The 57,671-nt window shown below is 72.9% G+C and carries 44 protein-coding genes, 2 tRNA genes and 1 pseudogene (1 of these 47 running past the window's edge); 37 read left to right on the top strand and 10 right to left on the bottom strand.

Annotated elements, in window-relative coordinates; all coding sequences use genetic code 11:
• The 4 genes and pseudogenes from IG94_RS41940 to IG94_RS0125815 all read right to left on the bottom strand — a co-directional run.
• Positions 1-115, bottom strand: a pseudogene (locus IG94_RS41940) (UTP--glucose-1-phosphate uridylyltransferase); the annotation flags it as partial.
• Between the two features lie 82 nt (positions 116-197).
• On the bottom strand, positions 198-2,507 hold the full coding sequence (locus tag IG94_RS0125805) for a bifunctional glycosyltransferase/CDP-glycerol:glycerophosphate glycerophosphotransferase (RefSeq protein WP_052410853.1): 2,310 nt from the start codon (positions 2,505-2,507) through the stop codon (positions 198-200).
• Positions 2,508-2,903: 396 nt separating this feature from the next.
• Complete coding sequence (locus IG94_RS0125810) at positions 2,904-5,135, bottom strand: bifunctional glycosyltransferase/CDP-glycerol:glycerophosphate glycerophosphotransferase (protein ID WP_031041832.1); 2,232 nt, start codon at positions 5,133-5,135, stop codon at positions 2,904-2,906.
• A 94-nt stretch (positions 5,136-5,229) separates the two neighbouring features.
• On the bottom strand, positions 5,230-7,368 hold the full coding sequence (locus tag IG94_RS0125815; protein ID WP_224326190.1) for a hypothetical protein: 2,139 nt from the start codon (positions 7,366-7,368) through the stop codon (positions 5,230-5,232).
• 492 nt (positions 7,369-7,860) lie between these two features.
• Here IG94_RS0125815 and proB point away from each other — a divergent pair, with 492 nt between their 5' ends.
• From proB to IG94_RS0125840, 5 genes are all read left to right on the top strand, one after another.
• Positions 7,861-8,964, top strand: a complete 1,104-nt coding sequence (proB, locus tag IG94_RS0125820) for a glutamate 5-kinase (protein WP_031041836.1) — start codon at positions 7,861-7,863, stop codon at positions 8,962-8,964.
• A gap of 133 nt (positions 8,965-9,097) precedes the next feature.
• Positions 9,098-9,646, top strand: a complete 549-nt coding sequence (locus IG94_RS0125825) for a hypothetical protein (protein ID WP_031041838.1) — start codon at positions 9,098-9,100, stop codon at positions 9,644-9,646.
• A 472-nt stretch (positions 9,647-10,118) separates the two neighbouring features.
• Positions 10,119-11,405 (top strand): glutamate-5-semialdehyde dehydrogenase, encoded by a 1,287-nt coding sequence (locus IG94_RS0125830; RefSeq protein ID WP_031041840.1) that lies wholly within the window; start codon positions 10,119-10,121, stop codon positions 11,403-11,405.
• A 119-nt stretch (positions 11,406-11,524) separates the two neighbouring features.
• Positions 11,525-12,094 carry an SCO2584 family spore wall biosynthesis protein gene (locus IG94_RS0125835; RefSeq protein ID WP_031041842.1) on the top strand — a complete coding sequence of 190 codons (570 nt, stop codon included), beginning with the start codon at positions 11,525-11,527 and terminating at the stop codon, positions 12,092-12,094.
• 86 nt (positions 12,095-12,180) lie between these two features.
• Positions 12,181-13,251, top strand: a complete 1,071-nt coding sequence (locus IG94_RS0125840) for an SCO2583 family membrane protein (RefSeq protein WP_031041843.1) — start codon at positions 12,181-12,183, stop codon at positions 13,249-13,251.
• Between the two features lie 55 nt (positions 13,252-13,306).
• On the opposite strand, the gene IG94_RS0125845 is transcribed toward IG94_RS0125840, so the two are convergent.
• On the bottom strand, positions 13,307-14,602 hold the full coding sequence (locus tag IG94_RS0125845; protein ID WP_043484571.1) for a M48 family metallopeptidase: 1,296 nt from the start codon (positions 14,600-14,602) through the stop codon (positions 13,307-13,309).
• 189 nt (positions 14,603-14,791) lie between these two features.
• On the opposite strand from IG94_RS0125845, the gene IG94_RS41945 reads away from it, so the two are divergent.
• The 9 genes from IG94_RS41945 to IG94_RS0125895 all read left to right on the top strand — a co-directional run bounded on the left by IG94_RS41945 (position 14,792) and on the right by IG94_RS0125895 (position 20,303).
• Positions 14,792-14,953, top strand: a complete 162-nt coding sequence (locus IG94_RS41945; protein WP_031041850.1) for a hypothetical protein — start codon at positions 14,792-14,794, stop codon at positions 14,951-14,953.
• Between the two features lie 131 nt (positions 14,954-15,084).
• On the top strand, positions 15,085-15,252 hold the full coding sequence (locus IG94_RS41950) for a hypothetical protein (protein ID WP_031041853.1): 168 nt from the start codon (positions 15,085-15,087) through the stop codon (positions 15,250-15,252).
• A 59-nt stretch (positions 15,253-15,311) separates the two neighbouring features.
• Positions 15,312-16,013 carry a nicotinate-nucleotide adenylyltransferase gene (gene nadD, locus IG94_RS0125860; protein ID WP_031041856.1) on the top strand — a complete coding sequence of 234 codons (702 nt, stop codon included), beginning with the start codon at positions 15,312-15,314 and terminating at the stop codon, positions 16,011-16,013.
• 16 nt (positions 16,014-16,029) lie between these two features.
• Positions 16,030-17,931 carry an LCP family protein gene (locus IG94_RS0125865; RefSeq protein ID WP_031041859.1) on the top strand — a complete coding sequence of 634 codons (1,902 nt, stop codon included), beginning with the start codon at positions 16,030-16,032 and terminating at the stop codon, positions 17,929-17,931.
• Positions 17,932-18,115: 184 nt separating this feature from the next.
• Positions 18,116-18,562, top strand: a complete 447-nt coding sequence (gene rsfS / locus IG94_RS0125870) for a ribosome silencing factor (RefSeq protein WP_031041864.1) — start codon at positions 18,116-18,118, stop codon at positions 18,560-18,562.
• The gene (locus IG94_RS0125875) at positions 18,559-19,230 is read left to right on the top strand and encodes a histidine phosphatase family protein (RefSeq protein WP_031041867.1); all 672 of its coding nucleotides are present in this window, start codon (positions 18,559-18,561) and stop codon (positions 19,228-19,230) included. Before rsfS ends, IG94_RS0125875 begins: the two co-directional genes overlap by 4 nt.
• Before the next feature lie 141 nt (positions 19,231-19,371).
• Positions 19,372-19,444: transfer RNA gene (locus IG94_RS0125880), tRNA-Ala, on the top strand.
• A gap of 378 nt (positions 19,445-19,822) precedes the next feature.
• Positions 19,823-20,056, top strand: coding sequence for a hypothetical protein (locus IG94_RS0125890; RefSeq protein WP_003976229.1), 234 nt, complete (start codon positions 19,823-19,825; stop codon positions 20,054-20,056).
• 174 nt (positions 20,057-20,230) lie between these two features.
• Positions 20,231-20,303 (top strand) — tRNA-Ala (locus IG94_RS0125895).
• 72 nt (positions 20,304-20,375) lie between these two features.
• Here the strand turns inward: IG94_RS0125895 and IG94_RS0125900 are convergent.
• A complete protein-coding gene (locus tag IG94_RS0125900; RefSeq protein ID WP_031041869.1) occupies positions 20,376-21,989 on the bottom strand; it encodes an NADH-quinone oxidoreductase subunit NuoF family protein in 1,614 nt (537 codons plus the stop codon).
• A gap of 34 nt (positions 21,990-22,023) precedes the next feature.
• Positions 22,024-23,271 (bottom strand): ferric reductase-like transmembrane domain-containing protein, encoded by a 1,248-nt coding sequence (locus IG94_RS0125905; protein ID WP_031041873.1) that lies wholly within the window; start codon positions 23,269-23,271, stop codon positions 22,024-22,026.
• A gap of 607 nt (positions 23,272-23,878) precedes the next feature.
• Between IG94_RS0125905 and leuS the strand changes: the two genes are divergently transcribed.
• The 9 genes from leuS (at position 23,879) to IG94_RS0125950 (ending at position 35,946) form a co-directional block, all read left to right on the top strand.
• The gene (gene leuS / locus IG94_RS0125910; RefSeq protein ID WP_031041876.1) at positions 23,879-26,773 is read left to right on the top strand and encodes a leucine--tRNA ligase; all 2,895 of its coding nucleotides are present in this window, start codon (positions 23,879-23,881) and stop codon (positions 26,771-26,773) included.
• A gap of 239 nt (positions 26,774-27,012) precedes the next feature.
• Positions 27,013-27,843 carry a hypothetical protein gene (locus IG94_RS0125915; RefSeq protein ID WP_031041879.1) on the top strand — a complete coding sequence of 277 codons (831 nt, stop codon included), beginning with the start codon at positions 27,013-27,015 and terminating at the stop codon, positions 27,841-27,843.
• Between the two features lie 128 nt (positions 27,844-27,971).
• A complete protein-coding gene (locus tag IG94_RS0125920; RefSeq protein WP_031041882.1) occupies positions 27,972-28,817 on the top strand; it encodes a DegV family protein in 846 nt (281 codons plus the stop codon).
• Positions 28,818-28,935: 118 nt separating this feature from the next.
• Complete coding sequence (locus IG94_RS0125925) at positions 28,936-30,039, top strand: ComEA family DNA-binding protein (protein ID WP_031041885.1); 1,104 nt, start codon at positions 28,936-28,938, stop codon at positions 30,037-30,039.
• On the top strand, positions 30,036-32,717 hold the full coding sequence (locus IG94_RS0125930) for a ComEC/Rec2 family competence protein (protein ID WP_078892422.1): 2,682 nt from the start codon (positions 30,036-30,038) through the stop codon (positions 32,715-32,717). The genes IG94_RS0125925 and IG94_RS0125930 overlap by 4 nt, the downstream gene beginning before the upstream one ends.
• A 365-nt stretch (positions 32,718-33,082) precedes the next feature.
• Positions 33,083-33,964: a YceI family protein gene (locus IG94_RS0125935; RefSeq protein ID WP_031041891.1), complete on the top strand. Its 882-nt coding sequence runs from the start codon at positions 33,083-33,085 to the stop codon at positions 33,962-33,964.
• A 105-nt stretch (positions 33,965-34,069) separates the two neighbouring features.
• Positions 34,070-34,315: a hypothetical protein gene (locus tag IG94_RS0125940; RefSeq protein WP_037765920.1), complete on the top strand. Its 246-nt coding sequence runs from the start codon at positions 34,070-34,072 to the stop codon at positions 34,313-34,315.
• A gap of 52 nt (positions 34,316-34,367) precedes the next feature.
• Complete coding sequence (gene holA, locus IG94_RS0125945) at positions 34,368-35,357, top strand: DNA polymerase III subunit delta (protein WP_194277743.1); 990 nt, start codon at positions 34,368-34,370, stop codon at positions 35,355-35,357.
• Positions 35,358-35,406: 49 nt separating this feature from the next.
• Positions 35,407-35,946 (top strand): MOSC domain-containing protein, encoded by a 540-nt coding sequence (locus tag IG94_RS0125950; protein ID WP_031041900.1) that lies wholly within the window; start codon positions 35,407-35,409, stop codon positions 35,944-35,946.
• A 228-nt stretch (positions 35,947-36,174) separates the two neighbouring features.
• Here IG94_RS0125950 and rpsT read toward each other — a convergent pair whose 3' ends face one another.
• Positions 36,175-36,441 carry a 30S ribosomal protein S20 gene (rpsT, locus tag IG94_RS0125955; RefSeq protein ID WP_031041903.1) on the bottom strand — a complete coding sequence of 89 codons (267 nt, stop codon included), beginning with the start codon at positions 36,439-36,441 and terminating at the stop codon, positions 36,175-36,177.
• 294 nt (positions 36,442-36,735) lie between these two features.
• Between rpsT and lepA the strand changes: the two genes are divergently transcribed.
• From lepA to hemW, 4 genes are all read left to right on the top strand, one after another.
• Positions 36,736-38,604: a translation elongation factor 4 gene (lepA, locus tag IG94_RS0125960; protein ID WP_031041907.1), complete on the top strand. Its 1,869-nt coding sequence runs from the start codon at positions 36,736-36,738 to the stop codon at positions 38,602-38,604.
• A 297-nt stretch (positions 38,605-38,901) separates the two neighbouring features.
• The gene (locus IG94_RS0125965; RefSeq protein WP_031041908.1) at positions 38,902-40,779 is read left to right on the top strand and encodes an AMP-dependent synthetase/ligase; all 1,878 of its coding nucleotides are present in this window, start codon (positions 38,902-38,904) and stop codon (positions 40,777-40,779) included.
• 203 nt (positions 40,780-40,982) lie between these two features.
• Entirely contained in the window at positions 40,983-43,241 is a 2,259-nt protein-coding gene (locus IG94_RS0125970; RefSeq protein ID WP_031041910.1) for a SpoIIE family protein phosphatase, read from the top strand.
• 42 nt (positions 43,242-43,283) lie between these two features.
• Complete coding sequence (hemW, locus tag IG94_RS0125975) at positions 43,284-44,516, top strand: radical SAM family heme chaperone HemW (protein ID WP_031041911.1); 1,233 nt, start codon at positions 43,284-43,286, stop codon at positions 44,514-44,516.
• A gap of 130 nt (positions 44,517-44,646) precedes the next feature.
• Here the strand turns inward: hemW and IG94_RS0125980 are convergent, their stop codons facing one another.
• Together IG94_RS0125980 and IG94_RS0125985 are read right to left on the bottom strand one after the other, a co-directional pair.
• Positions 44,647-45,456, bottom strand: coding sequence for a DUF3097 domain-containing protein (locus IG94_RS0125980; RefSeq protein ID WP_031041914.1), 810 nt, complete (start codon positions 45,454-45,456; stop codon positions 44,647-44,649).
• A gap of 34 nt (positions 45,457-45,490) precedes the next feature.
• Positions 45,491-46,225, bottom strand: coding sequence for an MBL fold metallo-hydrolase (locus IG94_RS0125985; RefSeq protein ID WP_031041917.1), 735 nt, complete (start codon positions 46,223-46,225; stop codon positions 45,491-45,493).
• A gap of 320 nt (positions 46,226-46,545) precedes the next feature.
• Here IG94_RS0125985 and hrcA point away from each other — a divergent pair, with 320 nt between their 5' ends.
• The 10 genes from hrcA to IG94_RS0126035 form a co-directional block, all read left to right on the top strand.
• Positions 46,546-47,562: a heat-inducible transcriptional repressor HrcA gene (hrcA, locus tag IG94_RS0125990; RefSeq protein WP_031041919.1), complete on the top strand. Its 1,017-nt coding sequence runs from the start codon at positions 46,546-46,548 to the stop codon at positions 47,560-47,562.
• Positions 47,563-48,699 (top strand): molecular chaperone DnaJ, encoded by a 1,137-nt coding sequence (gene dnaJ / locus IG94_RS0125995; RefSeq protein WP_031041922.1) that lies wholly within the window; start codon positions 47,563-47,565, stop codon positions 48,697-48,699.
• Between the two features lie 248 nt (positions 48,700-48,947).
• Positions 48,948-50,039, top strand: coding sequence for a nitronate monooxygenase (locus IG94_RS0126000; RefSeq protein WP_031041924.1), 1,092 nt, complete (start codon positions 48,948-48,950; stop codon positions 50,037-50,039).
• A complete protein-coding gene (locus tag IG94_RS0126005) occupies positions 50,036-50,785 on the top strand; it encodes a 16S rRNA (uracil(1498)-N(3))-methyltransferase (RefSeq protein ID WP_031041926.1) in 750 nt (249 codons plus the stop codon). Before IG94_RS0126000 ends, IG94_RS0126005 begins: the two co-directional genes overlap by 4 nt.
• Positions 50,786-50,923: 138 nt before the next feature.
• On the top strand, positions 50,924-51,475 hold the full coding sequence (locus IG94_RS0126010; protein ID WP_224326188.1) for a hypothetical protein: 552 nt from the start codon (positions 50,924-50,926) through the stop codon (positions 51,473-51,475).
• 81 nt (positions 51,476-51,556) lie between these two features.
• Positions 51,557-54,754, top strand: a complete 3,198-nt coding sequence (locus IG94_RS0126015) for a S41 family peptidase (protein WP_031041931.1) — start codon at positions 51,557-51,559, stop codon at positions 54,752-54,754.
• A 419-nt stretch (positions 54,755-55,173) separates the two neighbouring features.
• Positions 55,174-55,527 carry a histidine triad nucleotide-binding protein gene (locus tag IG94_RS0126020; protein ID WP_031041933.1) on the top strand — a complete coding sequence of 118 codons (354 nt, stop codon included), beginning with the start codon at positions 55,174-55,176 and terminating at the stop codon, positions 55,525-55,527.
• Positions 55,528-55,546: 19 nt separating this feature from the next.
• A complete protein-coding gene (locus tag IG94_RS0126025; protein WP_031041937.1) occupies positions 55,547-56,452 on the top strand; it encodes a ribonuclease Z in 906 nt (301 codons plus the stop codon).
• A gap of 20 nt (positions 56,453-56,472) precedes the next feature.
• Positions 56,473-57,465 (top strand): adenosine deaminase, encoded by a 993-nt coding sequence (locus IG94_RS0126030; protein ID WP_031041940.1) that lies wholly within the window; start codon positions 56,473-56,475, stop codon positions 57,463-57,465.
• Positions 57,466-57,600: 135 nt separating this feature from the next.
• On the top strand, positions 57,601-57,671 hold the beginning of the coding sequence (locus IG94_RS0126035) for a carbohydrate kinase family protein (RefSeq protein WP_052410854.1). It continues 1,060 nt past the right edge of the window; 71 of the gene's 1,131 nt are visible here — the first part of the coding sequence; the start codon lies at positions 57,601-57,603; the stop codon falls past the right edge of the window.

Consider the following 57,671-nt stretch of genomic DNA (forward strand, 5'->3'; position numbering starts at 1 on the left):
TCGCCGGCTTGTCGACGACCGGCAGCATCTCCTTCGGAGTGGCCTTGGTCGCCGGCAGGAACCGGGTACCGAGCCCGGCCGCGGGAATGACAGCCTTGCGGAGGCGGGAGACCATGTGTTGCCCGATGTCCTTCGTCGTTCGATGCGTGGAGGGTGTTCACCGCCCCGGCGCGGCGTGCGCACCGGGGCGGGCCGGGTCAGGCGCCGACGAGGCCGGTCTCGTTCTCGCCCGTCCGCTGCCGCACGATACGGGCCGTGCTGAACGGAGTCGGGGCGGGCGCCGGAGTGCGCTCGTCCAGGGGCAGCACCTCGGGGCTCGGCCGCTCACCGAGGAACAGGCGGCGTACCGCGCGCTCCGCCGCGTGACCGTCGTCGTACTGTACGAACCGCTCGCGGAACGCGGCCCGCAGCGCGGTTGCCCGGGTGCTGTTCCAGTCGCCGGAACGGAAGACCTCGATCAGCTCGTCCTCGCTGGTCGCGGTCGCCCCGGGGGTCTCGCCCGGCTTCCCGGAAAGGATGTCGAAGTACACGCCGCGGGCCCGGCTGTAGACCTCCCAGTCGTCCGCGTAGCTGACGATCGGCCGGTCGAGGCAGGCGTAGTCGAACATGATCGACGAGTAGTCGGTGATCAGGGCGTCGGCGGCCAGGCAGAGGTCCTCCACCACCGGGTACCGCGACACGTCCTTGATCAGGCCGCGCTCCTGCAGCGCCGCGAGGTTCGGGTCGGCGCCGTAGAAGTAGTGGGTGCGCACCAGGACGACGTAGTTCGGGCCGAGTTCGCGGCAGAACCGCTCCAGGTCGATCCGGGGCACGTAGCCCTTCTGGTAGTCGCGGACCGTCGGGCAGTAGAGGAGGGCCGTCTTGCCCTCCTCGATGCCGAGTTCGCCGCGGATGCGGGCCACGTCCTCGGCGGTCGACCGGAAGTACACGTCGTTGCGCGGGTAGCCGCACTCGACCGCTTCGAACGCGCAGGGGTAGACCCGCTCCCAGATCTCCGTGGAGTGCTGGTTGGACGTCACGCTCAGGTCCCACTTGTCGGCCCGCTCCAGCATCTTGCCGAAGCTCATGCCCTTCGCGGCGGCCGGGAACTTCTGCTGGTCGATGCCCATCTGCTTCAGCGGCGTGCCGTGGTGGGTCTGCAGGAACACCTGCTCCGGGCGCTTGACGATGTCGTTCGGGAAGTTGACGTTGTTGACCAGGTACTTGGCGCGGGCCATGACCTCCCAGTAGCGGGGGGAGTTCGCCACCACGTAGTCCACGCCCTCGGGGACGGAGTCCACCTCGGTGCGCCGGACGATCCAGACGCCGTGGACGTCCGGGGCGAGTTCCTTCGCCTTGTGGTAGACGGCCGCGGGGTTGCAGGCGACGCCGCGGTTCCAGTAGGCGGCGTACACCGCGAGCTTCTCGTCGACCGGTCGGCGCAGGTGCAGCCGGTAGAGCCGGTTGTACGCGGTCTTCCCGAGCTTCGTCTTCGCCTTCGTCGCGCGCTGCACGACCTGGCGGCGGGTGTGGGTGGCGAAGGTCATCGCCGAATAGGCGGTGTAGGAACCGCGCTCCAGTATCTGGAACCGGGTGCCCTGGTTGCCCTCGGGAAGGACGAAGCCGCGCGGCTTGTAGCGCTTGTACTGCGCCGCCGACAGCTTGAAGAACTCCGCCCGGTCCTTGGGGACGATGCGGTCCTCGCGGGCGAGAGTGAACAGGAAGTGGCTGGCCATGCGCTCGAAGAGCAGTGCCCGCACCGGTTCGAGCTGGGGACGCTCGTCGAGGAACTCGAAGAGCCGCGTGTACTGCTGGAAGATTCCGAAGTGCTTGCGCCCCGGCGTGCGCATGGAGTTGCCCTGGCGGCGCTGGCGGTACTCGACGCATATGTGGTCGGTGGCGGCAATGCGTTCCGCGGTCAGCATGGTCTTGTAGACCATGAGGGCGTCTTCGTAGATTCCGTCGGTGAAAGTGAAACGGTGGTCGTCGACGTAGAATTCACGGCGGTATACGCGGTTCCACACCACGGCGAACATCGTCAGGTAGTCCGGGCGTTCCAGCGCGGTGAATACGTCCGTTCCCGCGGCGGCCAGCATTTCACCGGCGGCGCTTTCCTGGACGCGGTCGTTCCAGAAAGTGCGGACGTGATTGAGAAGCAGGATGTCCGGGTCGCCGGTCTCGCCGAGGCGGTCCGCGATGGCCTGCAGTGCGCCCTCGGCGAGCGTGTCGTCGCTGTCCAGGAACAGGATGTACGTGCCGCGGGCCCGGAGCGCGCCGGCGTCCCGCGCCTTTCCTATTCCCTTGTTCTCCGTGAAATGCACGGGTATGACGCGGCTGTCCGCAGCGGCGTACTCGTCGAGAATGCGACCGCAGGCATCGGGCGAGAAGTCGTCGACGGCGACGACCTCGAAGTCGCCGTAGGACTGCGACAGGATGGAGTCCAAGCATGCGCGAAGGTACCCCTGGACCTTGTATACGGGTACGACCACGCTGATCCTCGGCGAAGCGTTTCCATCCGCAACGGGCATGCTGGGGGCTCCTGGACTGTCGATCAACCGCGTCCCGTGGCGGTGACCGGAACGGGGCGCGAAAGGCACAAGGAGTGCAGGTTAACGTTTGGATCAGAGTACTGTACGCCCGGTGTTCGACCGTTCGGTCGCGCGAAGTGTTACGCGGGCACGATTCGATAACGCCCGCCGAACGCGCAGACCAGCGCGTGTCGGTGGTGCCTGCACGGAGGCCGCCCGCGAGGCCGATTGTGACGTTTCGCTCGGCAGGGCAACCTTTTGCCCGAGAAATGGTCGGGGGTGGTCCGGCCGCCGCCGGTCGGTGACCGGACCGGGGGCCGGCTCGCACATGCGAAGTGCCCCCCGCCCCGGGGCGGGAGGCACTTCCGGGTCCCGTAGCGGGCCGCCGCGACGGGGTCAGGCGCGCGCGTCGTCCTCGATCGCCCCGGCCGGGGTCGGCACCGCACGGCGTTCGTCGAACGGGACGAAGGGCAGCGGCTGCTCCTCGCCCAGGAAGACCCGCCGCACGACGCGTTCCGCCGCGTGCCCGTCGTCGAACTCGCAGAAACGCCGGCGGAAGACGTCCCGGTGCCCGGCCGCCTCCGGGCTGTCGTACGCGCCCGAGGCGAGCAGCGCGAGCAGCTCCTCCTGCGTCGTCGCCACCGCGCCGGGCGGCTCCTTCAGCAGGTCGAAGTAGGTGCCGCGGACCACGGAGTAGGTCTCCCAGTCGGGCACGTAGCTGATGATCGGACGGTCAAGGACGGCGTAGTCGAACATCGCCGAGGAGTAGTCCGTGATCAGGGCGTCCGCGGCGAGGTACAGCTCCTCCACCCGGGGATGGGCGGTGACGTCGATGACGCGGCCGGTACGGCGGAGCTCGTCGACGTGCGGCGAGTTGCCGTAGAAGTAGTGGCCGCGCACCAGCAGGGCCACGTCCGGTCCGAGTTCCTCGGCGAACCGGGCGAGGTCCAGGGACGGCACGAAGGCCGGCTGGTACTCGCGGTGGGTCGGCATGTACAGGAACGCCTTGGTGCCGTCGGCCAGGCCGAGCGCCGCACGCGCCCGGCGGACGTCCTCCGCACCCGCGTTGACGAGGGCGTCGTTGCGCGGGTAACCGGACTCCAGTGTCTCGTAGGAGCAGGGGTAGGCACGCTCCCACACCACGCTGGTGTGCCGGTTCGAGGTGATGCTGTAGTCCCAGCGGTCGCAGCGCTTGAGCAGCTTGCCGAAACTCATGTTCGTGGAGGCCGGGTACCTGCGCTGGTCCAGGCCCATGGTCTTGAGCGGGGTGCCGTGGTGCGTCTGCACGTGGACCTGGCCCTCGCGCTTCACCACCGAGTCGGCGAAGTTCACGTTGTTGACCAGGTACTTGGCGCGGGCCACCGCCGTCCAGTACTCCCGCGAGCCCACGCGGACGAAGTCCACGCCGGCCGGCACCTCGTCCACCGCGTCCGGCCGGACGGCCCACACGCGGCGGATGTGCGGGGCCCGGCGGGCGAGTTCGGCGTCGATGGCGGCGGGGTTGCAGGTGACGCTGCGGTTCCAGTAGGCGGAGAACACGGCCAGGTTCTCGTCCAGCGGCGCGCGCAGCTGCGACCGGTAGATGAGGCCCATGGCGCGGCGCTTGGACTGGTTCACCGCCGAGCGGGCACGCCTCCTGACGCCGTCGCGCAGCTTCGCCGCACGCGTGGCGCCCATGAACGCGGTGAACGCGCCGCGCTCCAGCAGCGCGTACTTGCGGCCGTCGTTGCCCGGGGGACGCACGAAGCCCTTCGGTAGCTTCGCGCGGTAGTCCGACGAGGCGCGGTGGAAGAACTCCGCCCGCGCGTTCTGCGGCAGGCGGCCCGCACGCTCCAGAATGGTCAGGTAGTGGTCGACCATCTTGCGGAAGAGCGGGCCGCGCCACTGGTCCAGTCCCTCGTGCGTGTCGAGGTAGTCGAAGACGCGCTCGTACTGGTCGAAGACGTCGAAGTGCTTGCGGCTGACCGTCTTGAGGATGTTGCCGCCCTCGCGGCGCTGCCGGTAGTACAGGCAGACGCGGTCCAGCAGGGCGATCCGCTCGGCGGTGATCATGGAGCAGAACGTCCAGGGGGCGTCCTCGTAGTAGCCCGGAGGGAAGACGAGGTCGGCCCGGGTGACGAAGTCGCGCCGGTAGGCCTTGTTCCAGACTATCTGCAGCAGGTCGAGCAATTCCGGGTGCTCGGCGAGCGAGAAGACGTCCGATCCCTCGTACCGGAGCAGGTCGGCGCGCTGATTGCGCCGCATATTCCCGTCCCAGTAGGTACGCGCGTAGTCGTAGACCAGGATGTCGGGACGGCCGGTGGCCCCGATGCGGTCGGCCATCGCGCTCAGTGCCCCGTCGGCCAGCGTGTCGTCGCTGTCCAGGAACAGCACGTACTCGCCCCGCGCCTTTTCCAGCCCGGCGTTCCGCGCGCGTCCGAGACCCACGTTTTCCATGAGGTGAATCACATGAATGCGCGGGTCGCGTTCCGCGTACTCGTCAAGGAGAGCACCGGATCCGTCCGGCGAGCAGTCGTCGACCGCGATGATCTCGAAGTCCGTGCAGTCCTGCCCCAGGACCGAGTCCAGGCACTCGGGCAGGTAGCCCTGCACCTTGTACACGGGGATGACGAGGGAGAAAGTGGGCATCCTTTACAACCTGTTCCAAGAAGGCTGACCATGTGTCCGTTCGTACCGTAGCCGGACACTCTGTGGCCGACGGGCGGCAGCGCTGTTCTCCACACTAACTTGGCCCCGTATTGTCCGAATTCACTGGCGAAGATTCACAGGCCGGTTGAATGTCACACACAATCTGCCGAGGGCCGGTATAAGTACCGGTCACCGCAGGAGACGGGGCGGTGGGCGGGGCGTCGGCGGGGGAGCCGGACGGCTGCCGGCGCGGTCCCGGCACCGCGGGTTCCGCGGCCAGGCGCCGCTCCATGCGCGCCCGGTGCTCCCCGGCCACCGCGCACAGGTCCCGCACGGCACCGGCGAAGCGCTCCAGCGGCGGCGGGTCGGCCGGACCCAGCAGCCGCAGGGACAGCGCGGCGCGTGCCCCGGCCCACTCGTCCCGTTCCGGGTGCCGGACCGCGTCGAGCAGCGCCGGCACCCCGGCCGCGTCCGGTGTCAGCACGGTGGCCGCCGCCACGGTGGGGAACGACTTGCGGAACACGTCCTCCGCCAGCCCGCTGGTGTTGGCGACGGCGTACGGCTTGCCGCTCGCCAGGAAGTCGCTGATCACACTGGAGACGTCACTGATCAGCAGGTCGGACCGGTTGAAGCAGGAGTAGAGCGGCGGCCGGGCGCCCGTGACGACCTGGTGCTCACCCTCCGGCAGCGAGGCCCAGTACGCCTCCTCCCAGGCCGCCGTCGCCCGCGCCACCGCCCCGGCCCGGCCCGGCTCCGGAGCAGGCCGCAGCAGCATCCGCTCCGCCTGGTCGGCCGCCGGACGGAAGCCGGCCGCGGTGAGCCGTTCCAGCTCCGCCGCCCGACGGGCCGGCCGGGGCGACGCCGACGCCTCCGGCCGCACCCCGCCCCGCGCCCGGTTCGCCGCCCGCACCAGCTCCCGGACCCGCAGGTCGGCGGCCCCGGCCCGGGGGTCCACCGACCCGGTCAGCGGGTGAGGCTTGTACAGCAGCCGGACGCCCGGATCGGCGAGCAGCGCCCGCACGAGGTTCTCGCCGGCCTCGACCACCGACGTGTTGCCGGGGTTGCCGTCCCAGCCCTCCCAGGTCGGCGCGTACAGGACCGTGAGGTACGCGCCGGGCGCCGGCGGTCCCGCGCACGGCCGTACGCCGTCCAGCTGCGGGCGGCCGATCTCCACCACGTCCTTGTCCTCGACACCGACCTCCGCCGCCGCGTACCGCTCCCGCGCCGCCGGTCCCGCCACCCAGACCTCGTCGTACGCCTTCGCGTACGGGTTGCAGGAGGACAGCTTGTCGCTCTCCCCGTGGTTGACGAAGGCGTGCTTGATCGTGGGGATGCGCAGCACCTGCGAGGTCTTCCCGGAGTTGGAGGGGTGCAGGAGGACGCGGAGCGTGGAGTGCTCCAGACGCATCAGCGTGGCCACCTTCGGCAGGCACACCACCGGGATGTCCGTCGCCGCGATCCGCTCCACCATGAACCGTTCCCGCAGCACGATCACCGGCCGCTCCGCCAGCCCCGCCAGCGGCTCCAGCCACATGTTCGCCTGGTAGGCGGAGGACGCGCCGCCCGAGAAGTACAGGCCGACCGTCGGCCGGTACCGAGCCAGCCACGCCTCGAACCAGTCGAGCACCTCCTGCTCGCCCGCGGGCCTGCGCCCCGGCAGCAGCCGCAGCGACAGCGCGCCCAGGCCGGTCGCGGCCACGGCCAGCGACACCGCGAGGCCCGCCGCGCCCCACCCGGGCGCGTCGGTGGCCACCGTGGCGAGCAGTCCCGCCGTCGACGGCAGCCCGAAGACCGCCAGCCGGTGTCCGGGGCGGCGCAGCAGCGCCGGGGGCGCCGGGGTCAGGCGCAGCGCCGACGCGTCGATGTTCCGGGTCACCACGGGCAGCGTCCGGGTGCGCCGGACCAGGACGGAGACCGCCTGGATCGCCCAGTGCAGCGCGTACAGGACGAGCAGCCCGGCGACGAGCGGGGCGTACGCGCCCTCCCGGTGCTGCTCGCCCAGGCGCAGCAGGCCCACCACGAGCAGCAGGTCCCGCAGCACGTGCCGGACCGTGACGTCGGCGTGCGACTTGGCGAACAGCGACACCATGCCCCCTCCCCACCGGTGCAGCACCGCCTCGGCGGCGAGCGAGGCGGTGGTCGCGGCGAGCAGCAGCGGTACGTGCGGCAGCAGCGCGCCCAGCGCCTGCGTGGCGAAGGCGGACGCCAGCGCGGCCACGACCAGCAGCTTCACCGCGGTCCGCCGACGGGGCAGGGCGAGGCCCGCGGGCCGGGGGAGCCGGGGCCGGCGGAGGAGAGGGCGGTGGGGCCGGCGGGGGAGAGGACGACGGGGCGGGGGCAGGGGCACTGCGGTCTCTCCAGACTCGTCACGCTTCGGACAACCCGGTTAACGCGCGGTGACCGCCGGACGACACGCGCGTGTTGACCCCGGCCCTTGACGGGCGGGGAGACGGGGAGAGGAGTGGCGGTGCGGGCGTCCCGGGTCCGGCCTCCGGCGGGCGGGGGGATGGGGAGAGGGGTGGCGGTGCGGGCGCCTCCGATCCGGCCTCCGGCGGGCGGCGACCAGCGGTGAAGGCGCGGCGCGTGCGCGCTGTCCGCAGCCTGAACTGTGGTGCGGCGCGTGTCCCGGTTCCCGTAGATTGCCCGGCGGGCGCAGGATTCGGCGCATGTCGACGGGAGAGGCGGGCAGGCCGTGGCAGGGGCAGGGCCGGAGACAAGGCAGGCCGTGGGCGAGGCCCGCAGGATCGTCGTCAAGGTCGGTTCCTCATCGCTGACGACCGCGGCGGGCGGCCTGGACGCCGACCGGGTCGACGCGCTGGTCGACGGGCTGGCCAAGGTGCGGGGCGCGGACAAGGAGATCGTCCTCGTCTCCTCCGGCGCCATCGCCGCGGGCCTCGCTCCGCTGGGCCTGCCCCGCCGCCCCCGGGACCTGGCCCGCCAGCAGGCCGCCGCCAGCGTCGGCCAGGGACTGCTGGTCGCCCGGTACACCGCCTCGTTCGCCCGCTACGGCGTCCGGGTCGGCCAGGTGCTGCTGACCAGCGACGACATGAGCCGCCGCGCCCACCACCGCAACGCCTCCCGCACCCTGGACAAGCTGCTGTCGATGGGTGCCTTCCCGATCGTCAACGAGAACGACACCGTCGCCACCGACGAGATCCGCTTCGGCGACAACGACCGCCTCGCCGCCCTCGTCGCCCACCTGGTCCGCGCCGACCTGCTGGTGCTGCTGTCCGACGTGGACGGTGTGTACGACGGCGACCCCAGCCGGCCCGGCACCTCGCGGCTGGCCGAGGTGCGGGACATGGGCGACCTCGCGGGCATCGACATCGGCAGCGCGGGCAAGGCCGGAGTGGGCACCGGCGGCATGGTGACCAAGGTCGAGGCGGCCCGGATCGCCGCCGCCGCCGGCATCCCCGTGGTGCTGACCAGCGCGGTCCACGCGGCCGACGCCCTGGCCGGCGGCGACACCGGCACGTACTTCCACGCCACCGGCAGGCGCTTCGCCGACCGGCTGCTGTGGCTGCAGCACGCCTCCGCCCCGCGGGGCGCGCTGGTGCTGGACGACGGCGCGGTCCGCGCGGTCGTCGAGGGCCGCAAGTCGCTGCTGCCGGCCGGGATCGCGGGCGTCGAGGGCGAGTTCGCCGCGGGCGACCCGGTCGAGCTGCGGGACGGCACCGGGCGGGCGGTGGCCCGCGGGCTGGTCAACTTCGACGCCAAGGAGATGCCCCGCCTGGTCGGCCGCTCCACCCGGGAACTGGCGCGCGAACTCGGACCCGCGTACGAACGCGAGGTCGTACACAGGGACGATCTGGTGATCCTGCACCCGTAATGGGTCGAAACGTCCCCGAATCGGTAGTGGACGTTCCGCAAAACCGCCCCGCGATCTCGTGCGGCCTGCTCAACTTTCCTCAGGGACAAGTCCGGCCGACCACCGGGCCGAGCCATGTGCGAAGGAGGCCGTCGTGAGCGGAGTGCGCCCTGGACCGGCGGCGTCCCGCGGTGGCACCGGCTCCCGGAGCGGCACCACTCCCCGCGGCGGTACGGGCTCGCGCGCCGGTACCGGCTCCCGTCCCGGCGGCGCCCGCGGCACCTCCCGCACACCCGGCGACGAACGGGCCCTGACCAGCGTCGCGGCCGGCGACCGCTTCCGCGGCGAGGAGCCCGACCACACCCCGCGCCTGTGGCACGTCACCCTCAGCGTCTCCGGGGCCCGTGCCCCGCTCACCGAGGTCCGCCGCGCCCTGGAACAGCTCGCGCACGACCACCCCTTCCTGCTGACCAGCAGGTACGCCGACGACCACGCCGAGATCCGGTACTGGGAGGAGGCCCGCGACCTGCACGACGCGGCCGCCGTCGCCCTGCGCCTGTGGGGCGAGCACCGGCAGACCGCGGGCCTGCCGCCCTGGGAGATCGTCGGCCTGGAGGTCATCGACCGGGCCACCTACCACCAGCGCATCGCGGCGGGGTACGGGCCCGCACCGGCGACACCCGTGGGCGTCCACCCGTTCTGACCCCTGTCCCGGCCGTCCCGCGGCTGCCGTCCCGGCCTGTCCCGCGGCTGCCGTCCCGGCCTGTCCCGCGGCTGCCGTCCCGGCCCGTTCCGCGGCTGCCGTCCCGGCCCGTTCCGCGGCTGCCGTCCCGGCCTGTCTCGCGGCTGCCGTCCCGGCCCGTTCCGCGGCTTCCGTCCCGGCCAGTTTCACGGCTCCTGTCCCGGCCTGTCCCGCGGCTCCTGTCCCGGCCCGTTTCCGCCCCTCTCTCGGGCTGTCGCCCGGGCCCCTCCCGGCCCCGGTTCTCGTCCCTCTCCCGGCCCGGCTCTCGCGCCCCTCCCGGCCTGGCTCTCGCCCCTCTCCCGCCCCGGGTCTCGCCCTTCTCCCGGTCCGGGTCTCGGCCCCCCTCTTGCCCCGGCTCTCGCCCCGTTCCCAGGCCATCTCGGGTGATGGGACGACGGCTGGACGCCCGGTCCCCGCGCACTACCCTTCCCCCATGACCACGCTCTCGCCGTACGACTCGATGTCCCCGGTCACCAGGGCCGCCTACCGGGCCAAGTCCGCCGCCGCCGACCTCGCGCCGCTGCCGCGGGCCGCCAAGGACGACGCGCTGCTCGCCGTCGCGGACGCGCTGGAGGTCCGTACGAGCGAGATCGTCGAGGCCAACGCCCAGGACGTGGCCAAGGCCCGCGCCGCCGGGACCAGCGAGGCGATCATCGACCGGCTCACGCTCACGCCGGAGCGGGTCCGGGCCATCGCCTCCGACGTGCGCGACGTCGTCGCCCTGCCCGACCCGGTCGGCCAGGTCGTGCGCGGCAACACCCTCCCCAACGGGATCGACCTGCGCCAGGTGCGGGTCCCGCTCGGCGTCGTCGGCATCATCTACGAGGGCCGGCCCAACGTCACGGTCGACGCCGCCGCGCTCTGCCTGAAGTCGGGCAACGCGGTGCTGCTGCGGGGTTCGTCCTCCGCGTACCAGTCCAACAGCGCCCTCGTGCGGGTCGTCCGCGACGCCGTGGGCGGGGCCGGGCTGCCCGCCGACGCCGTGCAACTGGTGCCCGGCGAGAGCCGCGAGAGCGTGCGCGAGCTGATGCGGGCCCGCGGCCTGGTGGACGTGCTCATCCCGCGCGGCGGCGCCTCGCTGATCAACACGGTCGTCCAGGAATCCACCGTCCCCGTCATCGAGACCGGCACCGGCAACTGCCACGTCTACGTCGACGCGCAGGCCGACCTGGACATGGCCGTCGACATCCTGATCAACTCCAAGGCCCAGCGCGTCAGCGTCTGCAACGCCGCCGAGACCCTCCTGGTCCACCAGGACATCGCCGCCGAGTTCCTCCCCCGCGCGCTGGCCGCCCTCGCCGAGGCCGGCGTCACCGTGCACGCCGACGAGCGGGTGACGGCATACGCCAAGGACTCCGGCGCGAACGTCGTCGAGGCGACGCCCGAGGACTGGGAGACCGAGTACCTGTCGTACGACATCGCGGCCGCCGTTGTCGACTCCCTGGACCGGGCCGTCGAGCACATCCGGCTGTGGACCTCCGGCCACACCGAGGCCATCGTCACCACCTCGCAGCAGGCCGCCCGGCGCTTCACCCAGTTGGTCGACTCCACCACCGTCGCCGTGAACACCTCCACCCGCTTCACCGACGGCGGTCAGTTCGGCTTCGGCGCCGAGATCGGCATCTCCACGCAGAAGCTGCACGCCCGCGGCCCGATGGGGCTGCCGGAGCTGACCAGCACCAAGTACATCGTCACCGGCGACGGGCACGTACGGCGCTGACGGCACGCGGCGGCCGGCGGCAGCCGCACCGGGCGGACGCGCCGGCCGGGGCATCCCACCCACTGGACCAATTTCCCCGCCGTCTGCCCAAAACGACCCCCCAGGTCTACTCTGGATCCGTGCCGGAGGACGTGGGGGGCACGCCGTTCCCTGACGGCTGGGAGCCCGACGACGACCACGACCGCGGGGTGTCGGACGAAGAGTTCGCCTCCGTGGTCTTCGACGAGGCCTTCGTACAGGCGGCCGCGGTGCACGAGCCGACCGCCGTCGAACGCCTTCTGGCCGCCGCGCAGGCCAGAGCCGAGGCCACCGAGGCGGAAGCGGCCCGCCGAGGCCGCAGCAGAGCCGAGCGATACGACGACGGATACGGCGATTTCGGCCATGATCCCGACCTCGACGACCCCGACGACGACCGCGACCCGCTCGACCGTCCCTACGGCGCCCCGGCGGCGTACGGCAAGCAGGTCCGCTGGCACCGGCCGGTCGCCTGGATGCTGGCCCTCGTGATGGGCGTCGGCATGGTCGCGCTGGCCTTCGTGGCCGTCTACCGGGGCGCGTCCTCGGGAGGTGGCCCCCAGCAGGTGCCGCCCCCCGCCTCCACCGGCCCGGAACAGGGCGGCACCGTGACCCCCTCGGCCTCCGCCGACTACTCCCAGCCGGCCGTCCCGGTGATCCCGCGCAGCCCCTGACCTGCCCGTCCGGCAGGCCACAAGCTGTCCCAACTTGACCTGCACCGGCGCGTTTACGCGACCTTCCGCCGACCTACCCTGAAGATATGGCAGGGCTTGGCGAGCCGCCCGGAGGAACGCCCGAGGGCGGCCCCGGAGGCGGCGAGGACGAATACCGACCCGTCGTCTTCGACGAGTCGTTCGTCCGCGCTGCCCGGCTCCAGGAGTTCTCCGCCCAGGAACGCATCACCGACCACGCCCCGGCCGTGCGCCGCCGCCCCACGCTGCGCCGGGCCGGCCTGTCCCGGCAGGCGCTGATCCTCGTCGTGCTGATCGCCGTCGCCTTCGGCACCGCCATCTACATGGGCGTACGGCACCCCTACCAGGACCCGGCCGGGCAGCGGACCGCCGCCCCGGCACGGATGACCGTCGTCCCGCTCGCTCCCGGGGACCGGGTGCCGGGAGGCGGGAACGCCGCGTTCCTGTTCGAGCACAGCCCCGCCGCGCAGTTCCGCTCCGCCGCCGACGGCATCCCGCTGCCGGGGGCCCGGCGCACGGCGCACTTCTCCGAGGACCAGGTGCTCAACGCGCTGACCACGGCGAAGAACTACATCGTCCGCTCGGGGCTCGACCCGGAGGTGCTCGGCGGCGGTGCGGTCCGCTCGGTGCGCGTCCTCCTCGACCCCGACCAGCTCTCCCAGTTCGACGAGAGCTTCGAGAGCCCGGCCGTCGACGGGCGGCACACGCCCACCGGATGGCTGGTCCGCTTCGATCCCGCCGGCGCCGAGCTGGCCGACCCCGAGATACGGGTCGACGGCAGCCTGCGGGTCGTGGAGAGCGACGCCTCCACCCTGGACGTCACCGCCGACCACACCATGGTGTACGCGCTGCGCCTGGCCGGCGACGCGCGGGCCGAGGTGTCGCTGTTCACCGTCCGGCGCGAGCTGCACTTCCGCTACGACCGGGACGACCTGCGGCTGCACCAGACCCAGCTCGTGGCCTCGTACGTCCAGGCCGGGCCGCTCTCCTGCGCCGAGGACTCGGCGAACCACCTCCGCCCCCTGCTCGCCGGCCGCAGCGCCGGTGCCGGCACCCCCGCCGGCACCGACCCGTACACCTCGGACAACGCCACGGCCCTGTGCGGCACCCTCGCGTCGCGCGCCCAGCCGAAGGTGTGAGGTGCCCCCGAGGCCCGGGGAGTGGGCCGGCCCGGCGGGGAGTGCGTCGGCCCGGTCAGGCGCCGTCGCGCGGCGGACGGCCGCCCGGGCCCCCGGAGCCGCCGTCGCCGCCGGACCCCTCCGGGCCGCCGGACCCCTCCGGGCCGCCGGACCCCTCCGGGCCGCCGGACCCCTCCGGGCCGCCGGACCCCTCCGGGCCGTCCGACGGCCTCCCGGACGCCTCGCCCCGGTCCTCCGTCGGCCCGTCCCCGGCTCCATCCCCGGTTCCGTCCCCGGTTCCGCCCGTGTCGCCCTTGGGCGGCCGCGGCTGCGAGGACGTGAAGCTGCCGAAGCCCCGCCGCACGCGGTCGCCGAGGTCGCCGGCGCCGCCCGCGATGTCGGTCACCAGCTTCATCAGCGGGTCCTTCGAGCTGCGCACGTGCGAGGCGTAGCCCGCCGCCGACTCCCGGAAGGAGTCCCGCACCGAGGTGTCCTTGTCCTCGTCGCGCCGCGGGTAGTGGCCGTCCATCACCCGCTGGAAGTCCCGGGACTCCGCCCACTTCTTCAGCTCGGCCGCCCGCACCGTGGTGAACGGGTGCGTGCGCGGCAGCACGTTCAGGATCTTCAGCACCGAGTCGCGCAGGTCGCCGCCCGCCTCGTACTCCTCGGCCTGCTCCAGGAAGGCGTCCACGTTCATCTCGTGCAGGTGGTTGCCGCCCGCGATCTTCATCAGGCCCCGCATGGAGGCCCGCAGGTCCTGGCCGACCAGCAGGCCCGCGCGGTCGGCGGACAGCTCCGACTTGCGGAACCACTCGCGCAGCGCGGTCACGATCGCCATGATCGCCACGTTGCCCAGCGGGATCCAGGCGACCCGGACGGCGAGGGAGGTCAGGAAGAGCAGGATGGTCCGGTAGACCGAGTGCCCGGACAGCGCGTGGCCGACCTCGTGTCCGACGACCGCCCGCATCTCCTCCTCGTCGAGCAGCTCGACCAGACCCGTGGTGACGACGATGATCGGCTCGTCCAGGCCGATGCACATCGCGTTCGGCGTCGGGTCCTGGTTGACGTACATCGGCGGGACCTTCTCCAGGTCCAGGATGTAGCAGGCGTCGCGCAGCATCACGTTCAGATGGGCGAACTGCCGGTCCGAGACCCGCACCGAGTCGGACAGGAACAGCAGCCTCAGGCTCCGCTCGGGCAGCAGCCCGCTCAGCGCCTTGAAGACCGTGTCGAAGCCGCTCAGCTTGCGCAGCGCCACCAGCGCGCTGCGGTCGGCCGGATGCTCGTACGCCCGTGAGGAGATCCCGGGGAAACGCCTGCGCTGCCTGCTGGGCACGTGCTCGTGCCCGTCGTGCTCGTGGCCGTCGGACATGTCTTCCCCCAGGTGCGTGTGTGGCCTGTACCTGTTCCCGGCCTGCTTGTGTCGGGTTCCCGGCCGGTACGCGCGTCTCGCGTGCGTCCGGTCTTTGCGAACCCTTGTGCGGTCCTTTGCGCCCCCCGAGCCGGGCCCAGCCTAGGCGGGGATACCGTGGACGGGCAGCACGTCGAAGGAGTCCACGCCATGCAGCACGTCCCCCACGCCGACTGGCTCGCCGGGGCCGCCACCGCCGCCGAGCAGCAGGGGCCGGGGAATCTGCTCCGAATCGTCCTGATCGTCATGGTGGTGGGCTGCGTGCTGACCGCCTGGTTCCTGCTGCGGGGGTACAGGCGGAAGGACGACTGAGGCGGCCCGAAGGTTCCCTCCGGGCCCCGCCGCGCCGCCCCGGCGGCGGAGTCGGCGTGATCGCCCGCGCGGTGCCCGCATACGATGAGCGGACGTCTTGTCCCGCCCACACCGGATAGGTCCTGCCGAAGATGAGCCTTCCCCTCAGCGCCGCCCAGTTCGTCACCCTCGCCGCCGAGGGCGGCGAGGAGCACGGTGGCAACCACCAGAGCCTGAGCCCCTACGTCACCGGCATCGGCGCGTTCGTCGCCCTGATGCTCCTGCTGTGGATCACCACCCGGTTCAACCGCGACCGCTGAGCGTCCGGGGCCGCGGGGGCGGCCGGGACGCCCCGCGCGGGCCGGTAGGGTCTGCACGCATGGGAGAGCACACGCCTACCGGCCCGGCGCACAACACGGCGCACGCGCCGGCGCGCGGCACGCAGAACGCGGTGCCCGCCCGCGCCGCAGGCCAGGGCAACGGCCCGTCGTCGGGCAAGCGCCGGCTCGGCGTCATGGGCGGCACCTTCGACCCGATCCACCACGGGCACCTCGTCGCGGCCAGCGAGGTCGCCGCGCAGTTCCAGCTCGACGAGGTGGTGTTCGTGCCGACGGGCCAGCCGTGGCAGAAGAGCCACCGCGCGGTCTCCGCCGCCGAGGACCGCTACCTGATGACGGTCGTCGCCACCGTCGAGAACCCGCAGTTCTCGGTGAGCCGCATCGACATCGACCGCGGCGGACCGACCTACACCGCGGACACCCTGCGCGACCTGCGCGCCCTCAACCCGGACGCCGACCTGTTCTTCATCACCGGCGCCGACGCCCTCGCCCAGATCCTCACCTGGCGCGACAGCGAGGAGTTGTTCTCCCTCGCCCACTTCATCGGCGTCACCCGGCCGGGGCACACCCTCACGGACGCCGGACTCCCCAAGGGCGGCGTCTCGCTGGTCGAGGTTCCCGCCCTCGCCATCTCCTCCACGGACTGCCGTGCGAGAGTCGCCAAGGGGGATCCCGTCTGGTACCTGGTGCCGGACGGAGTCGTGCGCTACATCGACAAACGCCAGCTGTACCGCGGCGAGTGAGCCGAGAGGGGCACCGGTGAACGACGGATACGACGCGGGCTACGGCGGCGACGACCAGTACGAGCTGGTCGGCTACGACGAGTACGGCCGGCCGGTCTACCGCCAGGCGCAGGGCCAGGGCCACGGCCAGGGCGGGTCCACCGCCGGGCCCGGCGGGCAGCCGGGGTACGACCAGTACGACCAGTACGGGCGACAGGATCCGTACGGACAGCAGCAGGGCGGACAGCAGCACGGCGGGCAGTACGGGCAGCAGCAGGGCTACGGCTACGACCCGTACGCCTCGGGCGGCCACCAGATCCCCCAGCAGCAGCCGTACGACCCCTACGGGCAGCAGGGCGGCTACGACACCGGTCAGCAGCCCCCGGTCCCCGGTGGCTACGACACGGGCCGCCAGCCGCCCGTGCAGGACTACGACACCGGTCAGCAGGCCCCTGTCCCCGGCGGTTACGACACCGGTCAGCAGCCGCCCGTCACCGACCACGGCGGCCCGGGCGGGCAGCGGCAGGGCTACGGGTACGACCCGTACGGGCAGGCCGCCACCAGCGGCACGCAGCCCCGCGTGGCCGAGCAGACCGCGCACATCCCGCAGCAGGCCGGCCCGCGCGACGACCCGGAAGCGGCCGCCCCCGACGAAGCCGGCCGCGAGTACCACACCGAGCAGTTCGCCTTCGTCGAGGAACCGGCCGACGACTCCGAGGACGTCATCGACTGGATGGCGTTCACGGAGAACCGCACCGAACGCCGTGAGGAGGCCCGGCGGCGCGCCCGCGCGCGCGTCGTCGCCCTGGTCGTCACTCTGGCCCTGGTCGCGGTCGGCGGTGTCGGCTACCTCTGGTACGCCGGGAAGCTGCCCGGCGTGTCCTCCTCCGACGCCAAGACGGGCGACACGACGACCGCGGGCGCCCAGAAGCGCGACGTGATCGCCGTCCACCTGCACGACACGGACGGCGGCGGCACCTCCACCGCGCTGCTCGTGAACAACACCACCACCAAGCAGGGCACCACCGTGCTGGTGCCCAACGCGCTCGCCCTGACCGGCGACGACGGCAGCACCACCACGCTCGCCAAGTCCGTCGACGACCAGGGCCCCGACGCCACCCGCGGCTCGCTCGACTCCGCCCTGGGCACCGACATCGAGGGCACCTGGCGCCTGGACACGCCGTACCTCCAGATCCTCGTCGACCTGGTCGGCAACATCGACATCGACACCGACGCCGACGTGCCCGACCCGGAGGCCAAGGACAAGGGCTCCACGCCCCTCGTGCGCAAGGGCGAGGGCCAGACCCTCAGCGGCAAGATGGCCGTCGCCTACGCCACCTACAGCGCCAAGGGCGAGAACGCGAACGCCCAGCTCCAGCGGTTCGGGCAGGTCCTGCACGGGGTGCTGCGCAAGCTGTCCTCCGACCCGCAGGCCGCGACGACCACCGTCCAGACCCTCGGGCTGATCCTCGACCCGCCGCTGACCGAGAAGGACCTCGGCTCCTTCCTCGCCGGGCTCTCCGACCGCGCCAAGGGCGGCGACTTCAAGACCGCGCTGCTGCCCGTCGAGGACGGCGGCTCGCTCAGCGCCGAGGCCAGTGACAGCGTCGTCAAGGACGTCCTGGGCGGCACCGCCAAGAGTCCCGACAAGGACGCGGCCGTCAGCGTCTCCGTCCGCAACGCCACCGGCGACGAGGACCGCACCGGCAAGGCCCGCGTCGTCCTCCTCAACGGCGGCTTCACCTTTGTGTCGGGCGGCACCGCCTCCGGCACCGAGGCGGCCTCGGAGGTCGTCTACGCGGAGGACGCCGACAAGGAGAACGCCGTCCAGGTCGCCAAGACCCTGGGCCTGTCCGCCGACTCCGTCTCCCAGGGCAAGGTCTCCGCGAACGCCAGGGTCTCGGTGGTGCTCGGCCAGGACTACAAACCGGCGTCCTAGACAGGACTACGAACCGGCGTCCTGGACACGACCACGAACCGGCGTCCTGGACACGACCACGAACCGGCGTCCCGGACAGGACCACGAACCGGCGTCCCGGAAGGCCCCGCGCTCACCGCGTGGGGCCTCGTCGGCGGTCGTGAGACCCTTGAGGTCAACCGACCTCCGACCCGAAAGCCAGGCAGTGACCGCGACCGACCGCTCCATCGAACTCATCAACACGGCCGCCCAGGCGGCGGCCGACAAGCTCGCGCACGACATCATCGCCTACGACGTCAGCGACGTGCTGTCGATCACGGACGCCTTCCTCCTCGCCTCCGCGCCCAACGACCGCCAGGTCAAGTCGATCGTCGACGAGGTCGAGGAGCGGCTGAACAAGGAACTCGGCGCCAAGCCGGTGCGCCGCGAGGGCGACCGCGAGGCCCGCTGGGTCCTGCTCGACTACGTCGACATCGTCGTCCACGTCCAGCACAGCGAGGAGCGCGTCTTCTACGCCCTCGAGCGGCTGTGGAAGGACTGCCCCGAGCTGGAGCTGCCCGCCGACGCCAAGGAGACCCGCGGCAAGGCCGAGGAGCACGCCAGGCAGCAGTCCGCCGAGGAGGCGACCGGAACCGACGGGGACTGGCGATGAGCGCCACCGGCGAGGTGACGGCGGGCCGGTCCGGACGCGGCCGGCGCGTCATCCTGTGGCGGCACGGCCAGACCTCGTGGAACGTGGAGCGCCGCTTCCAGGGCAGCACGGACGTCGAGCTGACCGAAACCGGCGTCGCCCAGGCCCGCCGCGCCGCCCAGCTGCTCGTGCACCTGGGGCCCGACGCCGTCGTCGCCTCCGACCTCGCGCGCGCCGCGGACACGGCCGCCGAGCTGTCCGTGCTCACCGGCCTCGAAGTGACCCTGGAGGAGGGCCTCAGGGAGACCTACGCGGGCGTCTGGCAGGGGCTGACCCACGACGAGATCATCGCCAGGTACGGCGACGAGTACGCGGCGTGGAAGCGCGGCGAGCCCGTGCGCCGCGGCGGCGGCGAGCTGGAGACCGAGGTCGCCGACCGCGCCGCCCCCGTGGTGCTCCGGCACGCCGAGAAGCTCCCCGAGGACGGCACCCTCGTCGTGGTCAGCCACGGCGGCACCATCCGCACCACCATCGGTCGCCTGCTCGGCCTGGAACCGCACAGCTGGGAGAGCCTCGGCGGCCTCACCAACTGCTGCTGGTCCGTCCTCGGCGAGGGCGCCCGCGGCTGGCGGCTCCTCGAGCACAACGCCGGCACGCTGCCGGAACCGGTGATCGGCGACGACGTCTGAGCGGGAGTCCCCGCCGCGGCCGGCGGGCGCGCGACCCGGATTTCACTTTCCGGCAGGTCGCAGGCTAAAGTTCTTCTTGTTCGCCCCGCCGGGCGGAGCGGACGAAGAGAAGGACCATGCGGCTCCGGTCGCGTGGCACCAGGGGCTATAGCTCAGTTGGTAGAGCGCCTGCATGGCATGCAGGAGGTCAGGAGTTCAATTCTCCTTAGCTCCACAGCCCACGGACGAATCCCGTCCCCTTCGGGGGGCGGGATTTTTCGTACGTGCCCGCTTGAGCAACAGGCGTCCCACAGGCGTATACCCCTGTGGAACTCCGTGTCCGGACTGGTACTGATGCGTCGCTGACCGTATTGGCCCGGTCGTGGCAGAATCAAACGGCCGGAAGGGGACCGCGGCCCGACGGGAGGGAGTGGCGATGCCTGCGAGCATCCTCGAGGAGGTCGGTCACCTCCTCGGGTCAGCGGTGGCGCGTGACACGGCCACCCGCCTCGGGTGCCCCTCCTGCGGTTCCGGACACGTGGCCCAGGTCCTCGGTGACAATGGCGGTATCTCGTACGTGTGCACGGCCTGCGGCCACAGCTGGAGCTGATCGATGGGTGCACACAGGCGGAAGTGCGACTGGTGCGGCAGCGGCACGCCCATCGTGCGCGACATGGAGCCCGTCAACCCCGACTACCAGTACTGGTGCGAGGAATGCGCGCGGGCTCTGATCATAAAAGGCGACCCCATCGAGACCTACCGCGAACTCGAGGGCGAGCCGATCTACGGCCGGCTCCTGGAGGAGCACTGCACGCTCAAGCGGTTCTACTCGTTCGTGACGGCCTAGCCTCCCTGCCTAGCTTCCCTGCCGTGCCTTCCTGCCTTGCGTCTCTGCCTTCCGAAGGCGTCCCCACGGGACCCGACGGGGCGGAACGGGCAAACCGGAAACGATTTGGTGTGATGCCCGGTCGACCGTGTAATGTTGGCGTCGCCGCCGGGGAGACCGGGCGGCGGACAACAAGGGGCTATAGCTCAGTTGGTAGAGCGCCTGCATGGCATGCAGGAGGTCAGGAGTTCAATTCTCCTTAGCTCCACAGCAGCACGGAAACCCCCGGATCTTCGATCCGGGGGTTTCCTCGTCTTCCGGCCCGATGGCGTCCCCGGCCTCAGCGGCCGAGAGCCCGGCGCCCCCGGCCCTGGGACAGGACCGGCAGGTTGGTGCGCGAGGACGGGGCCTGGCCGCGGGTGTCCTCCTCGATACGCAGGGCCAGGGCCGGGCACCGCCGCACCGCGCGCACCGCCTTGGCCTCCGCGAAGCGCGGCACGTCGGCCTGTGCGACGGTCGGGAAGCCGTCCGCGCCGAGCTGGAAGACCTCCGGGAGGATGTCCGCGCACAGCCCGTGGCCCCGGCACAGCGTCCAGTCGACGTAGATCTTCTGGCGGCTGGGACCGTTCTCCTCGCCTCCGCCGCCCGGGATGCCCGTAGGGGCCTTGCCGCCCTCGAAGAGCGGCAGGACGCCCTCCACGGGCCGTCCGCAGCCGTTGCCGAGGACATGGGCGGCCAGGTCGTCCGTGAACGCCTTGACGGTCGACTCGAGGAACATCGCCGAGCCGTCCGGGTGCGAGCAGGCGCCGCGCCGCTTCACGTTCTTCGCGACCTGCTTGACCGCCTCCAGGGCCGCCGGACCACCGCCGTTCAGGATGTCCTCCAGGCCCCGCGCGGCGGCCGGCAGGCCGAGGTAGCAGGGGCCGCACTGGCCCGCGCTCTCCTCCGCCAGCCACTGCGCCACCCGCAGCGACTCGCCCAGCGGGCAGGTGTCCTGACTGATCGGCAGGATCGCGCCCGCGCCGAGCGCACCGCCCACCGCCTGGAGGGAGTTGCGGGAGACGATCGCCTCGTCGACGGTGGCCGCGTCGATCCACTTGCCGTGGTAACCCCCCGTCAGCACGCCCTGCGGATTCGGCGGCGCACCGGCGAGCTGCAGGACGTAGCGCAGCGGCACGCCCGTGGGGACCTCGATGACCATCGGGCGGGCCACCGCGCCGGAGACCGTGAGCATCACGGTGCCCGGCTCGTCGTACAGGCCGGTGTTGCCGTAGCGCTCCGGGCCGATGCGGGCGGCGATCGCCAGCTGGGCGAAGGTCTCGGCGTTGGACAGCAGCGTCGGGGCGCCGCCGACGCCGCTCCTGGAGGCGCTCACCTTGCGGCCGGGCGGGATCGCCGGGCCGCCGTCGATGGAGCGGATCAGCGAGGCCGCCGCGCCGGTGACCATGCGCACCGGATTGCGCTGCACGCGCGCGCGGAGGGCGGAGCGGCGCCCGTTGCTCAGGCCGCGCTCGGCGAGGGCGGCCTCCATGGAGCGCTGCGTGGACTCGCGGGTGACCCCGATGACGAGCGTGCGGGCGCCCATGGCCTCGGCGCACAGGAGTGCGCCGTCCAGGATCAGGTGCGGGGCGCGGTTGATCAGCACCGTGTCCTTGCGGCAGGCCGGCTCGTCCTCGCTGCCGTTGACGACCACGACCGGCCGCACGCCGCGCTTGATCGCCGCCTCGGCGACCGAGCGCAGCTTCTTGTGGAAGGGGAAGCCCGCGCCGCCGCGGCCCTTCAGGTTGATGCGTTCGGAGAGCTGCGCGAGCTGCTCGCCGCCCAGCGGTTCGAGCGGGCCGTGCACCTTGAGGTGCATCGGCAGGTCCAGGCGCTCGACAAGGTCGAAGCCCGACGTGAGCTGGGGAAGCCCGACCACACGGACCTCGGGTACGTCGGGCAGGGCCTCGTTCACTTAAAGCCTCCGCTCATTCACTTAAGGCGCTCGTTCACTTGAAACCTCCGGAAGGCGTGTTCCAGGGTTCGCCGGAACCCGGTGCGTCGAAGTCGTAGGACGGCGACGGCGCACCGGGGGGTGGTTCAGGGGTGGGACCGCTGTTGTACGTGTCAGTCGGGTAGTACGTGTCGTAGACCGCGTTCGTCTCACGCGTGTCGTACACATCACTCGAACCGTAGCCGGAGGCCTGCCCCGTGGCGTCCGTGCTGCCGTAGACCGGGATGGTGTGCCCGGTGTCGTTGAGCGGGTCGTAGACCGACTGGGGTGCCTCGCCGACCGGCGGCGGCGAGGGGATGGGCCAGCTGCCCGAGGTGCTGTTGCCGCCGTCCGCGAAGGGCATCGCCTGGGTGGGGCCCAGGTCGGACGGCAGGGGCGGGGACGCGGGGGCCTCGGCCGTCAGCGGCGGGTGTCCCGTCCCCGGGGGGCCGGACACCGCGCGGTACGCGGCGGCGAAGCCGTTCGCGGGCTCGGGGGTGGTGAGGCGCTCGGCGGATTCGTACAGCGGTGCCTGGCGCGGCGCCGGTATCGACCCGCCCGTCCGCTCGTAACCCGGCAGGGCGCCCGTTTCCTTCGCCCGGCCCCGGCCGCGGCTCTGCGCGGCCTCCCTGCGGACCGGCCGCTCCCCGGTCCCCAGGAGACCGGTGATCCGGTCGGCGACCCGGCGCTTGACCGGGCGGGGCGCCGCCCGCAGCGCCAGGGCCGCCATGACGCCGAGCACGGACAGGCCGTAGAGGATCGTGAAGACCGGCTTCGCCGCGCGACCCGCGTAGAGCCCGTGCACCAGGGCCAGGCACCAGGCCGGGTAGGCAAGCATGTGCATGGCACGCCAGCGGGCCGCCACGGGGGCCGGGGACGCGAACCTGTTGCGCAGGGCGCCGGTGACGCCCACGAAGATCATGAGCATGCTGGCCAGAGTGCCGAAGCCGATCAGGACGGCGCGGCCGCCGAAGGACTCGTCGTCCGTCGCGAGCAGCCCGAAGGGGAGCACCGCGGCGACCCAGGTGGTGTGGTCCAGGGCGAGCTTGACGCCGATGTGCACCAGCAGGAACACGACCGAGGCGACCGCGGTGGTCCGGTGCACCGCCTGCGCCAGGATCCGCTGCCGGGTGTCGAGGACGATCCGGTCCTGGGCGAGCAGGCCCCAGATGACCGAGCAGCTGAGGAAGACCAGGGAGAGGACGCCGGCGCCGAAGTTGAGGAACTCCGCGAAGGTGTCGTCCACCGTGCTGTCGTCCGTCATGACGGCAGGCCTCCCCACGTCAGGGACGCGCGGGGAGGCGGCGAACTGGTGCGCCGAGGGTGGATCAGGGGAGGGTTCATGGGGGCAACTCCGGAGCGGTTCGGGAAAGCGGTCCCGCTGCCGCACTCTAAGTGGCGCCATACCCGTGGGTACGAGGTTTGAGTTATTGCGTCGTTATCAAACGACCGTGCGCTTGTAGTGATGTCCTATAGGAGTCGTTACGCGAAGTAACCTTTGACTTCGGTTCAGGAGCGACTCCGGTCGCCGGGGCGGGGTGGGGCGGGGTGGGGGCCGTGTTCGGTCGGGAGGTGTGCCGGGTCCCGGTGGGCGGTGTACCGGCCGTCCGCCGAGTGGTGTGCCGGGTCCCGGTGGCCGGAAGCGCGTCGCGGCCCGCTCGGCGGCTGCGGTACCCTGACGCCATGCGTGCCGTACGCCTTCTGCTTAGCGAGCCGCGCTGATCAGTCCCGACCCCGGCCGTAGTCCGGAGGCCGGAATCGGCGCGGCGTCCCCTCCTGTGCGAGGGGATTTTTCATTTCCCGGCCGGCGCAGCCGCCGGTCGTGAAGGTCGCAGCCGTTGGCAGAGACGATCGATGGAGCTTTGAGGATCATGAGCGAGACGAACCCCGCGGCGACCGCCCCCGTGACGGCGGACGCCGCGCCGCACCGCTACACGGCCGCCATGGCCGCCGAGATCGAGGCACGCTGGCAGGACTTCTGGGACGCCGAGGGGACGTACGCGGCGCCGAACCCCAAGGGCGACCTGGCGGGCGACCCGGAGCTGGTCGCCCGGCCCAAGAAGTTCATCATGGACATGTTCCCGTACCCCTCCGGTGCGGGCCTGCACGTCGGCCACCCCCTGGGGTACATCGCCACCGACGTCTTCGCCCGATTCCAGCGGATGACCGGCCACAACGTCCTGCACACCCTGGGCTTCGACGCCTTCGGCCTGCCCGCCGAGCAGTACGCCGTGCAGACCGGCACGCACCCGCGCGCGTCGACCGAGGCCAACATGAAGAACATGGTCAGCCAGCTGCGCCGGCTGGGCCTGGGCCACGACAAGCGCCGGTCGTTCGCCACGATCGACCCCGAGTACTACAAGTGGACCCAGTGGATCTTCCTGCAGATCTTCAACTCCTGGTACGACGACGAGGCGAAGCGGGCCCGCCCGATCAGTGAGCTGGTCGCGCAGTTCGACTCCGGCGAGCGTGCGGTCCCCGGCGGCGGCACCTGGAGCGCGCTGACCGAGGCCGAGCGCGCCGACCTGCTGGGCGAGTACCGCCTGGCCTACGCCTCCGACGCGCCCGTCAACTGGTGCCCCGGCCTGGGCACCGTGCTGGCCAACGAGGAGGTCACCGCCGACGGCCGCTCCGAGCGCGGCAACTTCCCCGTCTTCAAGTCCAAGCTGCGCCAGTGGAACATGCGCATCACGGCCTACGCCGACCGGCTGCTGGACGACCTGGACCAGCTGGACTGGCCCGAGGCGATCAAGCTGCAGCAGCGCAACTGGATCGGCCGCTCCGAGGGCGCCCGCGTCGACTTCCCCGTCGACGGCGAGCGCATCACGGTCTTCACCACCCGCCCCGACACCCTGTTCGGCGCGACCTACATGGTGCTGGCGCCCGAGCACCCGCTGGTCGAGAAGTTCACCCCGGCCGCCTGGCCCGAGGGCACCCGCGACGCGTGGACCGGCGGCCACGCCACGCCGACCGAGGCCGTCGCCGCGTACCGCGCGCAGGCCGCCTCGAAGTCCGACGTCGAGCGGCAGGCCGAGGCCAAGGACAAGACCGGCGTCTTCATCGGCGCGTACGCCACCAACCCGGTCAACGGCGAGCAGGTCCCCGTCTTCGTCGCCGACTACGTGCTGATGGGCTACGGCACCGGCGCGATCATGGCCGTCCCGGCGGGCGACCAGCGCGACTTCGAGTTCGCCCGCGCCTTCGAGCTGCCGATCCGCTGCATCGTCGAGCCGACCGACGGCCGCGGCACCGACCCCTCGACGTGGGAGAGCGCCTTCGCCTCCTACGACGCCAAGATCATGAACTCCTCCAGCGACGAGGTCTCGCTGGACGGCCTGGGCGTCGTCGAGGCCAAGGAGCGCATCACCGAGTGGCTGGAGCGCACCGGCGCCGGTGCGGGCACCGTCAACTTCCGCCTGCGCGACTGGCTGTTCAGCCGCCAGCGCTACTGGGGCGAGCCCTTCCCGATCGTCTACGACGAGGACGGCATCGCCCACCCCCTGCCCGCGTCGATGCTGCCGCTGGAGCTGCCCGAGGTCGAGGACTACTCCCCGCGCACCTTCGACCCCGACGACGCCGACACCAAGCCCGAGACCCCGCTGTCCCGCAACGAGGACTGGGTGCACGTCACCCTGGACCTGGGCGACGGCCGAGGCCCGCGCAGGTACCGCCGCGAGACCAACACCATGCCCAACTGGGCCGGCTCCTGCTGGTACGAGCTGCGCTACCTGGACCCGCACAACAGCGAGCAGCTGGTCGACCCCGAGATCGAGCAGTACTGGATGGGCCCGCGCGAGGGCCTGCCGCACGGCGGCGTCGACCTGTACGTCGGCGGCGCCGAACACGCTGTACTGCACCTGCTGTACGCGCGCTTCTGGTCCAAGGTCCTGTTCGACCTGGGGCACGTCTCCTCCGCCGAGCCGTTCCACAAGCTGTTCAACCAGGGCATGATCCAGGCCTACGTCTACCGCGACAGCCGCGGCATCGCGGTGCCGGCCGCCGAGGTCGAGGAGCGCGACGGCGCCTACTTCCACCAGGGCGAGAAGGTCTCCCGGCTGCTGGGCAAGATGGGCAAGTCCCTGAAGAACGCGGTCACCCCCGACGAGATCTGCGCCGAGTACGGCGCCGACACGCTGCGCCTGTACGAGATGGCGATGGGCCCCCTGGACGTCTCCCGGCCGTGGGACACCCGCGCGGTGGTCGGCCAGTTCCGGCTGCTGCAGCGGCTGTGGCGCAACGTCGTCGACGAGGACACCGGCCGGCTGTCGGTGGCGGACGTCGCGGAGACCGACGTGGACGCCGACACCCTGCGGGCCCTGCACAAGGCCATCGACGGCGTACGGCAGGACCTGGAGGGCATGCGGTTCAACACCGCCATCGCCAAGGTCACCGAGCTGAACAACCACCTGACCAAGGTCGGCGGCCCGGTGCCGCGCCCGGTCGCCGAGCGCCTGGTGCTGCTGGTCGCGCCGCTGGCCCCGCACGTCGCCGAGGAGCTGTGGCGCAAGCTGGGGCACACCTCCTCGGTCGTCCACGAGGACTTCCCGGTCGCCGACCCGGCCTACGTCGTCGACGAGACCGTGACCTGCGTCGTGCAGATCAAGGGCAAGGTCAAGGCGCGGCTGGAGGTCTCCCCGTCCGTCTCCGAGGAGGACCTGGAGAAGGCGGCGCTGGCCGACGAGAAGGTCGTGGCCGCGCTGGGCGGGGCCGGCATCCGCAAGGTGATCGTGCGGGCGCCGAAGCTGGTGAACATCGTCCCGGCTTAGGCGGGCTCGGGGCGTGCGGGCTCCGGGGCGGTTCCGGGGGCCCCGTCCCGGGTGCGGGGACCCGGGTGTCCCCTGCGCGCCTCGGGGTGTCCCCTACGGGGAGGCTCGGGGCTCGGTGCGGGCAGGTTCGGGGTTCCGCCGGAACCCTGGGCCTGCCCGTTGCGTTTACCGTGGAGAAGCGGCGCGGACGGCGCCGCGGACCGGTGGTGCGCGGGCCGGGCGTCCGGAGGAGGAGCATCGTGGAAACAGCACTCACAGTCTTCGCCCTGCTCTTCCTGCTCGCCGTCGTGCTGGGTGTCTACGCCACGGTCAAGGCCGTCGGCGCCGCCAAGCGCACCGTCGACCGAGGCATCACCCAGGCCCGCCGCACGGTCGAGGACCACACCCTGCGGGCCCGTTCCTTCGTCCAGGTGGGCCCGGCGGCGGAGCTGGCACAGCTGCGGCTGTCGCTGCGCACGTCCATGCGGTCCACGCAGGACGCGCTCCACGCGCGCGTGGCCGAGGACGCGTCCCTCAAGGAGGCCCTCGGCCTCTTCGAGCGGCTCAGCGCGCACGGCTTCGAACTGGACGGCGAGCTGCGGCGGCTGGAGTCCGAACCGGACCGCGCCACGCTCGCCGAGCGCCTCCCCGCGCTGCGCGAGCGCACCGAGCGCATCACCCGGTCGGCGGAGGGCCTGCGCTGGGCGGCCCGTGACCGGGCCCGCCACTTCGCGGACGACGACCTGGACTCGCTGAGCGCCCAGATCGACGTCGAGACCGGCGCCCTGCGGCACTGGACGGAGACGCAGCCCGGTGCCGCGCCGCCGCCCTGGCCCGAGGCCCCGGCGGCCGACGCCGCGGCCGCCCGGCAGAGTTGGCCCGAGCCTCCCGCCCACGAGCCGCCCCGGCAGCCGGAACCGTCTCAGGCGCCGTATCCGCACCCGTATGCGGAGCCGGGGCAGGGGCAGGTACAGGGACAAAGGCAGGAGCCGCGGTCGGAGCGGGGTCCCGGTCGCCCGGCCATCGACCCTCCCGGTCCCCGCCCCGTGTACCCCTGGCAGAAGAAGGCCCGCCCGGAGAGCACGACCTGAGCCGGGCGGCGCGTGACCGGGGCGGCACGTGACCCGGCCGGCGCGGCCGGACCCGGCACGACCCGGGGAACGTCCGGTCGCCGGGGCCGGACTGCCGTACGGGCGCTACGCCAGGTAACCTCCAGCTCATGTCCCGCCATGTCGCTATCGTCACGGATTCAACGGCCTACCTTCCGGCCAGGACGATGGAGCGGCACGGCATCACCGCGGTACCCCTGACCGTCGTCCTGGGCGACCGGGCGCTGGAAGAGGGCACCGAGATCTCGACCCGCTCCCTGGCCCAGGCCCTGCAGAAACGCCGCTCGGTCACCACCTCCCGCCCCGGCCCGGAGCTCTTCGCCGAGACCTACCGCAGGATCGCCGAGTCCGGCGCCGAGGGCATCGTCTCGCTCCACCTCTCCGCCGAACTGTCCGGTACGCACGACGCGGCCGTCGTCGCGGCGCGTGACGCGGCGGTCCCGGTGCGCGTGGTGGACACCGGCATGATCGCCATGGCACTTGGCTTCTGCGCGCTCGCCGCGGCCGAGGCGGCGGAGGCGGGCGCCACGGTGGACGAAGCGGTCGCGGCGGCCGAGAAGCGCGCCGCGGGCACCTCCGCCTACTTCTACGTCGACACCCTCGACTACCTGCGCCGCGGCGGCCGGATCGGTGCGGCCCAGGCCCTGTTCGGCTCCGCGCTCGCCGTGAAGCCGCTGCTGCAGCTGCAGGACGGCCGCATCGAACCCCTGGAGAAGGTCAGGACGGCGTCCAGGGCCATCGCCCGGCTGGAGGAGATCGGCGCCGACCGGGCGGGCAGCGCGCCCGTCGACATCGCGGTCCATCATCTCGCCGCCCCCGACCGGGCGTCGGCCCTCGCCGACCGCCTGCGGGACCGGGTGCCCGGACTGGCCGACCTGCATGTGAGCGAGGTCGGCGCGGTGATCGGGGCGCACACGGGGCCGGGGCTGCTGGGGGTCGTGGTCTCGCCGCGATGACGAACCGAAGCACGCCGTGTCACCCCTGAGAGGGACGGAGTTTTCCACAACTCGCGGGTAGTCCCCGGAAATCGAGCATGATCATCGCGATTGTGCCCGGCTGCCCGATCCTCGTCGCATGGCTCTTCGACCAGGCACCCGCACCCGCACAGCGTCCGCGACCAGCGGCCCCGGCCGCGCCCCGGGCGGCGACGGCCGTCTGCGCCACGGCCGCTCCCACCCGCACCGCCGGGCCAGGCACGGCCGCCGGCAGGCTCCCCCGGAGGACCTGCGGAGAAGGGCGGAGGCACTCTTCGCCGACCGCCCCGGCCTCGCGGAACCCGCCGAACCCGCCGCTCGACCCGCCGCACCTCCCGGTTTTCCCGGCTCCCTCGGAGATGCCGGAGACAACGGCTGGCAGGGCGAGTCGGGCAAGGGACCGCCGCGGCTTGCCCCAGACGCCGGGATGGCCGAAGCGACCTGGCGGCAGCGGGCCGGGCAGGCGCTGCGGGAGCGGATGCCGGTGTGGCTGCAGACGCGCTGCGGGCTGGAACGGCGCAGCGTGGCCGCGCTCACCGCCCTGCTCGTCGTCGCCGCGGTCTTCGCGGTCCAGCACTTCTGGTCCGGCCGCACCCAGTCCGTGGCGGCGCCCGAGGTGGTGCGGGAGGCGGCGGCATACGGAGCGAAGGAGGCGGGGCCGACGACCGGGGGCGCGGCCCCGACCGGCGCCCCCGCCGATGCGGCCACCGCCACCGCCACGACCACGGCCTCGGCGGGGGCCGAGATCGTGGTGGACATCGGCGGCAAGGTCCGCAAGCCCGGCGTCCACAGCCTCCCGGCCGGTTCGCGGGTGGCCGACGCCCTGCGCGCCGCAGGGGGCGTACGGCCCGGCACGAAGACCGACGGGCTGAACCGGGCCCGCTTCCTGGTGGACGGCGAGCAGGTGATCGTCGGAGCGTCCCCGCCGCCAGGAGCGGGAACCACGGCAGGCGGCTCGGCCGGATCACCTGGATCTCCGGGGTCGGCCGGGGCCGGGGGAGCGGCGCCGGCGGCCCCGGTCTCCCTCAACACCGCCACCGCGGACCAACTCGAAACCCTCCCGGGCGTCGGCCCGGTCCTCGCCCAGCACATCATCGACTACCGCACCCAGCACGGCGGTTTCCGCTCGGTGGACGAACTGCGCGAGGTCAACGGAATCGGCGAACGCCGCTTCGCCGACCTGCGTGACCTCGTACGGCCATGAGCACGGAGGCGGGAACGGACGCGGGAACGGACGCGGGAACGGATGTCGGCCGGCCGGGCGGGCCGGGGGCGGCAGGCGCGCCGGACGCCACCGCCGGACGGGCGCCGTCCACGCGGGCCCCCGTGCACGCGGCCTCCGGGCACCGGCTGGGCGCGGCCCATCCGCGCCAGGAGGGCCCCGCCGACCTGCGCCTGGTGCCGCCCGCGCTCGCGGCCTGGGCGGTGGCGGCCCTGGTACTGGACGCGCCGGCCAACTGGGCGGTGGGAGTGGCGGCCTGCAGCCTCCTCCTGGCCGGGGCCCTGCTCCTGAGGCCGGTGCGGGACCGGAGGCGGGGGCAGAGGCGGGGGCGGTCGCGCGGAGGTCGCCACGCCGCACTCGCCGCTCTGCTCCTCTGCGTCGCGGCGTCCACGGCCTCGGCCGCGCTGCACGGCGCGGACCTGCGCAGGGGCCCGGTGCCGACGCTGGCCCGGCAGTTCGCCACCGTCACCGCCGAGGTGGAGGTCACCGCCGACCCCCGCCTGACCCGGCCCCGTGTCCGGGGCAACCGCGCCGTGCCGCCCACGGTGCTGATCGAGGCGGACGTGCGCCGGGTGACGGAGACGGGAGGGGCGACCGCTGTCACCCGGACACCGGTGCTGCTCCTCGTGGACGTCGGCGGGGAAACCGGGAACCGCGCCCCCGACAAGCCGCCGAAGGACTCACGAGCGCCCAGCACGGGACCCGGCACCTCCCGCTGGCTGGGCCTGCTGCCCACCACACGGCTCCGCGTCACCGCCCGGGCGGCACCCCCGCGGCAGCGCGGGGACCGTATCGCCGCGGTGCTGCGCGTACGGGTCGACCGACGGCCACCGGACGTGGTGGCGGAGCCGTCGGCGACGCAACGCCTGGCGGGGCGGTTGCGGGCCGGCCTGCGCGAGGCGACCGAGGACCTGCCCGCGGACGCGCGGGCGCTGCTGCCGGGCCTGGTCGTCGGCGACACCTCACGCGTGACGCCGGAACTGGAGGAGGCGTTCAAGGAGACCGACCTGACACACACGCTCGCCGTCAGCGGAGCCAACTTCACGATCGTGCTCGCGCTGCTCCTCGGCCCGCCCGGTCTGGCCCAGCGCAGCGAACGCCGCGGTCTGGCACCCCGCCTCGGCCTGCACCTGCGTACGACCGCGTTGCTCGGCGGGCTGCTCGCCCTGGCCTTCGTCGTCGTCTGCCGTCCCGACCCGAGCGTGCTCCGGGCGGCGGCCTGCGGCTCCGTCGCGCTGCTCGCCCTGGCCACCGGACGCCGCAGGTCGCTCCTCCCGGCGCTGGCGACGGCGGTCCTGCTCCTGGTGCTCTACGACCCCTGGCTGTCCCGGAGTTACGGCTTCCTGCTCTCCGTACTGGCCACCGGAGCGCTGCTCACGCTCGCCCCGCGGTGGAGCGCGGCGTTGCGGCGGCGCCGGGTGCCGCCCCGGCTCGCGGAGGCGCTGGCCGCCGCGGGTGCCGCGCAGGCGCTGTGCGCGCCGGTCGTCGTCGTGCTGTCGGAGCGGGTCAGCCTGGTGGGCGTGCCGTGCAACCTGCTGGCGGAGTTAGCGGTGGCCCCGGCCACAGTGCTGGGCTTCGCGGCGCTGGCCACGGCACCGGTGCTGATGCCGCTGGCCAAGGCCCTGGCCTGGTGCGGTGGCTGGCCGGCCGGGTGGATCGCGGAGATCGCCCGCACCGGCGCCGCGCTGCCCGGCGCGGGAGTGGACTGGCCGGGCAGCTGGGCGGGGGCGGCGCTGCTCGCCCTCGTCACCGTCGGCGTGCTCCTGGTCGGGCGACGCCTGCTGCGGCACCCGTGGTGGTGCGGCGTCTGCGCACTGCTGCTCGTCCTCGTGGTGGTGCAGCCGCCGCCGCTGCCCCGGGTGATCAAGGGCTGGCCCCCGCAAGGCTGGCGGATGGTGATGTGCGACGTGGGCCAGGGCGACGCGCTGGTGCTCGCGGCGGGGGAGAACACGGGCGTGGTCGTGGACGCGGGCCCCGACCCGGCCCTGGTCGACCACTGCCTGCGCTCGCTCGGCATCACACGTGTCCCCCTGGTCCTGCTGACCCACTTCCACGCCGACCATGTCGCGGGGCTGTCCGGGGTCTTGCGGGGCCGTTCGGTGGGCGCGATCGAGACGACGGCCCTGGCGGAGCCCGCGGACCAGGCCGATGCGGTCCGCAGACGGGCCGCGGCCCACGGGGTCCCCGTACGGCGGGCCGCCGCAGGGGAGCAGCGGCGTTCGGGCCCGCTCTCCTGGCAGGTGCTGTGGCCCCCACCGAGCCCCCCGACGACCGCGGCACCCGGCACGGAAGGCGGCCCCAACGACGCCAGCGTCACCCTCCTGGTCCGGACGGCGGGCCTGCGCCTGCTCCTGCTCGGCGATCTGGAACCCCCGGCGCAGCGGGCGCTGGCCCGTTCCCCGGCGGCCGCGGCGCTGCACGGCGTCGACGTCCTGAAGGTCGCCCACCACGGCTCCGCCCACCAGGACTTCGCCCTCATGCGGCACATCGCTCCCCGTCTGGCGCTCATCAGTTGCGGTGAGGACAACAGCTACGGACATCCGGCTCCCGACACGGTCGCGGCCCTGCGCGCCCAGGGAGCGACGGTGCTGCGCACGGACCGGGACGGGGCACTGGCGGTCGCGGGCACGGGAAGGGAGCTGCGGGTGGCCGGAGACTGAGGCCGGTGTCCCGGCGCCGTAGGCGATCAGGCTCTCCGGGAGCGGCCCCGTGCGGGTGGGTGAGGGTGGGCCCTGTGCCGCGTCAGCTCAGCATCGTGGTCGCCTTCCGGAAGTGCCCTGACGGTGCCCCGACGTGCCCGACGTGCCCCGACGTGCTCCCGGGCGCTCCGACGCGTACCGGCCTGCTCGACCGTGAGAAATGCTGCCGGGTGCGGTGATACGGCATCACACGGGTCGCTCCCGTGTACTTCCAGCACATGCGACGGTTTCCCGCGATGTGGGCCCGTGTTGCCACGAAAGTCACATCGGTGATCGAATGTTATTCCGTCAACTACTTGTCGCATGTCGTGCAGAGGATGTCGCAGATGATCGGCCGCTTGCTGGGGAACAGAACGAAGCGGACGCAGCGGGCGGGTCCCCTGGCGGCGGTGCGGACCCCGCCGGACGCGGGGGTGCTGAGCTGCCGCGTCCTCGATCCCGTCAACGCCCCCGTGACCCACGCGGAGTTCACGGTCAGCGACGCCATGGGGCGCAAGGTGGTCGGCGGCGGTACGGACCCCTTCGGGTCGTTCGTGGCGACGGTGCCCGCGGGGGAGTACCGGCTCGCCGTGTCCGCCGAGGGCTACACGCCGTACCGGACCTCCGCGACGGTCACCGAGGACGCGCTTGCCTCACTCGGCGACGTGACGCTCCAGGTGGCCCAGCCGCCGGCGCTGCCCGCGTCGGGCGAGTGGGAGATCGAGCCGGCGCACTCCTCGATCGCGTTCACCGCGCGGCACATCGGGCTCGCCCGGATCCACGGCCGGTTCAACTCCTTCGCCGGCGCGGTGCGGATCGCCGACGACATGGAGCAGTCCGCCATGCACGTCGTGATCGGCGCGGCGTCGATCGACACCAACGTGCAGATGCGCGACGACCACCTGCGGTCCGCCGACTTCCTGGACGTGGAGCGGTTCCCGACCCTGGAGTTCTACAGCGACCGGTTCACGCACCGCGGCGGCAACCGGTGGGCCGTCACCGGGGCGCTGTCCCTGCACGGTGTGACGCGCACGGTCACGCTGGACGCCGAGTACCTCGGGCTCGGCAACGGCATGGAGGGCGAGACGCGGGCGGCCTGCCGCGCCACCACCGAACTCCACCGCGACGACTTCACGGTGAGCTGGCAGACGATGCTGGCCCGCGGCATCGCCGTCGTCGGCCCCAGCATCCGCATCGACCTCGACGTGCAGATCGTGCCCAAGGGCTGACCCGGCGCCCGGCCACCCTTCGGCCCGGCGCCCGGCGCCCGGCGCCCGGCGCCCGCCCACCGGCCCGTCGTCCGGCCCGTCGTCCGGTGGCCGACAATGGCGTCCGTGAGCGATGTGAGACACGTCCTGGTGCTGCCCGACCGCGACGCCGCCGAGGAGGCGGCCCAGGCGCTCGGGGAGCGGTTCGGGACCGACGAGGAGCCGCGGCTCCTGAGGGACGCCCTGGCCGGCGAGGACGACGCGGAGGACGCCCAGTGGCTCCTCCTCGTGCGCGACGAACGGGCACGGCTGGACCCCGGCGAGCTGGACGCCTTCGCGGGGGAGTGGGAGGGCTGGCGCGAGGAGCCGTAGGCGGGGCCGCTCCCGGCAGGCGTTGTCGGTGGCGCGTGCGATGCTTGTCGCGATGGCCAGGAAGACTGCGAACGACGACCCTCTCGCCCCGGTGACCCTTGCCGTGGGCCAGGAGGACCTCCTGCTCGACCGTGCCGTGCAGGAGGTGGTGGCCGCCGCCAGGGCCGCCGACGCCGACACGGACGTACGCGACCTCACCTCCGACCAGCTGCAGCCCGGCACCCTCGCCGAGCTCACCAGCCCCTCGCTCTTCGCCGAGCGCAAAGTCGTGGTCGTACGCAACGCACAGGACCTGTCCGCCGACACGGTCAAGGACGTCAAGGCCTACCTCGGCGCGCCCGCCGAGGAGATCACCCTCGTCCTGCTGCACGCGGGCGGCGCCAAGGGCAAGGGCGTGCTCGACGCCGGACGCAAGGCGGGCGCGCGCGAGGTGGCCTGTCCGAAGATGACCAAGCCCGCCGACCGGCTGGCCTTCGTGCGCGCCGAGTTCCGTACGGCCGGGCGGTCGGCCACCCCCGAGGCGTGCCAGGCGCTGGTCGACGCGATCGGCAGCGACCTGCGGGAGCTCGCCTCGGCGGTGTCCCAGCTGACCGCCGACATCGAGGGCACCATCGACGAGGCGGTCGTCGGGCAGTACTACACCGGGCGCGCCGAGGCATCCAGCTTCACCGTCGCCGACCGGGCGGTCGAGGGACGTGCCGCGGAGGCCCTGGAGGCGCTGCGCTGGTCGCTGGCGACCGGAGTGGCACCGGTGCTGATCACCAGCGCCCTCGCGCAGGGCGTACGAGCCATCGGCAAGCTCTCCTCCGCCCGCGGCGGACGCCCCGCCGACCTCGCCCGCGAGCTGGGGATGCCGCCCTGGAAGATCGACCGGGTCCGGCAGCAGATGCGCGGCTGGACACCGGACGGCGTCTCCGTGGCCCTGCGCGCGGTGGCCGACGCGGACGCCGGGGTGAAGGGCGCCGGCGACGACCCCGAGTACGCCCTGGAGAAGGCCGTGGTGACCGTCGCCCGGGCGGCGCGGTCCCGGGGGCGGGCGTAGGGGCCTGCACCATCAAGGACTCAGTGCCATCGAGGAGGGGGCTGTGGGAATGAGCGGGACAGTGACGGCCGTAAGCAGCAACGGCGAGTACACGTTCACCAAGCCGAACCGGGACAGCATCACACTGCTCGCCGGGCTCGGCGTGGAGGGCGACGTCCATGCCGGCGTCACGGTCAAGCACCGCTCCCGGGTCGCACAGGACCCGACCCAGCCGAACCTGCGCCAGGTCCACCTCATCCACGAGGAGCTCTTCGCCGAGGTGCGTGCGGAGGGATTCGAGGTGGCGCCCGGCGACCTCGGCGAGAACATCACCACCAGAGGCATCGACCTGCTCGCCCTGCCGGTCGGCACGCTGCTGCACATCGGTGAGGCGGTGCTGGAGGTGACCGGCCTGCGCAATCCCTGCCTGCAGATCGACATCTTCCAGGACGGGCTGCTGAAGCAGGTCGTCGGCCGTGACGAGGCCGGGAACATCGTGCGCAAGGCGGGGATCATGAGCATCGTGAAGGAGGGCGGCACGGTGCACCCGGGCGACACGATCGGAGTGCTGCTTCCCACGGGGCCGCACCGGCCTCTGGAACGGGTCTGAGGTCCGGGCGCAGGCCCGCGGCCCCACCGGACACAGCAACGCCCCCGGAGTGGGTCCGGGGGCGTTGTCGCAGCGTGGCGTACTGCGAAAGTCTGTCCGTGAATCGAGGTAGAGGGCTCGACGTTCCTCACGGGAGGGGTGCCGGGGTCACCCGGCGATGAGACCATCAGGCCGGACAACGATCAGGCCGGACACGAGGCCGGCCGACTGATCGGACCGGACGAGGGGTCAGCCCTGGAGAGCGGCGACCTTCTGCGCCAGCGCCGACTTCTTGTTGGCGGCCTGGTTCTTGTGGATGACGCCCTTGGAGACGGCCTTGTCGAGCTCGCGCGCAGCGACGCGCTGGTACGCGGTGGCCTTCTCGGCGTCACCCGCGGCGACGGCCTCGCGGGTCTTGCGGATCGCGGTCTTCAGAGAGGACTTGACGGCCTTGTTGCGCAGCCGGGCCTTCTCGTTGGTCTTGTTCCGCTTGATCTGGGACTTGATGTTCGCCACGAATGAGCCTTTGCAGGTTCAGGCACGAGACCGCACGGATCCCGAACCGGTGATTTCTTGAAGGAGTGCCTCGCGCTGAGAGGGCATGAGACACAGCCACCCACAGTACCAGCGGGGCGTGGAGCGCCCAAAACACGGTCCCGCCCCGGCCCTCCGCCCGCGCCCCGCCGGTCCCGTGGGCCGTCCCAGACCCACCCCGGCTCCCCGACCGTGGGACGATGGAGGCTACGTATCGATCCGACCCGAGACCCGAGACCGCAGACACTGCGGACGCCTCAAGAATCAGGACCCTGCGTGCCCGCGATCCCCAGCCATGTGCCCGAGCCGAGCCGTACCGACCCGGCGCTGATCCGCAACTTCTGCATCATCGCGCACATCGACCACGGCAAGTCCACGCTCGCCGACCGGATGCTCCAGCTGACCGGTGTGGTCGAGCAGCGGCAGATGCGCGCCCAGTACCTCGACCGCATGGACATCGAGCGCGAGCGCGGCATCACGATCAAGTCCCAGGCAGTGCGGTTGCCGTGGGCCCCGTCCGAGGACAAGGGCACCCCGCACATCCTCAACATGATCGACACCCCGGGGCACGTCGACTTCACCTACGAGGTCTCGCGGTCGCTCGCCGCGTGCGAGGGCACGGTCCTCCTCGTCGACGCCGCCCAGGGCATCGAGGCCCAGACCCTCGCCAACCTCTACCTGGCGATGGAGAACGACCTCACGATCATCCCCGTGCTGAACAAGATCGACCTGCCGGCCGCGCAGCCCGAGAAGTTCGCCGAGGAACTGGCCAACCTGGTCGGCTGCGACCCCGACGACGTGCTCAAGGTCTCCGCCAAGACCGGTCTCGGCGTCGACGCGCTGCTCGACAGGGTCGTCTCCGACGTGCCGGCCCCGGTCGGCGTCAAGGACGCCCCCGCCCGCGCGATGATCTTCGACTCCGTCTACGACTCCTACCGCGGTGTCGTGACGTACGTCCGGGTCATCGACGGCCAGCTCAACAAGCGCGAGCGGATCCGGATGATGTCCACCGGCGCCACCCACGAGCTGCTGGAGATCGGCACCAACTCGCCCGAGATGCTCTCCGCGGACGGCCTCGGCGTCGGCGAGGTGGGGTACCTGATCACCGGCGTGAAGGACGTCCGCCAGTCCAAGGTCGGCGACACCGTCACCAGCCAGCACAAGGGCGCCGAGGAGGCCCTCGGCGGCTACAAGGACCCCAGGCCCATGGTCTTCTCCGGCCTGTATCCGCTGGACGGCTCCGACTACCCCGAGCTGCGCGAGGCGCTGGACAAGCTCCAGCTCAACGACGCCGCCCTGGTCTACGAGCCGGAGACCTCCGCGGCCCTCGGCTTCGGCTTCCGCGTCGGCTTCCTCGGCCTGCTCCACCTCGACGTGATCCGCGAGCGGCTGGAGCGCGAGTTCGGCCTCGACCTCATCGCCACCGCGCCCAACGTGGTCTACCGGGTGGTCATGGAGGACGGCACCGAGGTCGAGGTCACCAACCCGAGCGAGTTCCCCGAGGGGAAGATCAACGAGGTCTACGAGCCGGTCGTGCGCGCCACGATCCTCGCGCCGACCGAGTTCATCGGCTCGATCATGGAGCTGTGCCAGACCCGGCGCGGCACCCTGCTCGGCATGGACTACCTCTCCGAGGACCGGGTGGAGATCCGCTACACCCTCCCCCTCGCGGAGATCGTCTTCGACTTCTTCGACCAGCTGAAGTCGAAGACGCGCGGTTACGCCTCCCTCGACTACGAGCCCACCGGCGAGCAGGCCTCCAGCCTGGTCAAGGTCGACATCCTGCTGCACGGCGACAAGGTGGACGCCTTCTCGGCGATCACCCACAAGGACCAGGCGTACGCGTACGGCGTACGGCTCGTCGCCAAGCTGCGCGAGCTCATCCCGCGCCAGGCCTTCGAGGTGCCCGTCCAGGCCGCCATCGGCTCCCGGGTGATCGCCCGCGAGACCATCCGCGCCATCCGCAAGGACGTCCTCGCCAAGTGCTACGGCGGTGACATCTCCCGCAAGCGGAAGCTGCTCGAGAAGCAGAAGGAGGGCAAGAAGCGGATGAAGATGGTGGGTTCCGTGGAGGTTCCGCAGGAGGCGTTCATCGCGGTCCTGTCCAGCGACGACAACGCGGGGTCGGGCAAGGGCAAGAAGTAACCGCCGCGCGGCACGCCACGTCCGGGCGAAACGGATACGGAGGGGCCCGTCGTACGAAAGTGCGGCGGGTCTCTTCGCATGTCACGGGCGGGCGTCTGGAGGAAATGACAGGGCGCGGGCTCTTACGCGGCGGCCGGTCGCCCTTTACCCTGATGCCTGCCCCGTAGTTACTCGTGAGTTAAACAAGTGTGCGGGCACCTGCCCGAGCAGCCCCCTGAACACCGCCCGAGAGTGAACCAGCCGCACCTGAGCCAGCCGCAACGAGCCAGCCGCACCGTCGCGGGCCCGGAGGATGTCGTGAGCGACACACAGACACTGATCGAGAACCGTCCGCCCTCCGTGGCGGGACTCTTCCTGGAGCGGGTGGCGGCCACGCCGGACGCCGAGGCGTACCGCCACCCGGTGCCGCCGGCCTCGGGCGAGGGTCCCGACGACTGGCAGTCGCTCACCTGGGCGCAGGCCGCCGAGCGGGTCTACGCGATCGCCGCCGGCCTGATCGAGCTGGGCGTGCAGCCCGAGCAGCGGGTGGCGCTGGCCTCCTCGACCAGGCTGGAGTGGATCCTCACCGACCTCGGCATCATGTGCGCGGGCGCGGCGACGACCACCGTCTACCCGCAGACCAACGCCGACGAGTCGGCGTACATCCTCTCCGACTCCGAGAGCCGGGTGCTGATCGCGGAGGACGCCGCGCAGCTGGCCAAGGCGAGGGACAAGCGGGCCGAGCTGCCCGACCTCACCCACGTGGTCGTGATCGACGCGGCCGGCGCCGACACCTCCGAGGACTGGGTCCTCACCCTCGACGAACTCCGGAGCCGGGGCGCCGCACGCCTGCAGAAGGACCCGCAGCTGATCAAGGAGCGGGTCGGCGCCCTCACCAAGGACCAGCTCGCCACCCTCATCTACACCTCGGGCACCACCGGCCGGCCCAAGGGCGTCCGCCTCCCGCACGACTGCTGGTCCTACATGGCCAAGGCGATCTCCGCGACCGGCCTCGTCACCAAGGACGACGTGCAGTACCTGTGGCTGCCGCTCGCGCACGTCTTCGGCAAGGTGCTCACCTCCGGCCAGATCGATGCCGGTCACGTCACCGCCGTCGACGGCCGGGTCGACAAGATCATCGAAAATCTGCCGATCGTGCAGCCGACCTACATGGCGGCCGTGCCCCGCATCTTCGAGAAGGTCTACAACGGCGTCGCCGCCAAGGCCCGCGCGGGCGGCGGGGCCAAGTACAAGATCTTCCAGTGGGCCGCCGGCATCGCCCGCGAGTACGCCAAGGTCACCCAGGACAACTTCAAGCGCACCGGCACCGCGAGCGCGCCCGCCGGCCTGCGCACCAAGCACGCCGTCGCCGACCGGCTCGTCTACGCCAAGATCCGCGAGGCCTTCGGCGGCCGCCTGCGCGCCTGCATCTCGGGCTCGGCCGCCCTCGCGCCCGAGATCGGCTACTTCTTCGCCGGCGCCGGCATCCACATCCTGGAGGGCTACGGCCTCACCGAGTCCTCCGCCGCGTCCTTCGTCAACCCCGGCGAGGCCTACCGCACCGGCACGGTCGGCAAGCCGCTGCCCGGCACCGAGGTGCGCGTCGCGGACGACGGCGAGATCCTGCTGCGCGGCCCCGGCATCATGGAGGGCTACCACAAGCTGCCCGAGAAGACCGCCGAGGTCCTCGAGGCCGACGGCTGGTTCCACACCGGCGACATCGGCGAGCTGTCGCCCGACGGCTACCTGCGCATCACGGACCGCAAGAAGGACCTCATCAAGACGTCCGGCGGCAAGTACATCGCGCCGGCCGAGGTCGAGGGCCAGTTCAAGGCCGTCTGCCCCTACGTCTCCAACATCCTGGTGCACGGCGCCGACCGGAACTTCTGCACCGCGCTCATCGCCCTCGACGAGATCGCGATCACGGAGTGGGCCAAGGAGAACGGCCTGGAGGGCAGGCCGTACGCGGAGATCGTCGCGGCGCCCGCGACCGTCGAGATGGTCGACGGCTACGTCAAGCAGCTCAACGAGGGCCTCCAGCGCTGGCAGACCATCAAGAAGTACCGCCTGCTCCCCCGCGACCTCGACGTCGAACACGGCGAGATCACCCCGAGCCTCAAGCTGAAGCGGCCGGTGGTGGAGCGGGAGTACAAGGGCCTGATCGAGGAGATGTACGCGGGCTCGCGCGAGGCGTAGTGCGCGGCGCCGCCGCGCGCCGGGGCACCGCGTGGCGGAATGCTCGAATTCGTCCGTCTTTCGGCCGGGTTCGAGCAGCCGCCTACCACGGTTCTCACTCATGGTGGCCCACTTCCGTAACTCCGCGCTTATGGGCAGGGTCGGTCTGTCACGCTGTCGGCACTGACTGCGAGAACGTCGCACGAACTGCCCAGGGAGCGTCCATGGGGGCCATTCCGACGCAGCGGGAGACCGCCTTCCGCGCCAACGCGGCGCCCGCGCACGCCGAGGCGTCCGCCCGGGAGTGCACGCGGGCGCACGTGACCCTGCTGGGCAGCTCCCTTGCGCCGGGCGCCGCCCGCGCGATGGTGCGGGCCGCGCTCGCCGAGTGGTCCGCGCTGGGCCTGCCCGGCACGGAACGGCTCTCCGAGCACCGGGCCGACGACGCCCTGGTCGTCGTCAGCGAGCTGGTCACCAACGCCGTCGTGCACGCCGGTACCGACGTGCAGGTCGGCTGCCGGGTGGAGGAGACCGGCGCGCTCGTCGTCGAGGCCACGGACCTCCTTCCCTCCCTCGCGCCGGCGGCCGGCGACCACGAGACACCGCAGGAACCCGCCGAGCGCGGGCGCGGCCTGGGGCTCGTCGCCGCGCTCTCGGAGTCCTGGGGGATCACGTACCGCCCGGGCACGAAGACGGTGTGGGCGCGGCTGCCGGCGGGCGGCACGGAGACCGCCGACCGTGCGGGCGCCGGTGGCGGGGGTGCGGGCACGGGGGCCGAGGCGCTTGAGCTGCCCGGAATCGCGGATCAGGTAGAGGCATACGCCGAAACGGTCCGCCAGGGAGTGCTGCCCGCCGCGGGGGAGGGCGCCACGGTCCTCGACGGCCCGGCCCGCGCGTCCGGTGGGGACGGAGGAGACGGTGGGGGTGGCAGCAGCGTCCGCCGTTGCTCGCGCGACCGCGAGTGGCTCGGCCGCGACGCCCTGTCCTTCCTCGCCGAGGCCTCCGACCTCCTGGCCGGGCAGCTCGACGAGGAACGGGTCGCCGCCCTCACCGGCCAGCTGATCGTGCCCCGGCTCGCCGACTGGTGCGGCGTGTGGCTGGAGGACGGGTCCCTGGGACGGGGCGCCTGGAGCGGCGACCCCGGCACGGTCGTCGGCGCCCGGCTGACCGGCGTCCGGCAGGCGGGGGAGAGCCACCCCGACGAGCTGCGCCTGGCCCTGGAGAAGGACCCGCCCCGCAACCGGGACCCGTGGCGCCCCGGCCCCGTCGACCACCCCTGGCCCGGCGACGCGCTCGGCCCCGGCAGCGGCGTCGCGCTCGCCTACCCCCTGGTCGCCGCCGGCCGCCCGCTCGGCACCCTGGTCATCGGCCGGGCAGGCACCTTCGACGCGCCGGTCTCCGGCGACACTTCCGCCTCCGGCGGCGCTCCTGCCTCAGCCGACCCACGTCCCTCAGTCGGCACTTCCACTTCTTCCGGCACTCCGGGCTCACCGGGCTCACCGAGCAACCCCGGCACTCTCGGCTCCCCGGGCTCCCCCGTCAACCTCGGCGCTCCCGGCGCTCCCGGCGCTCCCGACGCTCCCGGCTCCGCCGGCTCCCCCGGCTTCCCCGGCGAGGTCACCTGTCTGGTCGGGGACCTCAGCCGCCGGGTCGCGCTCGCGCTCGGCACCGCCCGCCAGTACGCCCGGCAGGCCACCATCAGCGCCGTCCTCCAGCGCGGCCTGCTCCCCGGTGCCGTCGCCCAGATCCCCGGCGTGCACAGCGCCCTCGTCTACGAACCGTGCGACAAGGGCGGCCCCAGCGGCGACTTCTACGACCTCTTCCCGGCCGGCGAGGGCCGCTGGTGCTTCGCCGTCGGCGACGTGCAGGGCAAGGGCCCCGAAGCCGCCGTCGTCATCGGGCTCGCCCGGCCCTGGCTGCGGCTGCTGGCCCGCGAGGGGTACGGCGTCCCCGACGTCCTGGACCGCCTCAACCAGCTCCTCCTCGACGACGCCACCGAGGCCGCGGACGCCGCCGCCCGCGCCCTGGTCGCCGCGGGCGGCCCGCCGGTTGCCCCGGGCGACGGTCCGCAGACCCGCTTCCTCTCCCTGCTCTACGGCGAGCTGGTCCCCTTCGACGGCGGCGTCCGCTGCACCCTCGCCTCCGCCGGGCACCCGCTGCCGCTGCTTCTCGGCCCCGACGGCACCGTCCGCGCGGTCGCGAGCCCGCAGACCCTGCTCGGAGTCGTCGAGGACGCGACGTACGTCAGCGAGACCTTCGAGCTGCTCTCCGGCGACACGCTGCTGTGCGTCACCGACGGCGTCACGGAGCGGCGCAGCGGCTCCCTCCAGTTCGACGACGGTGACGGGCTCGCCGCGGCGCTGGCCGGGTGCACGGGGCTGGACGTCAAGCTGGTCGCCGAGCGCATCAGGCGCCTGGTGCACGAGTTTGGTCCCAGGCCCCCGGAGGACGACCTGGCGCTGCTGGTGCTCCAGGCCGAGTAGCCGCCGACCCGCGCAACGGCGGCGTACGGGACAATGGAGCACATGCCCTCCGCACTCCCCGACGGCGACCCCGTCCCCGCCGACGGTGCCCTGCCCGCGTCCGCGCTCGCCGGGGCCGCCGACCGCCCCCTCGGTTTCTACCTGCACGTGCCGTACTGCGCGACCCGCTGCGGCTACTGCGACTTCAACACCTACACCGCGACCGAGCTGCGCGGCACCGGTGGCGTCCTCGCCTCCCGCGACAACTACGCCGAGACCCTCGTCGACGAGGTCCGCCTGGCCCGCAAGGTGCTCGGCGACGACCCCCGCGAGGTCCGCACCGTCTTCGTCGGCGGCGGTACGCCGACCCTGCTGGCCGCCGGCGACCTGGTACGGATGCTGGGCGCGATCCGCGACGAGTTCGGCCTGGCACCGGACGCGGAGATCACGACGGAGGCCAACCCGGAGTCCGTGGACCCGGCGTACCTCGCGGCCCTCCGGGAGGGCGGCTTCAACCGGATCTCCTTCGGCATGCAGAGCGCGAAGCAGCACGTCCTGAAGGTCCTGGACCGCACCCACACCCCTGGCCGCCCCGAGGCCTGCGTGGCCGAGGCCCGCGCGGCCGGCTTCGACCACGTCAACCTCGACCTGATCTACGGCACCCCCGGCGAGTCCGACGACGACTGGCGGGCCACGCTGGACGCCGCGCTCGGCGCCGGACCCGACCACGTCTCGGCGTACGCCCTGATCGTGGAGGAGGGCACGCAGCTGGCGCGGCGCATCCGGCGCGGCGAGGTGCCGATGACCGACGACGACGTCCACGCCGACCGCTACCTGATCGCCGAGGAGACCCTGTCGGCGGCGGGATTCGACTGGTACGAGGTGTCCAACTGGGCCACCTCCGACGCCGGGCGCTGCCTGCACAACGAGCTGTACTGGCGGGGCGCCGACTGGTGGGGCGCGGGTCCGGGCGCGCACTCCCACGTGGGCGGCGTGCGCTGGTGGAACGTGAAGCACCCCGGCGCGTACGCGGGAGCGCTGGCGGCGGGCAGGTCGCCGGGCGCCGGACGCGAGGTCCTGACGGACGAGGACCGCCGCGTGGAGCGCATCCTGCTGGAACTGCGCCTGCGCGAAGGCGTGCCGCTCCCGCTCCTCCACGAGGAGGGCCTCGCGGCGTCCCGCCGGGCACTGTCCGACGGCCTCCTCCAGGAGGAGCCCTACGCGGACGGCCGCGCGGTGCTCACCCTGCGCGGACGGCTGCTCGCGGACGCGGTGGTGCGGGACCTGGTGGACTGAGAGTGGTCATCCCCGCTTCTGCGGGGAGCGCGCACTGCTCGGCCGTGTGGACGAGCTGATCGACGGACCATCTCCGCGGACGGCGGAGAGCAGCCCACCGGGCCTCGCACGGCCAACGGCCCCGGGACGCTCAGGACACGGTCACATGGTCGATGAGCCGTTCGACACTGCCCAGCAGCGCCGGCTCCAGGTCCTTGTAGGAGTCCACCCGGGCCAGGATCGCCTGCCACACCGCGCCGGTGTTGTCCGAGGGCCAGCCCAGGGCCCGGCACACCCCCTTCTTCCAGTCCTGGCCGTGCGGCACCCGGGGCCAGCCGTCGATGCCGAGGGACGCCGGTTTCACGGCCTCCCAGATGTCGATGTACGGGTGCCCGACGACCAGCGCGTGCTCGCTCGTCACCGACTCCACGATGCGGGACTCCTTCGAGCCCGGCACCAGGTGGTCCACCAGGACACCCAGCCGCGCGTCCGGCCCCGGGGCGAAGTCGGCGACGATCGCCGGCAGGTCGTCCACGCCGCCCAGGTACTCCACGACCACGCCCTCCACGCGCAGGTCGTCGCCCCAGACCTTCTCGACCAGCTCGGCGTCGTGCCGCCCCTCGACGTAGATGCGCCCGGCGCGCGCGACCCGTGCGCGGGCGCCGGGGACGGCGACGGAACCGGACGCCGTGCGGGAGGGCCGTGCCGGACCGGCGGAGGACGAGGGCCGCACCAGCGTCACCACCCGGCCCTCCAGCAGGAAGCCGCGCGGTTCCATCGGGAACACCCGGTGCTTGCCGAAGCGGTCCTCCAGGGTCACCGTGCCCGCCTCGCAGCCGATCACCGCGCCGCAGAAGCCGGTGCCGGGCTCCTCGACCACCAGGCCCGGATCGGCCGGCACCTCGGGGACGGGCTGCGGCTTCTTCCACGGAGGGGTCAGGTCGGCGGAGTACTGGCGCATTCTGCCGACGATACGAGAAACACGCGCCCCGTGATCAGCGCGACACGCCGAAACGGGCGGCCAGCGCGTCCCGTTGGGCCCGGACGAACCCCGCGTCCACGACCGCCCCGTGACCCGGCACGTACAGCGCGTCCGCGCCGCCCAGCTCCAGCAGCCGGTCCAGGGCCGCGGGCCAGCGCGACGGTACGGCGTCGGGGCCCGCCTGCGGCTCCCCGGACTCCTCGACCAGGTCCCCGCAGAAGACGACCTCCACCTCGCCCGGCACCAGCACCGCGAGGTCGTGGCCGGTGTGGCCCGGGCCCACGTTCGCGAGCAGGACCTGCCGGCCGCCGCCCAGGTCGAGCGTCCACTCGCCGCTCACCTCGTGCGGGACCCGCACGAGCGCGTCGGCCGCCTCCTCCGCGCGGCGCGCGTCCAGACCCTCCGCCACCGCGTCCGCGCGCAGCGCCTCGCGCCCGTGTCCGCCCGCCGCGAACAGCGCGTCCGTGCCCACCGCGCCGTACACCCGGGCGCCCGCGAACGCAGCGGCGCCGAAGACGTGGTCGAAGTGCGGGTGGGTCAGCGCGAGATGTGTCACACGGTGCCCCGCGAGCCGCTGCGCCCCCGCGCGCAACCGGGCGCCCTCGCCCAGGCCGGAGCCGGCGTCGACCATCAGGGCCGCGCCCTCGCCGAGGACCAGGCCGGCCGTGCAGTCCCAGCCCGGCAGCCGGCACCGGCCCACCCCGGCCGCCAGCCGCTCCCACCCAGGCTCGTCCCACGTCGCACTCATGACGGCGACGCTACCGGCGCGCGCACCTCCCGACGCGGCTCCCGGCACGGGCGCCCTCCAGCCGTACCGAACCAGCCGCACCCCCATAGCTGTACCGAACCAGCAGTTCCGAACCAGCCGCCCCCTCCACCCGTACCGAACCAGCCGCACGGAACCAGCCGTACCGAACCGGCCACGTCGACCGGCCTTGCCGTGGGCGTACCCCACGGCCGTACACTGGGCCGGGGAAGTCTGGCACTCGCACACCATGAGTGCCAGGACAAAACGGCAGGACAGACGAAACAGCAGGACACGGGCGGACACCCGGGAGGTGCGCGCGAATGCTCAGTGAACGCAGGCTCGAGGTGCTGCGCGCCATCGTCCAGGACTACGTCGGCACCGAGGAGCCGGTCGGCTCCAAGGCCCTCACCGAGCGGCACAACCTCGGCGTCTCACCGGCCACCGTGCGCAACGACATGGCGGCCCTGGAGGACGAGGGGTTCATCGCCCAGCCGCACACCAGTGCCGGGCGCATCCCGACGGACAAGGGCTACCGGCTCTTCGTCGACAAGCTGGCCGGCGTCAAGCCCATGACCGCGCCCGAGCGGCGCGCCATCCAGAACTTCCTGGAGGGCGCCGTCGACCTCGACGACGTCGTGGCCCGCACGGTCCGGCTGCTCGCGCAGCTGACCCGGCAGGTCGCCGTTGTGCAGTACCCGTCGCTGACCCGCTCGACCGTGCGGCACGTGGAGCTGCTGGCCCTCGCGCCCGCCCGCCTGATGCTCGTGCTGATCACGGACACCGGCCGGGTCGAGCAGCGGATGGTCGACTGTCCGGCGCCGTTCGGCGAGGCATCCCTCGCGGATCTGCGCGCGCGGCTCAACAGCCGGGTCGCGGGACGCCGTTTCACGGACGTGCCCGCTCTGGTCGAGGAGCTGCCCGAGGCCTTCGAGGCCGAGGATCGCGGTACGGTCTCCACCGTGCTCTCCACTCTCCTGGAGACGCTGGTCGAGGAGAACGAGGAGCGGTTGATGATCGGCGGCACCGCCAATCTGACCCGCTTCGGGCACGACTTCCCCTTGGTGATCCGGCCGGTGCTGGAGGCGCTGGAGGAGCAGGTCGTGCTCCTCAAGCTCCTCGGCGAGGCGAAGGATCCGGGCGTGACCGTCCGAATCGGTCACGAGAACGCCCACGAGGGACTCAACTCAACGTCCGTCGTGTCGGTCGGCTACGGTTCGGGCGGCGAGGCGGTTGCCAAGCTCGGCGTGGTCGGACCGACCCGCATGGACTACCCGGGAACGATGGGAGCGGTACGCGCAGTGGCACGGTACGTCGGACAGATCCTGGCGGAGTCGTAGGTGGCCACGGACTACTACGCCGTACTAGGCGTACGCCGCGACGCGTCCCAGGACGAGATCAAGAAGGCGTTCAGGAGGCTCGCCCGCGAGCTGCACCCGGACGTCAACCCCGATCCGAAGACCCAGGAGCGGTTCAAGGAGATCAACGCCGCCTACGAGGTGCTCTCGGACCCGCAGAAGAAGCAGGTCTACGACCTCGGCGGCGACCCCCTCTCGCAGGCAGCCGGCGGTGGCGCGGGCGGCTTCGGCGCGGGTGGCTTCGGGAACTTCTCGGACATCATGGACGCGTTCTTCGGTACGGCGTCGCAGCGCGGGCCGCGCTCGCGCACCCGCCGCGGCCAGGACGCGATGATCCGCATCGAGGTCGAGCTGGACGAGGCGGCCTTCGGCACGACCAAGGACATCCAGGTCGACACGGCCGTCGTCTGCAACACCTGCAACGGCGAGGGCGCGGCGCCCGGCACCTCGGCCCAGACGTGTGACATGTGCCGCGGCCGCGGTGAGGTCTCGCAGGTCACCCGGTCCTTCCTGGGCCAGGTCATGACCTCGCGGCCCTGCCCGCAGTGCCAGGGCTTCGGCACCGTCGTCCCGACCCCGTGCCCGGAGTGCGCGGGCGACGGCCGCATCCGCTCGCGGCGCACCCTGACCGTGAAGATCCCGGCCGGCGTCGACAACGGCACCCGGATCCAGCTCGCGGGCGAGGGCGAGGTCGGCCCCGGCGGCGGCCCCGCCGGCGACCTGTACGTCGAGATCCACGAGCTGCCCCACTCGACGTTCCAGCGCCGCGGCGACGACCTGCACTGCACGGTCACCATCCCGATGACGGCGGCGGCGCTCGGCACGAAGGTGCCGCTGGAGACCCTCGACGGCCTGGAGGAGGTCGACATCCGGCCCGGCACCCAGTCCGGCCAGTCGATCCCGAAACACGGCCGGGGCATCACCCACCTGCGCGGCGGCGGCCGGGGCGACCTCATCGTGCACGTCGAGGTCACCACCCCCACCAAGCTCGACCCCGAACAGGAACGCCTCCTGCGCGAACTGGCCCAGCAGCGTGGCGAGGAGCGGCCGACGGGGCAGTTCCAGCCGGGGCAGCAGGGGTTGTTCTCGCGGTTGAAGGACGCGTTCAACGGGCGCTGACCCGTGTGTGCTGACGGGTGCCGACCGGCGTACCGAGAGGCGTCTACCGGCGTGCTTACGGGTGCCGGCCGGCGTACCTGAGGGGTGTCGGCCGCCCGCCGCGGCCGGTGGCTCGGGGGCCGTCGGCGCCGGTCGACCGGCGCCCGTGGGGGCGGGGTGCCGGAGGCGTCCGGGATGCGGATGACTCTGGCGTATGCCAACGGAAGCCCGGATTCGGACTTGTTCGGAGGGCGTGACAACATGCGGTCATGTCCTCCGTGACCGATCTCTTCCCCTACCCGATCGTGCAGGCACCGATGGCGGGAGGCGTCTCCGTGCCGCCGCTCGCCGCCGCGGTCTGCGAGGCGGGCGGGCTGGGCTTCCTCGCCGCCGGGTACAAGACCGCCGACGGGATGTACCAGGAGATCAAACAGCTGCGGAGCCTCACCTCCCGCCCCTTCGGCGTCAACCTCTTCCTCCCGCAACCGGAGACGGCCGACCCCGCCGCCGTCGGCGTCTACGCCCACCAGCTGGCCGGCGAGGCCGCCTGGTACGAGACGGAACTCGGCGACCCCGACAGCGGCCGGGACGACGGCTACGACGCCAAGCTCGCCGTACTCGTCGACGACCCGGTGCCGGTGGTCTCCTTCCACTTCGGCGTCCCGGCCCCCGAGGTCGTCGACTCCCTGCACCGCGTCGGCACCTTCGCCCTGGTCGCGGCGACCACCGCCGAGGAGGCCCGGGCCGTCGAGCGGTCCGGCGCCGACGCGGTGATCGCGCAGGGCGCCGAGGCCGGCGGACACCAGGGCACCCACCGCGACAGCGCGGAGACCGGCGGCGCCGGTACCGGACTGCTGTCGCTGGTCGCCCAGGTACGGGAGGCGGTGAGCCTGCCGATCGTCGCCGCCGGCGGCATCATGCGCGGCGGCCAGATCGCCTCCGTCCTCGCGGCCGGTGCCGCCGCGGCCCAGCTCGGCACGGCCTTCCTCGCCACCCCCGAGTCCGGCGCGCACGCCCTGCACAAGCAGGCGCTGACCAACCCCCTGTTCGTCCGCACCGAGTTGACCCGCGCCTTCTCCGGCCGCCCCGCCCGCGGCCTGGTCAACCGCTTCCTGCGCGAGCACGGCCCCTACGCGCCCGCCGCCTACCCCGACGTCCACCACCTCACCTCGCCCATCCGCAAGGCGGCGGCGAAGGCGGGCGACGCGCAGGGCATGGCGCTCTGGGCGGGGCAGGGCCACCGGATGGCACGGGAACTGCCCGCCGGACAGCTGGTGGAGGTGCTGGTGGCCGAACTCGCGGCCGCCGGGACGGCGTTGTCGGACTACGCCGCCTACACGACGGGAGGCACCGGCCGATGACGGCACCGGTGTTCGTCGTCGACTCCCTCGCCCCCGGGGACCTGTCCGGAGGGCAGTACGTCCTCGACGGCCCCGAGGGACGGCACGCCGTCTCCGTGAAGCGGCTGCGCCCCGGCGAGGGCGTGGTCCTCACCGACGGGCGCGGACGCTGGGCCGAGGGCGTGGTGCGGGCCGCCGAGGGCAAGGACCGCCTCGTCCTCGCGGAGCTGGACCCGGTCCACGAGGAACCGCCCGAGCAGCCCCGCATCACCGTCGTCCAGGCCCTCCCCAAGGGCGACCGCGGTGAGCTGGCCGTCGAGACGCTGACCGAGGTCGGCGTCGACGCGATCGTGCCGTGGGCGGCCTCCCGGTGCATCACCCAGTGGAAGGGCGAGCGCGGCCTCAAGGCGCTCGGCAAGTGGCGGGCCACGGCGCGCGAGGCCGGCAAGCAGTCCCGCCGGGTCCGCTTCCCGGACGTCGCGGACGCGGCGACGAGCAAGCAGGTTGCCTCACTTCTCGCCGACGCCGCCTTCGCCGCCGTACTCCACGAGAGCGGCGACGCCCCCCTGTCCGCCGCCGAACTCCCCGCCTCCGGCGACATCGTGCTGGTCGTCGGCCCCGAAGGCGGCGTCTCCCCGGACGAGTTGGCGCTCTTCGCCGAGGCCGGCGCGCACCCCTACCGCCTGGGCCGCAGCGTCCTGCGCACCTCCACCGCGGGCACCGCGGCCACCGCCGCCCTGCTGACCCGCACCGGCCGCTGGTCCTGACGGCACCCGCAGGGCCGCCGCCCTCCCCGGGGTGGTGAGGAGTGGCCGTATGCGCCCTACCGTCCGCCGCGCACCGGTGGCACGCTGCCGTCCATGGGGGCATCACGGCGAAGCAGGGGCGCATCGAGGCGAAGCGCGGTGGCAGCGACGCGAAGCGCGGGGGCATCTAGGCGGATCGCGCGCGCGGTGCCGGTGGCCGTCGGTGCGGCCGCCGCCGTCGCGGGGCTCGTCGCGTGCGAACCGGGCGGGCTCGGCACCACCACCGTGTCGTACACGACCGACCAGACCGTGACCCGGGAACTGGACCGGCAGCAGGCACCCGTGCGGTGGCTCACGTGCACCGCCTCCCGCGACGGCGACGGCGACGGTGCGACCGCCCCGGCCGGTGAGCAGGACGAGGTGGAGACCGTCGTCGCCGTCGACTGCGAGGGCGAGACCGACGACGGCAAGGACATCACCGTCGACGGCGAGGTCACCCGCGTCGTCGACGGCACCTGCGTACGCGGCGACCTCACCGCCGAGGTGGGCGGCGAACAGGTCTTCCACGTCAACGGGCTGGGCAACTGCGACGCCACCGGCGCCCCGCCCGCCGACCGCCCCTCCCCGGGGCAGCCCGGACCCACAGTGACCGTCACCCGCACCATCTGGTGCCCGGACGACCCGCACTGCCGTCCGGTGGAGGGCAAGTGAGCCGCAGCCGGGCGGGCACGGGTGGCCGGTATGTGATCCAAACCTCTGTCGGCGGACGGCGCCCCTGCATAGGGTGAAGGGGTGACACAGCCCGTAGCGTCTGCCTACCTCCGTTTTCCGCACCCGCACGGCGAGTTGGTCGCCTTCACCGCCGAGGACGACGTGTGGCTCGCCCCGCTCGACGGCGGCCGGGCCTGGCGGGTCAGCGCCGACAACGTGCCGGTGAACCACCCGCGCATCTCGCCCGACGGCACAGCGGTCGCCTGGACCTCCACCCGCGACGGCGCTCCCGAGGTGCACGTCGCGCCCGTCGACGGCGGCCCCGCCAAGCGCCTCACCCACTGGGGCAGCATCAGGACCCAGGTACGCGGCTGGACCGCCGACGGCCATGTCCTCGCCCTCAGCACCTACGGCCAGGCCAGCCTCCGCCGCAGCTGGGCCCGCGCCGTCCCGCTCGACGGCGGACCAGCCACCACCCTGCCGTACGGCCCCGTGGGCGACGTCGCGCGGGGCCCGCACACCGTGCTGCTCTCCGCGCCGATGGGCCGCGAGGCCGCCTGGTGGAAGCGCTACCGGGGCGGCACCGCGGGCAAGTTGTGGATCGACCGCGAGGACGACGGCGAGTTCGTACGCCTGCACGCCGACCTCGACGGCAACATCGAGTACCCCTTCTGGGTCGGCGACCGGATCGCCTTCCTCTCCGACCACGAGGGCACCGGCGCCCTCTACTCCTCCCTCGCCGACGGCTCCGACCTGCGCCGCCACACACCGACCGACGGCTTCTACGCCCGGCACGCGGCCACCGACGGCACCCGGGTCGTGTACGCGTCCGCCGGTGAACTGTGGACGCTGGACGACCTCGACGGCGCCGAGCCGCGCCGGCTCGACATCCGGCTCGGCGGCGCCCGCGTCGACCTCCAGCCGTACCCGGTCAACGCCGCCCGCTGGTTCGGCTCGGCGTCCCCCGACCACACCGCGCGCGGCAGCGCCGTCGCCGTACGCGGCGGCGTGCACTGGGTCACCCACCGCTCGGGACCCGCCCGCGCCCTCGCGGCGACCCCCGGCGTCCGCACCCGGCTGCCGCGCACCTTCCGGGCCGACGGCGAGGAGTGGGTGGTGTGGGTGACCGACGCCGAGGGCGACGACGCCCTGGAGTTCGCGCCCGCCACCGGCCTCGCCCCGGGCGCCACCGCGCGGCGCCTGGCCGCCGGACAGCTCGGCCGGGTGCTGAACCTCGCCATGGCCCCCGACGGCAGCCGGGCCGCCGTCGCCTCGCACGACGGACGGGTCCTGCTCGTGGAGCGCGAGACCGGGGAGGTCCGCGAGGTCGACCGCAGCGAGGACGGCGACGCCTCCGGCCTCGTCTTCTCGCCCGACTCCGCCTGGCTCGCCTGGTCCCACCCCGGCCCCGAACCGCTGCGTCGGCTCAAGCTCGCCAACACCACCGACCTGTCGGTGAGCGAGGCGACGCCGCTGCGCTTCAAGGACTACGCGCCGGCCTTCACCCTGGACGGCAAGCACCTCGCCTTCCTCTCCACCCGCTCCTTCGACCCGGTCTACGACGAGCACGTCTTCGACCTGGCCTTCGTCGAGGGCGCCCGGCCCTACCTGATCACCCTCGCCGCGACCACCCCCTCGCCCTTCGGCCCGCAGCGCCACGGGCGCCCCTTCGAGACGCCGGACCGCGAGGAGACCCCCGACAGCGAGGGCACGCCCACCACGCGGATCGACATCGAGGGGCTCGCCGACCGGATCGTGCCCTTCCCGGTCGAGGCCGCCCGCTACTCCGGGCTGCGCGCCGCCAAGGACGGCGTCCTGTGGCTGCGCCACCCGCTCACCGGCGTCCTCGGCGCCTCCCGCGCCAACCCGGAGGACCCCGACCCCAACACCGAGCTGGAGCGGTACGACCTCGCGCAGCAGCGCGTCGAGCACCTCGGCGCCGACGCCGACCACTTCGAGGTCAGCGGCGACGGCAAGCGGGTGCTGCTGTGGACCGACGGACGGCTCAAGGTCGTCCCCAGCGACCGGCGGGCCTCCGGCGACGAGGACAGCGACACCAACATCACCGTCGACCTGGGGCGGATCAGGCAGACCGTCGAACCGGCCGCGGAGTGGCGGCAGATGTTCGACGAGACCGGCCGCATCATGCGGGACCACTACTGGCGGGCCGACATGAACGGCGTCGACTGGGACGCCGTCCTGGACCGCTACCGGCCCGTCCTCGACCGCGTCGCCACCCACGACGACCTGGTCGACCTCCTGTGGGAGGTGCACGGCGAACTCGGCACCTCGCACGCCTACGTCACCCCGCGCGGCGGCCACGGCTCCGGCGCCCGGCAGGGCCTGCTCGGCGCCGACCTCTCCCGCCACGAGGACGGCGCCTGGCACATCGACCGCGTGCTGCCCTCGGAGACCTCCGACCCCGACGCCCGCTCCCCGCTCGCCGCACCCGGTGTCGCCGTGCGCGCCGGGGACGCGATCGTCGCCGTCGCCGGACAGGCCGTCGACCCGGTCACCGGCCCTGGACCGCTGCTCGTCGGCACGGCGGGCAAGCCGGTCGAGCTGACCATCTCGCCGTCCGGCGGGGGAGAGGTGCGGCACGCCGTCGTCGTCCCCCTCGCCGACGAGGAGCCGCTGCGCTACCACGCCTGGGTCGCCGACCGGCGCGCCCACGTCCACGAGCAGTCCGGCGGCCGGCTCGGCTACCTGCACGTTCCCGACATGCAGGCGCCCGGCTGGGCCCAGATCCACCGCGACCTGCGGGTCGAGGTGGCGCGGGAGGGGCTGGTCGTCGACGTCCGTGAGAACCGCGGCGGGCACACCTCCCAGCTGGTCGTGGAGAAGCTGGCCCGGCGCATCGTCGGCTGGGACCTGCCGCGCGGCATGCGGCCGACCAGCTATCCGCAGGACGCGCCCCGCGGCCCGGTCGTCGCCGTCGCCAACGAGTTCTCCGGCTCGGACGGCGACATCGTCAACGCGGCGATCAAGGCGCTCGGCATCGGGCCGGTCGTCGGCGTCCGCACCTGGGGCGGCGTCATCGGCATCGACAGCCGCTACCGGCTGGTCGACGGCACGCTGATCACGCAGCCGAAGTACGCGTTCTGGCTGGAGGGTTACGGGTGGGGCGTGGAGAACCACGGCGTCGACCCGGACGTGGAGGTCGCCCAGCGCCCCCAGGACCACGCGGCGGGCCGCGACCCGCAACTGGACGAGGCGATCGCGCTGGCGCTGACAGCCCTGGAGGAAACCCCGGCGAAGACCCCGCCGACGCTGCCGTAGCCTGCGACGACCTTGCAGCACGCCGCCGCTGCGGGCAGCCGCGCCGCCGCTGCAGGCACCCGTGCCGCCGCTGCGGGCAGTCGTGCCGCTGGGGGCGGCACGGGTGGGCGCAGCGGCACCCCGCCAGCGCGGGCGAGCGCACCCACCCCGGCGCTCACTCCGGCGCAGGGCACCGGTGAACGCGCCCTGCGCCCCAGTCGGCCAAAGGGGCGGGTGCGCAGCCCGGCGTAGCGGGGGCGCCGCCCGCGCCCACCCGTGCCGCCCCTGGGGGTGCCTCCCAGGCCGTTCAGGCGCTGCGGGAGGCACGACTGCCCGCAGCTGGGCGGCAACCGCTGCCGCAGCCGGGGCGGGCGGCACCGCTGCCCGCGGCTGCGCCGATACGATGAGCCCCGAAAGATCACCGGCGTGAGGAGCACCCCATGGCAGGGGAACCCCAGGACGACTGCCTGTTCTGCAAGATCGTCGCAGGTCAGATCCCCGCGACGATCGTCCGCGAGACGGACACCACCGTCGCCTTCCGGGACATCAACCCCCAGGCTCCCACCCACGTCCTGGTGATCCCCAAGGCCCACCACAAGGACGCCGCCGCCCTCGCCACCGCCGCCCCGCAGCTCGCCGCCGACGTCCTGCGCGAGACCCAGGCCGTCGCCGACGACGAGGGGCTCGACAGCTACCGCACCACCTTCAACACCGGTGCCGGCGCGGGCCAGACCGTCTGGCACGCGCACGCCCACGTCCTCGGCGGCCGCGGCCTCGAATGGCCCCCCGGATAGGCCGGGACGGAACAGCCCCGTGTCCGTACGCGAACTCGTCGTCCTCGGCACCGCCAGTCAGGTCCCGACCCGGCACCGCAACCACAACGGCTACCTGCTCCGCTGGGACGGCGAGGGCATCCTGTTCGACCCCGGCGAGGGCACGCAGCGCCAGATGCTGCGCGCCGGGGCCGCCGCCCACGACCTGAACCGGATCTGCGTCACGCACTTCCACGGCGACCACAGCCTCGGTCTCGCCGGCGTCATCCAGCGCATCAACCTCGACCAGGTCCCGCACGAGGTCACCGCCCACTACCCGCGCTCCGGGCGGCGGTTCTTCGAGCGCCTGCGGTACGCCACCGCCTACCGCGAGACCGTCTCCCTCACCGAGGCCCCCGTCGACACCGACGGCCCTCTCGCCGTCACCCCCGCCTACACCCTGGACGCCCGCAAGCTCTCCCACCCCGTCGAGTCGTACGGCTACCGGCTCACCGAGCCCGACGGCCGCCGCATGCTGCCCGACCGCCTCGCCGCGCACGGCATCGAGGGCCCCGACGTCGGCCGCATCCGGCGCGAGGGCTCGCTGGGCGGCGTACCGCTCGACGAGGTCAGCGAGGTGCGCCGCGGCCAGCGGTTCGCGTTCGTCATGGACACCCGGCTCTGCGCGGGCGTGCACGCGCTCGCCGAGGGCTGCGACCTGCTGGTGATCGAGTCCACCTTCCTCGACGAGGACGAGACCCTCGCCACCGACCACGGCCACCTGACCGCCGGCCAGGCCGCGCGCGCCGCCCGGGACGCGGGCGTGCGCCACCTCGTCCTGACCCACTTCAGCCAGCGGTACTCGGACCCCGGGGAGTTCGAGCGGCAGGCGAGGGCTGCCGGATTCGACGGCGAGCTGACCGTGGCCCGCGACCTCACCCGCATCCCGGTTCCGAAACGTCGGTGAAACCGCCGTACGATGCTCTGATGCCCCTGCCCAAAGCCGAACTGCACCTCCACATCGAAGGCACCCTGGAACCCGAGCTGGCCTTCTCCCTGGCCGCCCGCAACGGTGTCGCGCTCCCGTACGCGGACGAGGACGCCCTGCGCGAGGCGTACCGCTTCGCGGACCTTCAGTCCTTCCTGAACCTGTACTACGAACTGATGGCCGTCCTGCGCACGGAACGTGACTTCGAGGACCTCGCCAACGCCTACCTCGCCCGCGCCGCCGCGCAGGGCGTCCGGCACGCGGAGATCTTCTTCGACCCGCAGGCCCACCTCGCCCGGGGCGTGGAGATGGGCACGGTCGTGGAGGGGCTGTGGCGGGCGCTGGGCCGAAGCCGGGAGAACCACGGCGTCTCCACCCGCCTGATCCTCTGCTTCCTGCGCGACGAGTCCGCCGAGTCGGCGATGGCGACCCTGGACGCCGCCAAGCCCCACCTCGACCGCATCACCGGCGTCGGCCTGGACTCCGCCGAGGTCGGCCACCCGCCGGTCAAGTTCGGCGCGGTCTACGAGGCCGCCGCCGCGCTCGGCCTGCGCCGGGTCGCGCACGCCGGCGAGGAGGGCCCGCCCGAGTACGTCCGCCAGGCCCTCGACGTCCTCGGCGTCGAGCGCGTCGACCACGGCCTGCGCTCGGTCGAGGACCCGGCGCTGGTGGAGCGGCTGGTGCGCGAGCGCGTCCCGCTCACCCTGTGCCCGCTCTCCAACGTCCGGCTGCGCACGGTCGACACCCTCGCCGACCACCCGCTGCCCGCGATGCTCGACGCGGGCCTGATGTGCACGGTCAACTCCGACGACCCGGCCTACTTCGGCGGCTACGCGGGCGACAACTACGACGCCGTGCGCCAGGCCCTGGGCCTCACCGACGAACGGCTGCGGGAACTGGCCCGCAACTCGTTCCTCGCCTCCTTCCTGGAGGACGACGAGGAACTGCGGGCACGCTGCCTGGCCGAGGTGGACGCCTACACGTTCTCCTAGCGCGCCGGGACGCCCGCGGACTGTCGGCGGCGTGGTGCACACTGGCCTGATCCGCACCATGCCAGGGAGCGCCCCGTGACAGCGTCCACCGTGTCCACAGCGTCCGACGTGCCTGCCGCACCCGCCGCACCGCCCATGCCGGCCGCCTTGAGAACGCACCGCCACGCCCAGGCCGAGGGAGCGCACAGCCACCCTCGGGTCGATCC

The organism is Streptomyces olivaceus (genome assembly GCF_000721235.1).
Taxonomy (GTDB): Bacteria; Actinomycetota; Actinomycetes; order Streptomycetales; family Streptomycetaceae; genus Streptomyces; species Streptomyces olivaceus.

Bases quoted from the DNA above. Each gene is read 5' to 3' on its own strand.
- IG94_RS0125875 (WP_031041867.1), top strand. From the start codon at position 18,559: ATGAGCGCCACCGGCGAGGTGACGGCGGGCCGGTCCGGACGCGGCCGG.
- IG94_RS0126005 (WP_031041926.1), top strand. From the start codon at position 50,036: ATGACGGCACCGGTGTTCGTCGTCGACTCCCTCGCCCCCGGGGACCTG.
- IG94_RS0125985 (WP_031041917.1), bottom strand. From the start codon at position 46,225: ATGAGTGCGACGTGGGACGAGCCTGGGTGGGAGCGGCTGGCGGCCGGG.
- IG94_RS0125830 (WP_031041840.1), top strand. From the start codon at position 10,119: ATGACCACGCTCTCGCCGTACGACTCGATGTCCCCGGTCACCAGGGCC.
- holA (WP_194277743.1), top strand. From the start codon at position 34,368: ATGGCCAGGAAGACTGCGAACGACGACCCTCTCGCCCCGGTGACCCTT.
- IG94_RS0125890 (WP_003976229.1), top strand. From the start codon at position 19,823: ATGGGTGCACACAGGCGGAAGTGCGACTGGTGCGGCAGCGGCACGCCC.
- IG94_RS0125930 (WP_078892422.1), top strand. From the start codon at position 30,036: ATGAGCACGGAGGCGGGAACGGACGCGGGAACGGACGCGGGAACGGAT.
- IG94_RS0126030 (WP_031041940.1), top strand. From the start codon at position 56,473: ATGCCCCTGCCCAAAGCCGAACTGCACCTCCACATCGAAGGCACCCTG.
- IG94_RS0126020 (WP_031041933.1), top strand. From the start codon at position 55,174: ATGGCAGGGGAACCCCAGGACGACTGCCTGTTCTGCAAGATCGTCGCA.
- IG94_RS0125935 (WP_031041891.1), top strand. From the start codon at position 33,083: ATGATCGGCCGCTTGCTGGGGAACAGAACGAAGCGGACGCAGCGGGCG.
- IG94_RS0125845 (WP_043484571.1), bottom strand. From the start codon at position 14,602: ATGTCCGACGGCCACGAGCACGACGGGCACGAGCACGTGCCCAGCAGG.
- IG94_RS0125980 (WP_031041914.1), bottom strand. From the start codon at position 45,456: ATGCGCCAGTACTCCGCCGACCTGACCCCTCCGTGGAAGAAGCCGCAG.
- IG94_RS0125805 (WP_052410853.1), bottom strand. From the start codon at position 2,507: ATGCCCGTTGCGGATGGAAACGCTTCGCCGAGGATCAGCGTGGTCGTA.
- IG94_RS0125950 (WP_031041900.1), top strand. From the start codon at position 35,407: ATGAGCGGGACAGTGACGGCCGTAAGCAGCAACGGCGAGTACACGTTC.
- nadD (WP_031041856.1), top strand. From the start codon at position 15,312: ATGGGAGAGCACACGCCTACCGGCCCGGCGCACAACACGGCGCACGCG.
- hrcA (WP_031041919.1), top strand. From the start codon at position 46,546: ATGCTCAGTGAACGCAGGCTCGAGGTGCTGCGCGCCATCGTCCAGGAC.
- hemW (WP_031041911.1), top strand. From the start codon at position 43,284: ATGCCCTCCGCACTCCCCGACGGCGACCCCGTCCCCGCCGACGGTGCC.
- IG94_RS0125905 (WP_031041873.1), bottom strand. From the start codon at position 23,271: ATGACGGACGACAGCACGGTGGACGACACCTTCGCGGAGTTCCTCAAC.
- IG94_RS41945 (WP_031041850.1), top strand. From the start codon at position 14,792: ATGCAGCACGTCCCCCACGCCGACTGGCTCGCCGGGGCCGCCACCGCC.
- IG94_RS0125840 (WP_031041843.1), top strand. From the start codon at position 12,181: ATGGCAGGGCTTGGCGAGCCGCCCGGAGGAACGCCCGAGGGCGGCCCC.
- leuS (WP_031041876.1), top strand. From the start codon at position 23,879: ATGAGCGAGACGAACCCCGCGGCGACCGCCCCCGTGACGGCGGACGCC.
- IG94_RS0125920 (WP_031041882.1), top strand. From the start codon at position 27,972: ATGTCCCGCCATGTCGCTATCGTCACGGATTCAACGGCCTACCTTCCG.
- IG94_RS0125925 (WP_031041885.1), top strand. From the start codon at position 28,936: ATGGCTCTTCGACCAGGCACCCGCACCCGCACAGCGTCCGCGACCAGC.
- IG94_RS0126000 (WP_031041924.1), top strand. From the start codon at position 48,948: ATGTCCTCCGTGACCGATCTCTTCCCCTACCCGATCGTGCAGGCACCG.
- IG94_RS0125970 (WP_031041910.1), top strand. From the start codon at position 40,983: ATGGGGGCCATTCCGACGCAGCGGGAGACCGCCTTCCGCGCCAACGCG.
- IG94_RS0125810 (WP_031041832.1), bottom strand. From the start codon at position 5,135: ATGCCCACTTTCTCCCTCGTCATCCCCGTGTACAAGGTGCAGGGCTAC.
- IG94_RS41950 (WP_031041853.1), top strand. From the start codon at position 15,085: ATGAGCCTTCCCCTCAGCGCCGCCCAGTTCGTCACCCTCGCCGCCGAG.